Below are 57671 nucleotides of genomic sequence, written 5' to 3' on the forward strand. Positions count from 1 at the left end.
TACGGCCACCACAGCCCCACCGCCCTCATCGCCATGATCTACCTCTGCGCCGGAGGCATCACCATCACACTCCCCACACAAACCTGAGGAGTCCCCTGAATGACGCTTTCAGTCCGTTACGTGGACTGAAAGCGTCATTCAGCGCACCCGTCAGGTTGTCGGCACGCCGCCTGTTCCGGGGCCGCGCACGCCTTCCAGCGGCGGAAGCGGGCAGTGCAACAGGGCGCACACCGTGCGCAGCAGCTCGGCTTCCTCGACAGTGACCACGCCGTCGTGGCTGATCACCTCCACCATGCTCGCCACGACGTGCTGCTTCTCCCTGCTGTCCAACCCGTCCAGCGCGGGCCAGATCGCGTCGAGCTCGATGAGCCCCTGCTCGGGCAGGCGGAACGGAATCCGCGCGTTCGGCAGCAGCCGTGCCATGCCCGCGAGGTAGGCCGCCTCCGCCGCCTGGGCACCGTCCTGCCCGGCCCGAGCCAGTACGGCGAGCAGCTTCGCGATCGCCTCGGCGTTGCCCGCGAGCGTGTGCCGTCGCGGGGAGCGCCACGGCGAGCTGTGATGGATCGCCTCGTACAGCTCCCTGTGCAGCAGGGTGCCCAGGCAGTACTCGAACATGCTCAGCCTGCCGTCCGCACCGATGAGCTCGGCGGCGCTGTCCATGATCGGGTTGAGCTCGTTGCTGTGCCGGTTCCGCAGTGCCGAGAAGGCGACCTCCAGCAACGGCAACCGCAACCCCGGGTCCAGCTGGGCAAGGTCCTGCGCCTCGCTCAATGCGGCGTCGGCCATCTGCTGGCCGTACCTACCGGCGAGCGCCTGGTGCTGCTGGGTGCGTACGTCCTGTTGCTCCGAGAACAGCAGCCCGAACACGATCGGGACCACACGTTCGTGGTCGCGCACCCCGTTCATCAGCTCTTCGGGAATGCGCCGCAGGATCTCACCCGCCTGCTGGTAGGAGGCCGCTTCCGGGGAGCCGATGTCTGCCACGACGTCCTGCGACTGCACAGGGACCCGGTGTCCCTGCGCGCCGCCCGCCTCCGGCGCGGCCGGTGCCTGGCCTGCCGGTGCGGCACCGGATGCCAGTCCCTCGGTGAGCCCTTTCGCCTTGTCCTCCTGCATTCCCGACGGTGGAGCCGAGGACCATCGCTTCGAGAGCTCGTCGAGCTCGGCCGGGTCGAACGAGGGGTCGAGCATCTTGATGCGCTCGTGCAGCGGCGGGTGGGTCGCGAACGCGTTGGAGAAGTTCATGCCCTCACCGAAGAGCATGTGACTGACGTCCTCGACGTGCCCGTCCCGGAGCTTCGACCCCTCGTCGATGCCTCCGATCTTCTTGAGCGCACCCGTGAGGCCCTCGGTCTGGCGGGTGTACTGCACGGCCGAGGCGTCGGCGAGGTACTCCCGCTGCCGCGACACCGCTGCCTTGATCAGCCTGCCCATCAGCACACCGATGTAACCGACGATCAGTGCACCGAGCGCGACCATCAGGATCGGTGCGGCGTTGCGTCCGCGAGCGGAGTACAGCCCGATCCGCGCGGCGACGGCCAGGGCCATGATGCCGAACAGCACCCCCATCAGGCGGATGTTCAGCCGCATGTCCCCGTTGATGACGTGGCTGAACTCGTGCGCGATGACACCCTGGAGCTCGTCGCGGTTTAACCGTTCGAGCGCGCCGCGCGTGACCGCCACCGCCGAGTCCGATGGCGACCAGCCTGCCGCGAAGGCATTGATCCCGCCTTCCTGCGCGAGCACGTACACCTCGGGTACGCCGACGCCGGAGGCGATGGCCATCTCCTCGACCACGTTACGCAGCCTGCGTAGCTGCGGGTCGCGGGTGTCATCCGGTACGTAGACTCCTCCCAGCTTCCGCGCGACAGCGCCGCCCCCGCCGTTCTTGAGCGAGGCCATGCGAACCAGCGAGGTCAGGCCGATGATCGCCATCGTGACCGCGCTGATGACGATGATGGCGGTGAGCAGGTCCGCAACCGGCGCGGACCAGACGTCGAACGCGGTCAGCGCGATCAGGTTGACCAGCAGGACGATGCCCAGTACGGCGGTCAGGAAGAGCAGCACCAGCCGGTGCGAGATGCGCCGCACCTGGTGCTGGCGTTCGAAGAAGTTCATCTACAGCCCGTCTCGACTCGAACGATCAGAACGATACCTCGGGGGCCTCGCGCTTCCCGGGATCATCCACTTCGAGCAGTGCGGCCGCCTCGAAGCCGAACATCCCGGCGATGAGGTTGCCCGGGAAGGCCTCGCGCTTGTTGTTGTAGGCCATCACCGCGTCGTTGAAGCTCTGCCTGGCGAAGGCGACCCGGTTCTCGGTCGAGGTCAGCTCTTCGGACAGCTGCATCATGTTCTGGTTGGCCTTGAGGTCCGGGTAGGACTCGGACAGCGCGAACAGCTTGCCGAGCGACTGGGTCAGCATGTTCTCGGCCCCGGACAGCTCCTGCATGGCGTTCGGGTCACCGGGGTTGTTACGTGCCTGGTCCTGCGCGTCGACCGCGCCCGAGCGGGCGGAGACCACTTCCTCGAGCGTCTCCCGCTCGTGCTGCATGTACCCCTTGGCAGTCTCGATCAGGTTCGGGATCAGGTCGTGGCGCCGCGTCAGCTGCACATCGATCTGCGCGAACGCGTTCTTGTACGCGTTGCGGAGCCGGACCAGTCCGTTGTACGTCGAGATCACCGCGAAGACGATGATCCCCGCGAGAAGCAGCACCCCGACCAGCGTCAGGATCAAAGCTATCCCCATGAAACTCTCCTCCAAAGCGGGCACACCACATACCCGTCAATTCGGTCACCGTGGCTACGCGGCACACGATACGCCCAGGTAGTCGACATGCGCGTCGACCTGCGCCATAACGCTGCGACGAGCCTAGCATCGGCTGTGCGGCCGCGGTCGCACATGCGAGATCGCACCGCAGCGAACGGGACGACGTGGTGTACCGCCAGAAGAGAGCCGAATATGCGTTCGATAGCTTGTTGCCGTGCCAGGGCTCGTGACGGCCGGCTCCTACGCCGGGTAACGACCGCCACCGCCCCGGCCGGCGGCCACGCTAGCGCAGCGAGGACGACCGGCCTCCGCTGCCCTCGCCGTTCGGGTCACACCGTGAAGCCGAGCGCCCTGAGCTGCTCGCGGCCTTCGTCGGTGATCTTCTCCGGGCCCCACGGCGGCGTCCACACCCAGTTGATCTCGTAGTCGGAGACGACGGCTGCGTTGCCCACGAGCACCGAGGACGTCTGGTCCTCGATGACGTCGGTCAGCGGGCACGCCGCCGACGTGAGCGTCATGTCGATGGTGGCTACGTTGCTCTCGTTCACCCGGATGCCGTAGACAAGACCGAGGTCGACGACATTGATGCCGAGCTCGGGGTCCACGACGTCGCGCATCGCTTCCTCGACGTCCTCGATCTTGGCCACCTCGCCCGTCGCGGGCGCATCCTGCTCCGGCAGGTCGGCAGCCGTACGCCCGGCGCGCGGATCGGTTGTTGCGGCTTCAGGCGCCTGTTGCTGGTCCTGGGTCACGTCACTTCAACTCCATTCGCTTCCGGACTCTGCCCGGCCTCAACGAGCGCGGACTTGAACGCCATCCACCCGAGAAGGGCGCATTTCACCCGCGCAGGGTACTTGGCGACACCGGCAAAGGCGACGCCGTCGGCGAGTACGTTCTCGTCGGGCTCGACCTGGCCTCGCCCCTGCATGAGCTCAACGAACGCCTCCATGGTGGTACAGGCTTCCCGTACGGTACGCCCGGTGACCAGCTCGGTCAGCACCGAGACCGAAGCCTGGCTGATCGAGCATCCCTGGCCGTCGTAGGACACGTCGGTCACACGCGACTCGCCGTTGTCACCGTCCACCTTCACACGGAGCGTGACCTCGTCACCACACGTGGGGTTGACCTGGAACGACTCGCCGTCGTAAGGCTCGCGCAACCCCCTGGCGTTCGGGTTCTTGTAGTGATCCAGGATGATCTCCTGGTACATGCTCTCCAGCTGCACGGCGTCACACCACCCCGAAGAATCGTTGCGCCTCGCGCACCCCCCGGGCGAGCCTTTCGACCTCGGAGAGCTCGTTGTACAGGTAGAACGACGCCCGCACCGTCGCGGGCACGCCCATCCTGCGGTGCAGCGGCCACGCGCAGTGGTGGCCGACGCGTACGGCAAGGCCCAGGCTGTCCAGCACCTGCCCGGCGTCGTGCGGGTGCACGCCGTCGACCACGAACGACACCGCCCCGCCGCGGTCGACGACCTCTGTAGGACCGATGATGCGGACACCGTCGATCGCGTCGAGCTCGGTGACCGCGGCTTCGGTCAGCGCGTGCTCGTGCGCCGCGATACGGTCCATGCCGATCGCGGAGAGATAGTCCACAGCCGCGCCCAGACCGACCGCTTGAGAGGTCATGGGGACGCCGGCTTCGAACCGCTGTGGCGGCGGCGCGAACGTCGAGGTCTCCATCCAGACCTGCTCGATCATCGAGCCGCCCGTCATGAACGGCGGAAGCGCCTCGAGCAGCTCGCGGCGGCCGTAGAGCACGCCGATTCCGGAGGGGCCGAGCATCTTGTGACCGGAGAACACGGCGAAGTCCACGCCCAGCTCCGCCACGTTCACCGCACCGTGCGGCACCGACTGGCACGCGTCGAGCACGGTCAGCGCACCGACCTCCTTGGCGCGGCGCACAACGGGCGCGACCGGGTTGATCGTGCCGAGCACGTTGGACTGGTGTGTCAGCGCGACAACCTTCGTGCGCTCGGTGATCACCTCGGGCACGTCGTCGAGGTCGAGGCGCCCGTCGTCGGTCACGCCGAGCCACCGCAGGGTCGCACCCGTGCGCCGGCACACCTGCTGCCACGGAACGAGGTTGGCGTGGTGTTCCATCTCGGTGACCACGACCTCGTCGCCGGGCCCGAGCCGGAACCGCGCGGCCTCGTCCCCGGCGGTCGCCGCGTTGCCCATCGCATAGCTCACGAGGTTGATGCCTTCGGTGGCGTTCTTGACGAACACCAGCTCACCGACGTCCGCACCGACGAACGCCGCGATGGTGGCGCGTGCGTGCTCGTAGGCGTCGGTGGCTTCCTCGGCCAGCTGGTGAGCCCCCCGGTGCACCGCGGCGTTGCAGGTCGTCAGGAAGGACCGCTCCGCGTCGAGCACCTGGTTCGGGCGTTGCGACGTCGCACCGGAGTCCAGGTACGCCAGTGGGCATCCGTCGCGCACGGTGCGCGCCAGGATCGGGAAGTCGGCGCGGAGGGCGGCGACGTCCAGCGGCTCCGGAACGTGGCGCTGCTCGTGATCAACCGTGGTGGTTGTCATCGTGCCGCCTCCTCTCGTCCGCGCTCGTCGTCCTGCGTTCGTCTCAGGACCTGCCTCACGCCTTCGCGGGCTCCGCCTGCCCGGTGAACTTCATGTAGCCGTTCTCCTCCAGGTCGTCCGCGAGCTCCTTGCCGCCCGACTCGACGATCCTGCCCTCGGCGAAGACGTGCACGTAGTCCGGCTCGACGTGCTTGAGGATCCTGCTGTAGTGGGTGATCAGCATGATGCCGGCGTCGTTGTTCTCGCGGAACTCGTTGACGCCCTTCGAGACCACGTGCAGCGCGTCCACGTCCAGGCCCGAGTCGGTCTCGTCCAGGATCGCGAACTTCGGCTTGAGCAGGCTCAGCTGCAGGATCTCGTGCCGCTTCTTCTCGCCACCGGAGAATCCCTCGTTGACGCTGCGGTCGGCGAACTCGCCCGCGATGTCGAGCTTGCCCATCTCGTCCTTGACTTCCTTGACCCAGTGGCGCAGCTTCGGTGCCTCCCCCCGCACCGCCGTCGCCGCGCTGCGCAGGAAGTTGGACATCGATACGCCGGGCACCTCGACCGGGTACTGCATCGCAAGGAACAGCCCGGCACGCGCCCGCTCGTCGACGCCCATCTCGAGCACGTTCTCCCCGTCGAGCAGTACCTCGCCGGAGGTGACCCGGTAACGCGGGTGACCGGCGATGGCGTACGACAGCGTCGACTTGCCGGAGCCGTTCGGCCCCATGATCGCGTGCGTCTCACCGGACCGGATCGTCAGGTTGACGCCTGCGAGGATCTCCTTGGTGCCCTCGTCGGTCACGACGCTGGCGTGCAGGTCCTTGATTTCCAGAGTGGCCATGTGTGTTCGTTTCCTACTCTCACCGCTTGCCGGAACGTGATGGGTATGTGGGGACGTGCCCGGTACTACGCGTTGACCGCTTCGAGCTCGGCCTCGATGGAGGCCTCCAGGCGCTCGCGCACCTCGGGAACGTCGATCTTCATCAGGATCTCGTGGAAGAAGGCGCGTACGACGAGCCTGCGAGCCTGGTCCTCCGCGATCCCGCGGGACTGCAGGTAGAACAGCTGCTCGTCGTCGAACCTGCCGGTCGCGCTCGCGTGCCCCGCTCCCTCGATCTCGCCCGTCTCGATCTCCAGGTTGGGCACCGAGTCGGCACGCCCACCTTCGGTCAGCACCAGGTTCCGGTTGAGCTCGAAGGTGTCCGTCGCCTCCGCCGCGGCGCGGATGAGCACATCCCCGATCCACACCGTGTGCGCGCCGTCACCCTGCAGCGCTCCCTTGTAGAGCACGTTCGACTTGCAGTGCGGCCGCGCGTGGTCCACGAACAGGCGGTGCTCCTGGTGCTGCCCCGCGTCGGCGAAGTACAGGCCGAGCATCTCGACGTCGCCACCGGAGTCGCCGAACCGGGCCGTCGGCGACACGCGAACGAGGTCGCCGCCGAGCGTGACGACGGTGTGCTTGAGCGTGGCGTCCCGTCCCAGCGCGAGATGCTGCTCGGAGACGTGCACCGCGTCGTCGGCCCAGTCCTGGACCGAGACCACGGTCAGCTTCGCACCGTCGCCGACCACGAACTCCACGTTGTCGGCGACGGTCCCGGACCCGACGTGGTCCAGCACCACGGCAGCCTCGCCGAACGGCTCCACCCGGATCTGCACATGACCGTAAGCCGTCCTGCCCTCACCGGGGCCGGTGACCCGGACCGTCGCAGGCTTGCCCAGCTTCGTGTCGCCAGGAGCCGTCACGACCGTCGCGTGGGTGAACGAGCTGAACGCCTGCGCGGCCACCCTGTCGCTCGGCACGCCGGCCTGACCGAGCCGCCCGTCGGCGCGATCGACCGTCTCCACGGTGATCTCCTCGGGACCGTCCACGTCCACGACGGCCTTGCCGTCGGCGACAGCACTGCCGTCGTGCAACCCGCGCAGGCGCTTCATCGGGGTGAAACGCCAGTTCTCCTCACGTCCGCCGGGCACCTCGAAGGCCTCGACGTCGAACCCGGTGAATCGCTCCCCCCGGGAGGCGGCCGGAACGGCCGCCTCCACGGCGGTGGCGACGTTGTCGTCGGTGCCGGACGCGGAACCGGCACCCGAGTGGTCTTCTTCCACACCCGTGGCTGTCATCAGCCGACGGCTCCTTCCATTTGCAGTTCGATCAGGCGGTTGAGCTCGAGCGCGTACTCCATGGGCAGCTCCCGTGCGATGGGCTCCACGAAGCCACGCACGATCATCGCCATCGCCTCGTCCTCGGTCAGCCCCCGCTGCATCAGGTAGAACAGCTGGTCATCGCTGACCTTGGACACCGTCGCCTCGTGCCCCATCGAGACGTCGTCGTTGCGGATGTCGACGTAGGGGTAGGTGTCCGAACGCGAGACCGTGTCCACCAGAAGGGCATCGCACTTGACGGTGGAGCTCGCGTGGTGCGCGCGCTTGGCGACCTTGACCAGGCCGCGGTAGGACGTCCGGCCCCCGTTGCGCGCGACCGACTTGGACACGATGGACGAGGAGGTGTGCGGGGCGAGGTGCTCCATCTTGGCCCCGGCGTCCTGGTGCTGGTTCTCGCCCGCGAACGCCACCGACAGCACCTCACCCTTGGCGTGCTCGCCGGTGAGGAACACCGAGGGGTACTTCATGGTCACCTTCGAGCCGATGTTGCCGTCGACCCACTCCATGGTGGCGCCCTCTTCGGCCTTGGCCCGCTTGGTGACCAGGTTGTACACGTTGCCGGACCAGTTCTGGATCGTGGTGTACCGGCAGCGCGCGCCCTTCTTGCACACGATCTCGACCACGGCGGAGTGCAGCGAGTCCGAGTCGTAGATCGGCGCCGTGCAGCCCTCCACGTAGTGCACGTAGGCGTCCTCGTCGACGATGATCAACGTGCGCTCGAACTGGCCCATGTTCTCGGTGTTGATCCGGAAGTAGGCCTGCAGCGGGATGTCCACGTGCACGCCCTTCGGCACGTAGATGAACGAGCCGCCGGACCACACGGCCGTGTTCAGCGCCGAGAACTTGTTGTCCCCAGCGGGAATCACCGAGCCGAAGTACTCCTCGAACAGCTCCGGGTAGTCCCGCAGTCCGGTGTCGGTGTCCAGGAACAGCACGCCCTGCTGCTCCAGGTCCTCGCGGATCTGGTGATAGACGACCTCGGACTCGTACTGGGCTGCCACACCGGCGACCAGGCTCTGCTTCTCCGCTTCGGGGATGCCGAGCCGGTCATAGGTGTTCCTGATGTCCTCAGGCAGGTCGTCCCAGCTCTGCGCCTGCTTCTCGGTGGAACGCACGAAGTACTTGATCGAGTCGAAGTCGATCTCCGAGAGGTCGGCGCCCCAGGTCGGCATCGGCTTGCGGTCGAAGAGCTTCAGGGCCTTCAGACGCCGTTCCAGCATCCACTCGGGCTCGTCCTTCTTCTGCGAGATCTCCCGGACGACATCCTCGTCCACCCCGCGGCGCGCCTTGGCGCCGGCGTCGTCGGAGTCGGACCAGCCGTACTCGTACTTACCGAGCGCCGCGATCGTTTCCTCTTGGGACAGCTGGTCCTGCCCCGCGGTCGCAGGCGCCGCTGTGGTGGGTTGCTCTGGAGCGGCAGTCATGCGGGCTCCCCTCCGTTCGGAGTTGGTGCTTGTCTACCCTGCGGGTCCTCCGCGGGTACGTGCGTGGTGCACGCGGCGTCCCCGCGCGCAATGGTTGCCAGGCGCTGCACATGCGTTCCGAGTAGCTCGGCGAACGCCTCGGTTTCCGCTTCGCACAGCTGTGGAAACTCCGCGGCCACGTGAGCGACGGGACAGTGGTGCTGGCACAGCTGTTCCCCGACACCCACTTCGGCTGTCGATGCAGCGTAACCCTCCCGGGACAGGGCTCCCGCCAGCGCCTCCGCCCGTCCCTCGAGATCGGGCTGACCGGCGACCGTGTCGCGGTACGGGCCGACGAGTTTGGCGACGCGGTGTTCGGCGAACCGTCGCACCGCCTCCTCGCCACCGTGCTCGGCGAGGAACCGGATCGCCGACACGGCGAGATCATCGTACGCGTGCCCGAACCTGGCCCTGCCGACATCGGTCAGCAGGAACAGCTTCGCCGGGCGCCCCCGGCCTCGACGCGCTCGAGCGGGAGCATCCCGCGTGTCGGCCTCCCCGTCGGCGAGCAGGGCGTCGAGATGACGGCGCACCGCGGTGGGGCTGATACCGAGCGTGTGAGCCACCGCTCCCGCGGAGATCGGGCCCTGCTCCAGTAACAACCGAGCCACCTCGTCGCGAGTACGGCCGTCGTGGGTGACCTGCGCGGGCACGCCAGCACCTGCATGGTCACGTGGGTCACGGCCATGCTCGGTCGACTCGCTGACGGCTTCGCGTAATTTCACAACACAAGTGTGTCGTATTTCCGTCCCGACGGCAAAGCCGACCCTGCATCGGGTGAGGCACATCACTATCGCAGTCCGGATGCGCCGGGCCACGTGCCTGCCGGCCGCCGCAGGCGCGGGCCGGAGCGCGAGCCTTCGTCGCCCGACACTTTGCGGTCAACCACGCGCGGTAGCGCCGGGAAGGCACCGCCGACCAGCGGTGGATGACGGCGACGTTTTACCCTTGGTAGTTGTGAACGAGCCCGCGACCCCATCCCTACGCCTGGCCGACGGGGATCTGCCCGCGGCATCGGCGCGGGACGGTACCGGTGACCGGGCGGACGCCGCGACGCCTGCACTCGAGATCACCGGAGTGGTCAAACGGTTCGGCACCGTCACCGCCGTGAACGGTATCGGGCTCACCATGCGCCGGGGGCACCTGCTTGCGCTGCTCGGCCCGAACGGGGCCGGTAAGACCACCACCGTCGAGGTATGCGAGGGCCACGCCCGCCCGGACGCGGGAACGGTCCGGGTGCTCGGCCGGGATCCGCAGACCGAGCGTGCCGCGCTGCGCAGCAGGATCGGTGTCATGCCGCAAGGCGGCGGCGCGTTCCCCGGGGTACGGGCCGAGGAGATGCTCCGGCTCGTGGCCAGCTGCGCGCGTCACCCCCTCGATGTCCCGTGGCTGCTCGACACCCTCGGTCTGCGGGAGTGCAGGCGCACCCCGTTCAAGCGCCTGTCCGGGGGCCAGCAACAGCGCCTGTCACTGGCCTGTGCCATCGTCGGCAGGCCGGAGCTCGTCTTCCTGGACGAGCCGACCGCCGGTATGGACCCGCAGGCCCGCCTCCTGGTGTGGGACCTGCTTTCCGCCCTCCGCGCGGACGGCGTGAGCATCCTGCTCACCACGCACATGATGGAGGAAGCCGAGACGCTGGCCGACCACGTCGTGATCGTGGACGCCGGCCGTGTCATCGCCGACGGCTCACCGCGAACGCTCACCGCGACCGACCCGAACGTCGGGCACATCCGGTTCCGCGCGAAGGCCGGACTCGATACCGGGTTGCTCACCGCAGCCCTCCCGGAGGACTACCTGGTGCGCGAGCTCACGCCCGGTACCTACCGCGTGGACGGCCACGTGGACCCGCAGGTCGTGTCCACCGTCACGGCGTGGTGTGCCCAGCAGGGCGTGCTCGCCGAGCACCTGCACGTCGGGGGGCGCGACCTCGAAGAGGTCTTCCTCGAGCTGACCGGACGGGAGTTGCGGTCGTGAGTACCACGGGACCCTCCGCAGGCAACCCGGCGAGCAGGTTCGCGCCGGGAACGTTCGTGCCTGCGCCGGGGCCGGGCAGCCGGATCAGGATGCTGCTCGCTCACGCGCGCGTGGAGACACTGCTGACGCTGCGGCACGGTGAGCAGCTACTGCTGACGGTGCTGATCCCGATCGCGCTGCTGGTCGCGCTCAGCCTGCTGGACGTGCTGCCCGGCGTGGACGGCGCCGTCGCAGGATCCGGTGGTACGGGCGCGCGCGTGCACGAGGTCGCCCCCGGCATACTCGCGCTGGCCGTGATGTCCTCGGCGTTCACAGGACAGGCCATCGCGCTGGGCTTCGACCGCAAGTACGGGGTACTCAAGCGGCTCGCCGCGACCGCGTTGCCGCGCTGGCTCCTCGTCTGCGGTCGCATGGTCGCGGCGCTGGTGGTGGTGCTGATCCAGGTGTCCCTGGTCACGCTCGTCGCGCTGGCTCTCGGCTGGCGACCCGAGCTGGCCGGTGTGCTACCCGCCACCGGCCTGCTCGTCGCCGGGACCGCCGCCTTCGGGGCGCTCGGCGTACTGCTCGGGGGCGCGCTGCGTGCCGATATCGTACTGGCGCTCGCCAACATCGTGTGGTTCGTGCTGCTGCTGGCAGGTGGCATCCTGCTTACCCCGTCCGCGTTCCCGCCGGGCATCGCCCACGCCGTGACGCTCGTACCGTCCGGCGCGCTGGCCGAGGGGCTCCGTGCCGCGCTGATGGACGGCGCCACGGCGTGGACCTCGCTGGCAGTACTCATGGTCTGGGCCGTGACCGCCGCGGCCGCGGCGAGCCGCACCACGCGGCTGACCTGACACCCACCCGCGGCAGGGACCCGGCACGGCGCGCCATACCATCGAGCTGTGTCCGCGAAATCCCGGCTCGATCGACTGCCTGCCGGCTCCGTGCCTGCCCGCATGCTTCTCGCCGTGCGCACCGTCGCCAGATCGCTGCTGGACCGACTCCCCTACCCCTCCGCGAGGGTTCTCGCCGTCGTGGGAGCGGCGACCGTCGCGACGCAGGCAGGTATCGGAGTCACCGGGTCCGTCGTGCGGGTCACCGATTCCGGTCTCGCCTGCCCCACCTGGCCGCAGTGCCAGCCGGGGGCGATGGCCCCGCAACCGCATCCCGACTACCCCATGCTCAACCAGTGGATCGAGTTCGGTAACCGGTTGCTGACCGGAATCGTCGTACTCGTCGCCGTCGCCGCGCTCATCACGGCGCTGCGCATCCGCCGCGCGCATCCGGAACGCGACCGGCCCGTGCGGCTGGCCTGGGTCATCCTCGGCGGTGTCGCCGTCCAGGGTGGTATCGGGGCGCTGACAGTGAAGGCCGACCTCGTCTGGTGGATGGTCGCGACGCACTTCGTGGCCTCCACGATCCTGGTGTGGCTCGCCGTGCTGCTCGCGCACGCGTTCAACGAGGGAGACCGGCCCGCGCGGTCGCGTCTCGGGGAGCGGGGGCGCACGCTGCTTGTCACACTCGGCGTGCTGATCGGGGCCATCGTGGTGTCCGGTGCGGTCGTCACCGGCGCAGGCCCGCATGCGGGCGATCCCGACACCGAGCGGCTCGACGTTCCGCTCGACGTGGTGACCACGGTGCACGCCGCGGCCGTCGCGGTGTTCCTTCTGGTACTGGTGGTCCTCGGCCTCCGCTTCGCACGCGGCGCGGAGGCCCGGTTCACGCGCCGGTACGCCCTGCTGTGCGGCGTGGTGCTCGCGCAGGGCTCGCTCGGGGTGGTGCAGTACCGGCTGGGCGTGCCGGACCCCCTTGTCTCGCTGCACGTGCTGGGTTCGTTCACGGTGCTGATCGCCACAGCCGCCCTCTGGTGCGCGGGCCGGGATCGCGGTCGGGCTCCGCGGGAGGTCCCCGAACCGGGCGAGGAACCCGGTCGCGCTGATCCGGTACCCCGCTGAGCGGGTCCGCCGAACCCGCACGGTGGGGTGGCCACGCCCGGGGTGGGCTCAGGACCGCAGGCGTGACCTGATGGCGGAGGCGAACCGCACCGAGGCCTCCCCGCCCGCTTGGCTCAGCCCCAGGGATGGCTCGGCCAGCTCCAGCTCCAGAAGCAACGGCTGTCCCTCCGCCGAGGGGACCACGTCGACGCGCGCGTAGAGCAGCTCCCTGCGCGGGATGCCGAGAACGCCACTCGCCGCGTCCAGCGTGTCCTCGGCCAGCCGCCGCGTAGCTTGACCGGGCTCGGCCGCCGCGACCTTCTCGCTGGCGAACAGTCCCGAGTCGTCCCAGTCGCCACCGGCCAGCATCGGCCCCTTACGGAACGCGTGCGAGTACGCGCCGGAGACATAGACCATCGCCGTCTCGCCCTCACTGTCCACGCGAGGCTGGTACGGCTGCACAAGGGCCGCCACGCCGCCGCCGTGCACGCTCGCCAGGTGCGCTTCCGCTCCGTCCCGCGACCCTGCCGCGAACCGCCGCGCTCCCCGCGAGCCCGCCCCGACGACCGGCTTGACCACGAACTCGGTCTCCGGCCAGCGGGGGCGCTCGCCGGGATGGATCACCTCGGTCGGAACGATCGGCAGGCCCGCGCCTGCCAGGTCGAGAAGGTACGACTTGTCCAGGCTCCACCGCACGACAGCGGCAGGGTTGAGCAGGTTCGGCACCGAGGCGCACCACTCGAGGAACTCCGCACGCCGCTCGGCGTAGTCCCAGGTGGCACGCAACACCACCAGGTCGGCCTCATGCGCGCGGTTGTCCGGGTCGTCCCACACGATCCACCGGGCTTCGCAGTCCAGCTCGGACAGTGCGACCAGCAGGTCGGCCTCGTCACCGTCCCCGTTCGGCAGGGCCGAACAGCCCGCCAGGTACACCAGCGCGGGCATCGTCTCAGCGCCGGGTGAGCGAACGGCCCATCTTGCGGCGGTGCTCCGCCCCGATATCGGTGGCGTTGACCGTCTCGGCGTCCCAGCTCGCGTTGTCCAGCTCGGCTACCGCGTCAACCAGCGCGTTGCCTGTCGCTGTCGACGGCACGAAGACATCGCCCATCGCACCGTCCCCACCGACGAGGACGACCCGGGCTCCGCTGCGGCCGACGGCGTGCACCACAGCACGTGCGGGCGTGCCGTGCTCGGCGACGAACCGCCGCGCCACCGCGATGTCCCTCTTCCTGGGGGCCTGCTCGGCCTCGTTAGTCTGCTCAGTCGTGTCAGCCACGGCACCCTAGTGTAGGGGCAAGCGCCCGCTTACCGCGTCGCAGGCTCCGCGGACGAAAGGAGTACAGATGCCGAGAGTGGTCAGGGTCACCCGTACCGGTGGACCGGAGGTCCTGGAGCTCGCCGAGGAGTCCGCGGGCGGTCCCGGCGACTCGGAGCTACTCGTGGACACCGATGCCGCGGGAGTGAACTTCATCGACACCTACCACCGCAGCGGGGCCTACCCGCTCGACCTGCCGTTCGTGGCCGGTATGGAAGGAGCGGGCACGGTCCGTGCCGTCGGCGGCGAGGTGTCCGCGTTCGCACCCGGCGACCGGGTCGCGTGGGCAGGTGTCCAGGGCAGCTACGCCGAGCAAGTGCGCGTCCCTGCCGCCGAGGCGGTACCGGTCCCGGACGCGGTCGACAGCCGCACGGCTGCGGCACTGATGTTGCAGGGCATGACCGCACACTACCTCGTGGCTTCCGTGCATCCGGTCTCGGCAGGCGAGACCGTACTCGTGCATGCCGGCGCGGGCGGGGTGGGGCTGCTGCTCATCCAGCTGGCGAAGGCCCGGGGGGCCACCGTCGTCACGACGGTATCCACTCCGGACAAGGAACGGCTCGCGACCCGGGCGGGGGCGGACGTGGTGGTGGGCTACCCGGACTTCGACAGCCGGGTACGCACGCTCACCGACGGCGCGGGGGCCGATGTCGTGTATGACGGCGTCGGGCGCGCGACGTTCGACGGCAGCCTCGCCGCGGTGCGCAGGCGCGGCACGGTCGCGCTGTTCGGCGCCGCGAGCGGACCGGTCGAGCCCGTGGACCCGCAGCGCCTGAACAGCGCGGGCTCGGTGTTTCTCACCCGGCCCAAGCTGGCGGACTACCTGGCCACCCGGGACGAGCTCGAGTGGCGGGCGGGCGAGCTCTTCGACGCCGTCGCCCGCGGCGCCGTCACCGTCCGGATCGGAGGGACGTACTCGCTCTCCGACGCCGCACGGGCGCACGAGGACCTGGAAGGCCGCCGTACCACCGGGAAGCTCCTGCTCGTCCCGTGAACGGGGTGCGCAGGTCGATGTGGGTGAGGTCCGGGCAGCTGACGCACGACGCCCCGGGACTCCCGGGACGTCGTGCGTCCGTACGCGGTGGAAGCTACCCGGCCGGCCCGCTCACCGACACGGCATCGATGACGAAAACCAGCGTCTCGCCTGGTTCGATGTCAGGCGGGCTGCCCTGATCCCCGTAGCCCAGCTCCGGCGGAACGACCAGCAGCCTGCGGCTGCCCTCGGTGATTCCGAGTAGTCCCTCGTTCCACCCGTCGATGACCTCCTCGGAGGCCCCGACATTGTCGACGGTGAACGTCTTGTCGTGGTCCCACGAGGTATCGATCACCTCGCCTTCCGAGAAGCCAACCAGGTGGTAGTGCACCTCGACCGAGCTGCCTTCCCGGGCTTCCTCCCCCGAGCCCTCCTCGAGGTCCTCCATCAGCAGCTCGTCGGGCGGTGTGCACTCGTCAGGGGCTGTGATCTCCGGCCGCTCACCGGGCTCGCCATCGACGGTGAAGTCGTCCGCCGTGCACTCCTGCCCGCCGTCCGCGTTCTCACCGCCATCGGTTTCCTCGATCGGGGTCATATCGGCACCGGTCGGCTCGTCGGAAGGCTGCTCACCGGGCGGGTTGCACGCCCCGATGACAAGCGCGGCAGCGACCGCGGTCATGATCTTGCCTGGTTTCCGCATGGCAGCAAGCTTATCGGTTCACTCGCTCCGCCCTTCGGCGGACGGGTCCCCCTGTCGCGCGGGCGGAGCGGGGCCGAGCCCGAGCCGGCTCAGCGGTGTGATCTCCCGCGCACCGCACGGGTCAACGCGCGCAGGCTCCCGGTATGCGTGGTGTGGTCACCGGCCGGATGCGCGATGCCCAGACATTGGGTCGAGCGCGTCAGCGCGACGAACAGGTCATTGTGCCCGCGCGCGGACTCCTGGATGATCTCCTCCGGCGCGACGACGATCACACCATCGAACTCGAGACCCTTGGCCTGCTCGACCCGCAGCACCGACACGCTCTCGTACCGGATCAGCTCGGCGAGCTCCCGCTCGCGATGCCGAGGGCACAGCACGGCCAGCGTGCCCTCGCCAACCTCCCGCCGCTCCGCGAGGACCAGCTCGTGCACGTCCCGCGCGACGTCCTCGACTGCCACCTCGGTCTCCCAGGGGGCAACCCCGGTCTCGCGCACGGCGTCCGGCAGGCGCACCTCGGGAGCGAACTCGGCCAGCACCGTACTGGCGACATCCATGATCTCAGCCGGCGTGCGGTAGTTGACGGTCAGCTCCGCGAGTCGCCACCGGTCCGCCACATAGGGCGACAGCATCTCGCCCCACGACGAGGCTCCACCGGGCGCGCTGGTCTGGGCCACATCGCCCACCACGGTCATGGACCGGTTGGGGCACCTGCGCATGATCAACCGCCAGTCCATCGCGGTGAGCTCCTGCGCCTCGTCCACGATGACGTGCCCGAACGTCCACGTGCGATCGGCAGCGGCACGCTGGGCGGCCGTCATCTCGCTGCGTTGCCGTTCCCGTTCCGCGAGGAGCTCCGCGTCGAGGATGTCCCCGACCTGCAGGCGCTCCTCGTCGGCGAGCTCGTCGTCCTGCTCCATCACGTGCAACACGCCCTGGGCGTAGGCGAGTTCCTCGCGCTCGGCCTGCGCGCGCCGCTCGCGCGACTCGGTGTCGTCCTCGCCGAGCAGCTCGGCGAGCTCGTCCAGCAGCGGTACGTCGCCCGCGGTCCATGCGATGGACTTCGTGCGCAGCACGGCGTCCATCTCGGTGTCGTCCAGATGGTCGGCCGCGGCCGCCGCCAGGTCCGGCCGGTCGGTGAGCAGCTCACCGAGCAGCCGTTGCGGGGTGTATTCCGGCCACAGCTCGTCAAGCGCGGCTCGCACCGCGCCGTCCTGGGCCAGCTCCGCCCGGATCTCCTCGACATCGGTACTGTCCAGCAGCTGCGCGGTGGGATCCTCGTCCTCCGTGTAGCCGGCCTCCGGAACGTCGTCCAGGACCTCGCTGGTCAGGCGCTCCGCCGCCTGCCTCGCGAGCGCGTCGAGCAGTACGCCGTGGAACACCCTGCGGGCGAGGTTGTGCGGCGTGCCGCTGTCGCGTGCCTGCTGCCTGGCCTTGCCGCACGTGTCGGGATCGAGCACGAGCGTCTCCCGCTCGGCGTGGATCGTGACGGGTTCGTCCGGTACCCGCTGCCGGTTGGCCACCGCCGTGCGCAACACGTCCACCATGGACTCCCGGCCCTTGACCGCGCTGCCGGCGCGACTGTCGGAGGCCCGCACCCGGATACCGGGAAACAACTCACCCATGGTGGCCAGCAGCACGCCTGTCTCCCCGAGCGAGGGCAGTACCTGGCCGATGTAGTGCAGGAATATCGAGTTCGGACCCAGCACGAGGATACCCCTGCTGGACAGCGCGGCGCGGTGCTCGTAGAGCAGGTACGCCGCTCGGTGCAGCGCCACAGCCGTCTTGCCGGTCCCCGGACCGCCCTGCACAACCAGCGTTCCTGTCGCCTCCGCCCGGATGATCCGGTCCTGCTCGGCCTGGATGGTCGCCACGATGTCCTGCATGTGCTCGCCGCGCTGCTTGTTCAGCGCCGCGAGCAGCGCCGCCTCCCCCGCGAGGCCGAGGTCGTGGCCGGTGTCCTCGGCGTCGAGGTCGAGGACCTCGTCGTCGATCTCCGTCACGGTACGCAACCGCAGCCGCAGGTGCCTCCGTAGCCGAACGCCCTGCGGCGATGCCGCGGTCGCCAGGTAGAAGGGGCGGGCGACCGGGGCGCGCCAGTCGATCAGCAACGGCTCGTAGTCGTCGTCCTCATCGAACAGCCCGATACGCCCGATGTGCATGCTGGTTCCGTCGGTGCTGTCGAGCCTGCCGAAACACAGACCAGCCTCGACCCCTTCCAGCTGTGCGTGCCGCTCGCGCAGCATCGTCGCCGCGACGTCCCGCTCGGTGCGCTCCTGGGGAGTCCCGCCCGTGCTGCCCAGCGTCCGGGACAGCTCCGCTGTCGTGGCGGCGCGCTCCCGGTCGAGCTTGTCGTAGAGCATGGTGATGTACCGTTGCTCGTACTCGAACGCGCTCTCGTCGCCGGTGTGCCCTCCCGCTGTGGCGTGCCCGTCGGGCGAGGACGTCGAGTTGCCCGCGCGCTCCCGCGTCATCAGCGATGAACCCCCACTCCTGCTCGTGCGGTCCCTGAGGGGACGAGGCCGACCATCCAACGTACAGAACTCGGCGAAGCGGTGCCAGGAAACGGCGACGGCCGCGACCGTCGCCCTCGATCGCTGCCGGATGCCTCACCCGGCGTGCGTTACAGCGGCAGGCCGAGGACCGGTAGCCCGACGGCCGAGTCCACGGCCAGCGCGCAGAACACGATCATCAGGTAAGTGTTGGACCGGTGGAACAGCGCCATCGGTTTGGTCTTCTCGCCGTCCCGCACCGATGCGTACAGCCTGTGCGCGTAGAACAGGAACCACGCGCCTGCCAGCATGGCGAACAGCGTGTAGATCCAGCTCGTGGCGGGAACCAGCAGGAGGGTCCAGGCCACCATGACCCACGAGTAGATGACGATCTGCCGGGCGACGTGCTGCGGCGTGGCCACCACCGGCAGCATCGGTACCCCTGCGCGCTCGTAGTCCTCCCGGTACCGCATCGCCAGCGCCCAGGTGTGCGGCGGTGTCCAGAAGAAGATCACCCCGAACATCACGAAGGCGGGCCATTCCACCGTGCCGGTCACCGCTGCCCAGCCGATGACCACGGGCATGCATCCGGCCGCCCCACCCCAGACGACGTTCTGCGCCGTACGCCGCTTGAGGACCAGCGTGTACACCAGGATGTAGAACGCGATCGTCGCCACGGCCAGGATCGAGGCGAGCAGGTTCACGGTGACGTACAGCACCGTGAACGACGCGACGCCCAGTGCCAGCCCGAAGATCAGCGCGCGGCCACGGGGAACGGAGTCGCGCACGAGAGGACGCTTCTTGGTCCGGTGCATCACCCGGTCGATGTCCGCGTCGAGCACGCAGTTCAACGCGTTGGCGCTGCCCGCGGCCATCGTGCCGCCCAGCAACGTGGCCAGCACGAGCAACGGCGAGGGAACCTCGCGGCCCGCGAGGAACATGGCCGGGATCGTGGTCACAAGCAGCAGTTCGATCACTCGTGGTTTGGCCAGCGCGGCGTAGGCACCCGCGCGGCGCGACGCGGCGCGCCATGCCCCGCCAACCGGACCGACGTGCCCGGTGCTGCCCGGGCCACCGGCACGCGCCTCGGAAACGTTGGCGTCCGCCTCGCTGGACGCGCCAGCGTTGACCAACGTCATGTCGCTCCCTTCGGGCCCCGCGTCATTGTGTGCCGGGCTCCCTCGGCACACGAGGAACCTCGCCCGCCACCTTGTCCACGAAACGGGGCAGATCACCGCGACCACGCCACCCCGACCACGCGACTCCGCCGCGGACGCAGTCCCGCAGACGTGTGAACAGCCCTCTCAGCTCACGAAAACTCATGGTAGCCACGTCGCCGGACAGCGACTGCGGCGGGTACGTGCACGAGACGCGCGGCACTCGCGCTGCCCGCTACGCGCCGGTAACCATTAGGCTAGGCTGGTGTCGTGCGGCGATGATCGTTGCCCCGTGCTCTCAGCGCTCTACTACCTCGTGCCGCACCATCGGTCACCCCCCCGGCTACCAGCGGTTACCGGGCTCGGCCGTGGGCGGTAAGCGGTGGTCGGACGACGGCCGGGTGCACTCCCGTACCCCACCGGGGAACGGTCGACGGTCGGGTAACGAACGGCAGGCGAACGGACACAGCACAGGTACACCGTGAGACGAAGAAGGAATTCAGTGTCGGACATCACGTCAGTCAGCGAGGAGAACCCCCGTCTGCGCCGGACGACACCGCCGGATTGGACCGAGCTCGATACCCGAGCGGTCGACACCATGCGAGTACTCGCGGCGGATGCGGTGCAGCACTGTGGCAGTGGCCACCCCGGCACCGCGATGAGCCTCGCCCCCGTCGCGTACACGCTGTTCCAGCGGGTGATGCGGCACGACCCCAGCAGCCCCGACTGGCGCGGTCGCGACCGGTTCGTTCTCTCCGCGGGCCACAGCAGCCTCACCCTGTACATCCAACTGTTCTACTCCGGCTACGGCCTCGAGCTCGACGACCTCCGGCAACTGCGCCGCTGGGAGTCGCGCACACCGGGCCATCCCGAGTACGGGCACACCACCGGTGTGGAGACCACCACCGGCCCGCTCGGCCAGGGACTGGCCAATGCGGTGGGTATGGCCATGGCCGCCAGGCGGGAACGGGGGCTGTTCGACCCGGACAGCCCCCGTGGCGAGAGCGTGTTCGACCACCACATCTACGTGATCGCCTCGGACGGTGACATCGAGGAGGGCGTCACGGCGGAAGCGTCCTCGCTGGCAGGCAGGCAGGAGCTGGGCAACCTCATCCTGATCTACGACGACAACCAGATCTCGATCGAGGACGACACCACCATCGCGCTCGACGAGGACACGGCGGCGCGCTACGCGGCCTACGGCTGGCACGTGGAGGTCGTCGACAGCGGTGAGGACGTCGTCGGCATCCAGCGCGCGCTGGATGCCGCCAAGGCGGAGGTCCACCGCCCCTCGCTGATCGTGTTGCGTACCGTCATCGGCTACCCGGCGCCGACGGCGATGAACACCGGCAAGGCGCACGGCGCGGCACTCGGAGCCGACGAGGTCGCAGAGGTCAAAAAGGCACTCGGTTTCGACCCCGACCGCCAGTTCCCGATCGACGACGACGTGCTCGCCCACGTCCGCGGCGTCGTCGAACGGGGGCAGCGGGCGCGCGCGGAGTGGCAGCAGCGGTACGACACGTGGGCGGCCAGGAACCCGGAGCGCAAGGCGCTGGCCGACCGGCTGTCCGCACGCGAGCTGCCTGAGGGGTGGACGCAGCGGCTTCCCTCCTGGGAGCCCGGCGCGAACCCGATCGCGACCCGCAAGGCCTCCGGCGAGGTGCTCAATGCCATCGGCGACGTGCTTCCCGAGCTGTGGGGCGGGTCCGCGGACCTCGCGGAGAGCAACAACACGGTGATCAAGAAATCCGACTCCTTCGGGCCGGAGAGCGCGAGCACCAAGATGTTCACCGCCCAGCCGTACGGCCGTAACCTGCACTTCGGTGTGCGCGAGCACGCCATGGGGGCCATCCTCAACGGCATCGCCCTGCACGGCCACACGCGGCCGTACGGCGCGACCTTCCTGATCTTCAGCGACTACATGCGTCCCGCCGTGCGGCTGGCCGCGCTGATGCGCGCACCGGTGATCTATGTCTGGACCCACGACTCGATCGGTCTCGGCGAGGACGGCCCCACCCATCAGCCCGTCGAGCACCTGGCCTCGCTCCGTGCGATCCCCGGACTGAACGTCGTGCGGCCCGCCGACGCCAACGAGACCGCCGCCGCGTGGCAGTGCGCGATGGAGACCACGGACGCCCCGACGGGCATGGCGCTGACCCGGCAGAACGTGCCGGTACTCGAGGGCACCGACGCGCAAGGCGTCCGCCGCGGCGGTTACGTGCTTGCCGACACGGACGGTGACCCGGACGTCGTGCTGATCGCCACGGGGTCGGAGGTACAGCTCGCCGTCGCGGCCCGCGACGCCCTCGCACACGAGGGCGTCGCCGCGCGGGTCGTGTCGATGCCGTGCCTCGAGTGGTTCGACGCCCAGCCCGATGCCTACCGGGAGTCGGTACTGCCCCGGAGAGTGCGGGCCCGGGTGGCCGTGGAAGCCGGCATCGCCCAGTCGTGGCACCGCCTCGTCGGTGACACCGGTGAGGTCGTCTCCCTGGAGCACTTCGGTGCCTCTGCCGACTACCAGACCCTGTTCCGCGAGTTCGGCATCACCGCCGAAGCCGTCGCGGATGCCGCGCGCCGCACGATCGGCAACACTGGCCGGTGAGAGCGCGCCGTACCTCACGACGAAGGGAGTTCGGTACGAATGACCTCGACTGATCCACTGACCCGGCTCACCGAGCACGGGGTGTCGGTCTGGCTCGACGACCTGTCCCGGGAGCGGCTCGAGTCCGGCAACCTTGCCGAGTTGATCCGCGACTTCCAGGTCACCGGGGTGACCACCAACCCGACGATCTTCGCGGGTGCGCTCGCCTCCGGCGCGGCATACCACGACCGGATCCGCTCACTGGCCGAGCGCGGGGCCGACGTCGACTCCGCAGTCCGCGAGATCACCACATCCGACGTCGCCGAAGCCTGCGACCTGTTCCGGGAGGTGTTCGACGCCTCGGAAGGCGTGGACGGCCGGGTGTCCATCGAGGTCGACCCGCGCCTCGCCCGCGACACCGAGGGCACCGTGGCCGAGGCCGCCGAGCTGTGGAAGACGGTCGACCGGCCCAACCTGCTCGTCAAGATCCCGGCGACCGAGGAAGGGCTGCCAGCGATCACCCGCACGCTCGCGAGCGGGATCAGCGTCAACGTCACCCTGATCTTCTCGATCCAGCGGTACAGGCAGGTCATCGACGCGTTCATGACCGGGCTCGAGCAGGCGAGGGCGAACGGGCACGACATCGCCTCGATCGCCTCGGTCGCCTCGTTCTTCGTCTCCCGCGTCGACTCGGAGATCGACAAGCGGCTCCAGGGCCTCGGTGGCGACAGCACTACGGCGCTGCTCGGCAAGGCGGCGATCGCCAACGCGCGGCTGGCCTACGCCGCCTATGCGGAGGAGTTCTCCGGCACGCGGTGGGCCGGGCTCGCAGGCGCCGGTGCACGCCCGCAGCGACCGCTCTGGGCCTCGACCGGGGTGAAGGACCCCTCGTACTCCGATACGCGCTACGTCGACGAGCTCGTCGTACCCGGAACGGTGAACACCATGCCGGAGGGCACCCTGCACGCCGTCGCCGACCACGCCGAGATCTCCGGCGACACCGTGACCGGAACGGCCGCGCAGGCGCAGGCGGTCTTCGACGACCTCGTCGCCGCAGGCATCGACGTCGACGACGTGTTCGCCACCCTCGAGGAGGAAGGTGTCGTCAAGTTCGAGAAGTCCTGGATCGAGCTGCTCGACACCGTGCGCGACCAGCTCGACCGCGCGTACGACAGCGAGCGCGCGAATGGGTGAGGCCGTCGCCGTCAACATCGTCAGCGCGGATCTCGACGCCGCCGCACAACCGCTGATCGGCGAGGTCGTCGCCGACCGGGTCGCCTCGCGGATCGGCGCAGGAGACGCCACGCTGTGGGGTGCCGAGGCCGAGGCAGAGGCCGCGATCCGGCTCGGATGGACCACCCTGCACCAGACGTCCCGGACATTGATCGGTGAGATCTCCGCCCTGCGGGACGAGCTGCACGCCGACGGAATCGACCGCATCGTGCTGGCCGGCATGGGAGGTTCGTCCCTGGCTCCGGAGGTGATCACCAATACCGAGGGCGTCGCGCTGACCGTGCTGGACACCACGGATCCCGGTCAGGTCGCCGACGCCCTGGCAGGGGATCTGAGCAGGACGGCGCTCGTGGTCTCGTCCAAGTCCGGCGGCACGGTCGAGACCGACAGCCAGCGCCGGGTGTTCGCCGAGGCCATGGCGTCCGACGGAATCGAACCCGCCTCGCGCATGATCGTGGTCACCGACCCCGGTACCCCCCTGGCCGAGCTCGCCGAACAGCAGGGATACCGCAAGCTGTTCCTGGCGGACCCGCATGTGGGTGGCCGCTACTCGGCGCTGACGGCCTTCGGCCTTGTCCCCGCCGGCCTCGCCGGAGCGGATGTGGCCAGGCTGCTCGACCAGGCAGCAGGCGCGGCGGACGCGTTGTCCGAGGACTCCGCGGACAACCCCGCGCACCGGCTGGGCTGCGCACTGGCCGCCGCGCACACCGCTGGTGCCGAGAAGGTGGTGCTGACCAACACCGACCTGGGTGCTCCCGGCTCGCTCACCGGGTTATGCGACTGGGTCGAGCAGCTGCTCGCCGAGTCCACCGGCAAGCACGGGACGGGCCTGCTGCCGGTCGTGGTGGAAAGCCCGGACGCGCCGGGATTCCGTACACCCGGCGAGGATGCGACGCCGGTCGCGATCGGGCCCGCCCGCGACGGTGCCGCGGTCTCGGCCGAAGGATCTCTCGGCGCGCAGTTCCTGCTCTGGGAGTACGCCACGGCGATAACCGGAAGACTGCTCGGCATCAACCCCTTCGACCAGCCCGACGTCGAGGCCGCCAAGAACGCCACCCGCGCACTGCTCGACGGCGGCGCGGGCGGTGCTACCGGCCAGGCGGGCCCCGCCGGGAGCCCCGACCTCGTCGACGGGGCTGTACAGGTGTTCACCGGTACGGGATCGGCGGCCGGGACTCTCGACGAGGCGCTGCGTGAGCTCCTCGCGGCCGTGCCCGCACGCGGCTACCTCGCCGTGCAGGCCTACCTCGACAGGCTCGACGACGCGTCCGCCTCGCTGCTGCGTCCGGAGCTGGCCAAGCGCGCCGGTGTGCACGTCACCTTCGGATGGGGTCCCCGGTTCCTGCACTCCACGGGCCAGTACCACAAGGGGGGTCATCCCAACGGGGTCTTCCTGCAGATCACCGGGGACGTCGACCACGACCTCGCCATCCCGGACATGCCGTACTCGCTGGCACAGCTGCAGCTGGCTCAGGCCGAAGGCGACGGTCAGGTACTGGCCGAGCGCGGCTTCGATGTGCTACGCGTGCACCTGACCGACCGTGCCGCCGGGCTCGCCCAGCTGGTCGCCGCCATCGAGCGCCTGTAGGCCGATGAGCTCGTCCCACGCGCCTACCACCGGAACGCGGGCGCACACCGCCCACCCCAACCCGTTGCGAGACCGGAGGGACAAGCGGCTGCCCCGCACGGCCGGACCGTCCAGCCTTGTCATCTTCCGGGTGACCGGCGACCTCGCGCGCAAGAAGCTGGTGCCCGCGGTCTACGATCTCGCCAACCGGGGCTTGCTCCCACCGGGTTTCTCCCTCGTGGGTTTCGCGCGACGGGACTGGTCCGACGAACAGTTCCGCGACATGATGGCCGAGGCGGTGACCGCGCACGCGCGTACCCCGTTCGACGAAGCCGTGTGGGATCGCCTTGTCGGCGGGTTGCGGTTCGTCTCGGGCAGCTTCGACAACCCCGAGGCTTTCCGGCGCCTCGCCGGTACGGTCCACGAGCTGGACTCCGAACGCGGCACCGGCAACAACCACGCGTTCTACCTGTCCGTCCCGCCGTCCGCGTTTCACTCCGTCATCCACGGGCTGTCCGCGGTCGGGCTCGCCGAGCCCGGCACGGACTCCTGGCGCAGGGTGGTGATCGAGAAGCCGTTCGGTCACGACCTCGCCAGTGCGCGCGAGCTCAACACCGTGGTCAACGCCGTGTTCGGCGAGGAGTCGGTGTTCCGCATCGACCACTACCTCGGCAAGGAAACGGTACAGAACATCCTGGCGCTGCGCTTCGCCAACCAGATGTTCGAGCCGGTCTGGAACGCCAACCACGTCGACCACGTGCAGATCACCATGGCCGAGGACATCGGTCTCGACGGCCAGGCGGGCTACTACGACGGGATCGGCGCCGCACGCGACGTCATCCAGAACCACCTCCTGCAGCTGCTCGCGCTGACGGCGATGGAGGAGCCGCTCACGTTCGCTCCGCACCATCTGCGCGCGGAGAAGGCCGAGGTGCTCGGCGCGACGCAGGCGATCGGACCGTTCGACCGCACAACGGCCAGGGGCCGGTACACGGGTGGCTGGCAGGGTGGTCGCCGGGTCGTGGGACTGCTCGACGAGGAGGGGTTCGCACCCGACTCGCGCACCGAGACCTACGCCGCGGTAACGCTGGCCGTGCGGAACCGGCGCTGGGCAAGGGTGCCGTTCTACATCCGTACCGGCAAGCGCCTCGGGCGGCGCGACAGTGGGCGGCATGACCGCGGTGGCGCTCGACCGCCCGTCCGGGCCCGTCGAGCTGTACCGCCCCGACGGCCGCGTCGGTACGCTCACCCAACCCGGCCGGCCGTCCCGGACGATCGCGTTGCCACGCCGCACGACGGCGCAGACGCTGACCGAGGAGTTGCGGCGGTTGGAGACCGACGAGGTCTACGGGGTTGCGCTGCGTGGCACCGCCGACCGCACTGACGACGAAGCGAGGACGGACTCATGACGACCACACCGCAGCTGCTCGTGCACGACAACGCCGAGGCGCTCGCCGCGGCGAGCGCCGCACGGCTGGTTACCACGGTGCTGGACACCCAGGCCGCGCGTGGCTCGGCGTCGATCGCGCTCACCGGCGGCGGCATCGGCATCGCTGTACTCACCGAGCTCGCGCGATCCGCGGCGACGCGGGCCGTCGACTGGGAGCGGCTCGACGTCTTCTGGGGTGACGATCGCTTCGTTCCCGCAGGGGACGCGGAACGCAACGAGAAGCAGGCAAGGGAAGCGCTGCTGGACCATGTCCCGGCCGACCCGCGGCGGATCCACCCGATGCCACCCTCGGACGGCGAGTTCGCAGGCGATCCCGACGCCGCGGCCGAGTGGTACGAACGCCGGATCGGCGGGCACGGCCGTACCGGACGTGGCGAGAGCGCAACTGCCGAGACAGGGTTGTTCGACGTCGTGTTGCTCGGTGTGGGAGGTGAAGGCCATGTGGCATCGATATTCCCGGATTCCCCTGCGGTACGCGAGACGGAACGGCTGGTCGTGGCCGTGCGCGACTGCCCGAAGCCTCCCCCGACCAGGGTCTCGCTGTCCCTGCCTGCCATCCGTAGCGCCACCGAGGTCTGGGTGATCGCCTCCGGTGCCGGTAAGGCCGACGTGCTCGCGGACGCCTACGCCGGGGCACCGGAGACCAGGGTGCCGGTCGCAGGCGCGCGTGGCCGCGCGCACACCCGCTGGCTCCTCGACCGCGACGCCGCCGCCGGCCTCCCACGCTGAATGACGCTTTCAGTCCATCTGGCGCGCTGAAAGACGCATTCAGCCCGCCTCGTGGACTGAAAGCGTCATTCAGCACCCACGTGCGGTGTTTGCACGCGCACATTTCCGTAGTCGGTTGTGGTTCGCGCGTCCCGGACCCGCTGTGGCGGACTCCTCTCTCGTAGAGGGACTGACAGCGACAGGTGAGGAACCGGAGGCCTGCCACAGTGCAGACGTACGGACTGGCGGGATCGGCGTTGCAACGCAACGTCCGGCTGAACGAGCGCACCGGCTACTCGTGCACGCCTACCCGATCGGCGAGCCTGCCGTCCTGGCGGGTCTTACGCGCGTGCGCGACCCACGCAGCGGTCGTGGTGGTGGCCGCGCTCGAAGTTTCCCTCCGCCTTCCCCCCGACGCGCCCGTGTCGGCCGTGGCGTGCTCGGCGCTGGCCTGTGCCGTACTGCTCGCACGCGACAGCTACCCGCGAGCGACGCTGCTGGCCACCATGCCCGGCATGGTCCTCGGCTGGTCACAGCTTGCCACCGTGATCGCGCTGGGCCACGTCGCCTACCGTACGAGCGCACCGCACCGCGCGTACGCGGCGCCGGCACTGGTCGTGCTCGCTGCCGTCCCGGCCTGGTTGGTTACCCCGGGCTTCGACGGGGGCTGGCGCGAACGCGTGCTCGGCACGGGGACGTCGATCCTCCTCGCGGCCGGTGCCTACGCCATCGGCAGGCTCGCGGTGCAGTGTCGTGCCTGGCGCGAACGCGCCGGCGAGGCTGCCGAGCTACAGGAGCAGGACCGGCAAGCACACCAGCGCAGTGCACGGCACGAGGAGCGTGCCCGGCTGGCGCGCGAGATGCACGACGTGGTCGCGCACGACATCACGCTCATCACCATGCAGGCGAACGTGCTGGAGTCGGCTCCGACGCTGGAAGCCGCTCGGGAGTCCGGCTTCGTCATCCACCAGCTCAGCTCCCGCACGCTCAACGAGCTCCGCTCGGTGATCAGCATGCTGCGGGACAACTCGGCCGAACAGCCAAGGCGGCACAGGCTCGACGAGCTCGCGGAGCTGGCGGAGACGATCGGGGTACCGGTGCACATGCAGCCCACCACGCCGCCGGAACGGGTCCCCGAGGACGTGAGCACGGCGATCTACCGCACCGTTCAGGAGTCCTTGATCAACGTGCGTAAGCACGCTCCCGGGGCTACGGCGACCGTACGGCTGGGCTCCGATCACGATTCGGTCTGGGTCGAGATCCGCAACTCACCGGCAACGGCCCCCGCACGCAAGGTGCCGTCCGGCGGCTACGGGCTCGCCGGGCTCGCGGAACGAGCCATGCAGCTCGATGGCACGTTCCACGCGCGATCGATCGACGACGGCGGTTTCGAAGTGACGGCGCTGTACCCGCTACGGAGGTGACAGGCCCCGGCTACCGGGTACCTGCCGGGCACCTACCGTCCGCGGCGTTCCTGGATCCGCTCCAGCGCCTCGGCGAGGATCGCCTGACCCTCCTCCTCGCTGCGCCGCTCCTGAACGTAGGCGAAGTGCGACTTGTACGGCTCCGTCCGCCGCGCCTCAGGCGGGTTGTCCCGGTCACGACCAGCCGGTACGCCACACCGCTGGCACTCCCACTCCCGCGGAGCATCCGCGTCCGTCGCGAACGCCGGAGTCGACTCGTGCCCGTTGGCACACCAGTAGGAGACCACGCGGCGCGGTGCGGACTCACCACGCTCCGCCTCCCCCGCCGGGCCGGACCCGACCTTGGAGCCGCGAATTGCCTGCCCGTCAGCCATCCTTCGCTACACCTTCATGAGCAGGCCGATACCGGCGATGGAGATCACCCACACGGCGCCGATGGCCAACGTGATCCTGTCCAGATTTTTCTCGGCCATACTCGAACCGGCGAGGCTGGACTGCGTTCCGCCGCCGAACAGCGACGACAACCCCCCGCCGCGGCCCTTGTGCAAGAGTACCGCTGTGATCAGCGCGAGACTGCTGAGCACCAGAAGTACCCGCAGGAAGAATTCCATGTCGTCCTCACGATGTGACGTCGAGCCAGCCGGGCCGACCCCAGTGGACCGTATCGGCCACCAGGCTACCCGGTGACGAGCAGGTTACGGCAGCGGCCCACCCGCGGCGAGCGCGCAGAGCTTGGTGAACTCCTCGGCGTCGAGGCTGGCTCCGCCGACCAGCGCCCCGTCGATGTTCGACTGCTGGACCAGCTCACCGATGTTCTTCGACTTCACCGAGCCGCCGTAGAGGACACGAACCCGCCGGGCCACTTCCTCGCCGTAGTCCCCGGCCAGGCGTTCCCGTAGCGCGGCGCAGACCTCCTCGGCGTCGGCGGGTGTGGCGACGCGCCCCGTGCCGATCGCCCATACCGGCTCGTACGCGACGACGCAGTTGCCGGCCTGCTCGGCACTGACGCCCTTGAGCGCGGCGCGCAGCTGCTCCGTGGTGTGCTCGAGATGCGCGTTCTGTTCCCGCACCTCCAGGCTCTCCCCCACGCACAGGACCGGCGCCATTCCGTTGGAGAGCGTGGCGCGCACCTTGGCGTTGACCAGCTCGTCCGTCTCGTCGTGATGCTCACGCCGCTCCGAATGCCCGACGACGACGAACGAGCACCCGAGCTTGGCCAGCATGGCACCGGACACCTCGCCGGTGTAGGCACCCGACTCGTGCGCCGAGACATCCTGAGCGCCGTGCGTGATGGACAGCTTGTCCCCCTCGATAAGGGTCTGCACGCTGCGGATGTCGGTGAACGGCGGCAGCACCGCGACGTCCACGCTGTTGAAGTACTTCTCGGGCAGCGTGAACGCGATCTTCTGCACCAGCGCGATCGCCTCGAGGTGGTTCAGGTGCATCTTCCAGTTGCCCGCGATCAGCGGCTTGTCGGTCACGAGGCACCCCCTTCTTCGAGAATCGTGACGCCGGGCAGTTCCTTGCCCTCGAGAAACTCCAGCGACGCTCCGCCGCCCGTTGATATGTGCCCGAACCGCTCGTCCGGCAGTCCGAGCGTACGCACCGCAGCGGCCGAGTCCCCGCCACCGACGACGCTGAACCCGTCGACATCGGCGATCGCCTCGGCAACGCCCCTGGTTCCCCCGGCGAACGCGGCCATCTCGAACACGCCCATGGGGCCGTTCCAGAACACCGTTCGCGCGGGCGCCAGCGCGTCCGCGAAGGTCCGCACGCTGTCCGGACCGATGTCCAGGCCCATCCACCCCTGCGGGATGGCGTCCGCCGCGACGACCCTGGTGTCGGCGTCCGCCGCGAACGCGTCGGCCACCACCACATCGCTCGGCAGGATCAGCGCGTCACCCGCCTCGGAGAGCAGCCGCTTGCAGGTATCGAGCATCTCCCACTCGACGAGGGAGTCGCCGATCTCGTGGCCCTGCGCGGCGAGGAACGTGAAGCACATCCCTCCCCCGACGAGCAGGCGGTCCACTGTGGGCAGAAGCGCGTCGATCACGCCGAGCTTGTCCGAGACCTTCGACCCGCCGAGCACGACCGCGTACGGTCTCGCAGGATCACCCGTGAGGGTGCGAAGAACGTCGACTTCGGACAGCACGAGGTCGCCGGCGTAGGCGGGGAGCAGCCGCGCGACGTCATAGACCGAAGCCTGCTTGCGGTGCACCACACCGAAGCCGTCGGAGACGAACGCGCCGCCGGTGCCGAGTAGGCCGGCGAGCTCCCCTGCCAGCTCCGCGCGCTCGGCGTCGTCCTTGCTCGTCTCCCGCGCGTCGAACCGCACGTTCTCCAGCACCACGACCGCGCCGTCTGTCATCTCGCCGACGGCTGCCCGCGCGCCCGCACCGGTCACGTCGGTGGCGAGCCGGACGGGACGGTCGAGCAGCTGCCCGAGTCGCGCGGCGACAGGCGCCAGCGAGTATCGCGGGTCCGGGGCTCCTTCCGGACGGCCCAGGTGCGCGGCCACCACGACCCGCGCGCCGGCATCGACCAGCCTGCCAAGGGTGGGCAGCATCGCCCGGATCCTGCCGTCGTCGGTGACCACGGCGGTGTCGGAGGTCTCGTCCAGCGGCACGTTCAGGTCCGCGCGAAGCAGCACGCTCCGCCCGGCCACTCCGTCCGAGATCAGGTCATCGACTGTGCTGAGCTCGCCCATGACGTCAGGACAGCTTCGAACCGACGAGCGTGACCAGGTCGGCGAGGCGGTTGGAGTAACCCCACTCGTTGTCGTACCAGCCGACGATCTTGACCTGGTTGCCGATCACGTTGGTCAGCGGAGCGTCATAGATGGTCGATGCCGGGTCGGTGACGATGTCGGTCGAGACGATCGGTTCCTCGCTGTAGCGCAGGATCCCCTTCAGCGGTCCGTCCGCCGCGGCCTTGAACGCCGCGTTGACCTCGTCGGCCGAAGGCTCGGTGCGCAGCGTCGCGGTGAGGTCGGTCGTGGAGCCGGTCGGGACCGGGACGCGCAGCGCGTACCCGTCGAGCTTGCCGTTGAGCTCCGGAAGCACCAGGCCGATCGCCTTGGCCGCTCCCGTACTCGTCGGGACGATGTTCAGCCCGGCGGCCCTGGCCCTTCGCAGGTCCTTGTGCGGGCCGTCCTGCAGGTTCTGGTCCGCGGTGTAGGCGTGGATGGTGGTCATGAGCCCGTGCTCGATGCCGAAGCTCTCGTGCAGCACCTTGGCCATCGGCCCGAGGCAGTTGGTGGTGCACGATGCGTTGGAGATGATCGACTGCGAACCGTCGTACTGGTCGTCGTTGACGCCGAGCACGACGGTCAGGTCCTCACCCTTCGCGGGCGCCGAGATGACGACCTTGCGCGCCCCCGCATCGAGGTGCTTGCGCGCGGCGTCGGCCTGGGTGAACAGGCCGGTGGACTCCACGACGACGTCGACACCGAGGTCGCCCCACGGCAGGTTGGCCGGGTCGCGCTCGGCGAAGGTCTTGATCGTCTTGCCGCCGACGGAGATTCCCTCGTCGTTGACGGTGACCTCCTCGGACAGCCTGCCGAGGACGCTGTCGTAGGCGAGCAGGTGAGCCATCGTGGCGACGTCACCGAGGTCGTTGAACGCGACGATCTCGATGTCCTGGCCGCTCGCCTGCACGGCCCTAAAGAAGTTGCGGCCGATCCGGCCGAAGCCGTTCACACCTACACGAACCGTCACTGCACTGGTCTCCTTGTCTGCTCAGGTTGCTTACGGGCCGGGCGTACCCAGCTGCACGCGGCGGCTAAAGCTCGCAGTCAGCCTAGCGTGCTGGCCAGCTTCGATCCGAGCGCCCCCGCACGCATCGCCGTACCGGTCACGCAGCCTATACCGAAGAGGTTGATCGATCAAGAAGCACGATGCCCGGCCGGCTGTCCCGACGTGTCAGTCCTCACGCCTCACCCCGCTCGTAGACGCGCGTGGCCGACACACGACCCACCCCGTCCGGTTCTCCGAGCGACTCGACGGCCTCGCGCATCGTGGCGTCCACCGCAAGGTACTTCCGGCCTGCACGCAGGTCGGCGTCGTTGCGCATGCGGATGATCAGGGGGAACTCGCTCAGAGCCCCCGCGTCGAACAGTCCCGTCGTGTAGATCAGCTGCACTCCGAGCGCGCGGGCCACCGCACGCTGCAGTTCCAGAAGGTACCCCGCCGACGCCCGACCGATCGGGTTGTCCAGGAACAGCACCCCGGAGTGCGACTCCTGCGTGCGGCCCTTGTCGTTCGCGCGCAACGCCGCCATGGTGCAGTACAACACGATCGCGGCCGTCAGCTGCTGGCCTCCGGAGAACACGTCCTTGATCTCCGAGACCCGCTGTCGCTCGGTACGCAGCACCGAGTCGGGCTTGAGCACGTCGATACGGAACCCCTTCGGCACCGCAGCCCGCACGCCCCGCAGCAGCAAGGACATCCCGTCGCGCCGGACGTCCTTGCCGTCCGGTGACTTCCCGGCAGCGACCTCGTCGACGACCTGACCGAGCTGCTCGACCAGCATCGACTCGTCGGGATCGGTGAAACGGATGCGCAGGAACTCGCTACCGGACCAGTCGCCCAGCCCGTCGGGCAGGCGAGACAGCCGCTGGGCCGAGCGCAGCACCCGCAACGCGCCCTCGACCATGCCCTGCAGCCGCCTGACGATCCCCGAGCGGTGCCTGTCGATCTGTTCGAGATCACCGGTGAGGCTGCGCAGCCGGGGACGCAGCGCCGAGATCCACTCCCTGGCATGCTCGCCGAGCTTGTCCCTGCGCACCGAGACGATCTGCCGCCGGACCGGGCTGGACAGCTTCTCGAACCGTTCCTCTGCCGCGTACTCCACGAGGGCGTCGGCCTGCCCGCGCACCCGCCTGTCCGCCTCCGCGACCGCCTCGTCCGCCGCCGCGAGCGCGGAGTTCAGCACCGACCAGCGCGAGCGTGCCGACTCGATGTCCCCGTCGTAGGCCTCGACCTCGTCGGTGCGCTCGCCTGCGCCCGCGCCGACGATCGGCGACATCGAGTCGCCGAGCATCGCGAACCCGGCTGCGGCCGACTCCGCTTCGTCAAGCACGTCCTCGGCCTCGGTCAGCTTCTGCTGCAGCTCCTCCAGCTCGCGCGCGGCGGCGGCGACCTCGTCCCGCGCGTTACTGATCAGCTCGAGCCCGTACGCGACCGAACCGGGCCGCTGGAAGTCGTCGAGGACCGACGGAGCAGCGGGCAATGCCTCCAGCTCGGCCCGCTGCGTGGCCACAGCGGCCACCGCTTCCGACCGCTGTGCCTGCGCCGAGTCCAACTCCCGCTCGGCCCGCTGCTGCGCCGCAGCCCGGGACGCCGCGTCCGCGCCGTCCGGTGTCTCGAGCAGTTGTTCGGCGAGCGCGCGCACGTCCGGGTCGAGGGCCTCGAGCTCGGCGCGCGCCGCGGCCTCGGCCTGTTCGGAGTGGTCGAGCTCGGCGCGCAGGTCGTTGCCCACCTCCACCTTGGCGTAGGCGTCGTCGGCCGCTGCCAGGCTCCGGCGCAGCACGTCGATCGGCTCCTCGGGCACCGACTCATCCGTGGAGACGGACCCGCCCCCGGGAACCTCGGCCAGTTCGGCGCGCGCGCTGGCCACGGTGCGGTGATGCCCGTCCGCGGTGCGCTGCTCCTCGGCAGCCTGCTCGCGCCACCGCCCCGCGACAGCCTCGGCGTCGGAGGCTTCGGACTGCAGCCGCTCGGCTTGCTCGCGTGCGGCCCTGGCCTCGTCACGCCACTGCCCCACCCGCGCCACGGACGCGGACAGCTCGCCGAGCTCGCGGACCCGCTCGGTCGCAGCCCGCACCGAGGCACGCAGCTCGGGGATCCGCTCGCGCAGCTCGGCGCGGCGGCCGGCCACGTACTCGACGGTCTCGGACGCGCGAGCTTCGGCGACACCGGCATGCTCGTACTCCGACCAGGCCTCCTCGGCCCGTTCGGCAAGGGTTGCCACCGCTCCGGCCGGGTACTCCTCACGCCAGGCACGCAGCTTCCACTCGAGAGCGGCATCCGATGAGGACTGCTCGGACAGCCGGGCCAGCTCCTGCTTGCGCTCGGCCTGCCGCCTGCCGACCGCGGTGCGTTCCCGGTCGGCGGCATTCTCGTCGTAGAGCGCAGGGTTCGGTGGGATGACGAACTCCACACCCGGAGCCGTGCCGCTGCCCGCGCCGTCGGGGTTGTCGGGGCCGTCGGGGTTGTCAGGGCCGTCCGAGTGCGAGACCGCCTGGGTACACCCCACGGCCATGGCGGCGCGTGGCAACAGGGTGGTCTCGGACAACACCTCCCGTGCGCGCTCGAGCCGGGACGGGTCGTTGATCAGCACCCCGCCTACCAGCTGCGGGTACCTGTTCAGCACCTCCTCGGCACGCGCCGAGCTCAACGTGGACAGGTAGCGCAGGCCGGACCACGCGGTGATCCCGGCTTCCTCGAGGATGTCCAGCACGTGCTGCACGTCCTCGGGCGGGGGAAGCAGCCCCGCGGACCCGAGCGCCTGCATCGCGCGCTCATCGGCGGCCTCGGCCATCCGCAGTTCCGTGGCCGCGCGGTCCGCCTGGTTGCGCGCCTCGGCCAACCGGTTCAGCAGCACGGGAAGATCCACGTCCAGGTGCACGCTCTCCCCGCCGAGCAACTCGGCGAGGCGCGGGTCCGCAGCGAGTGCCCCGGTCCGTTCGTTGGCCCGGTCGAGCTCGGCCTGCGCCGCCTCGGCCCGTGCGCGCGCACTGCTGCGCCGCTGCTGCTCGGAATGCAGTGCCCCGGTCGCCTCCGCGTGCTCCGTCTCGACCTCGGCGAGCTCGCGCTCGTGCTGGGCGAGGTCACGCTCGGCGCGCTCGGCCGCCTCCCGCGCGCTACGCTCGGCCGCCGCGACGCCATCGGTGTCGGTGCCCTCCTGCAGGGTTCCCGCCTCGACGGCCTCCCGCACACGCTGCTCGACCTCGGCGATGCGGGAGTCGAGCGACTCGGCACGCGCGCTGTGCTCGGCCGCCTTGGCCATGGCATCGTCCCGCTGGTGCTGGGCGTCCGTGGCCGACCGCCGCGCCGACTCGGCCGCCCGTTCGGCCTGCTCGGCATCCGCCCTGGCATCCTCCGCCAGCGCAAGCAATCCCCTTGCCAGCGCTGTCGCGGCGGCGTTCTTGGCCGCGAGCGCGGGCTGCGCGCGCTCTTCCCTGTTGCCGACCAGCTCGCGGGTGGCTTTCGCCTTGTGCGCGGCGTTGAGATGTGCCAGTACCGTCGAGGTGGCTCGCCATGCCCTTGCCGTGGTGTCGGCCTCGGCGACCTGCTCGGCGAGGCGGTCGGCATCGGCCTGCCCCGCGTCGAGCCGCAGCAGGGCGACGACCCGGCGGAGCTCGGTGACCACGGCGCCTTTCCGCCTGTGGTCTCCCTCGGCGAGGCGCTCCGCGGTGCGCAGCTCCTCGACGTGGTCACGCAGCCCTTGCAACCGTTCGGACTCCGCGTGCCGCCGCGCGCTGACCGCTGCCGCGAACTCCCGCGCCTGCTCCCGCGCACGCTCGCTTTCCCGGCGAGCGCCCGCCGCTGCGTCCGAGGACTCGACAAGCGGCTCGAGCAGCTCGAGCGCACCCGCGACGAAGTCGCGCTCGACGAGCAGCTCGCCGCGCTGCGCGAGATTGTCCGCGTAGCTGCTGAGCACGTCTGCCAGGTCCGCGGGACCTTGCTCGTCGATCACCGCGCGCAGCAGGAACTCGACGAAGGCGTCGTCGGTCTGGAAGGCGAAGGCGTCGACGGCCTCGCCCTCGCCCGCGTTCATCGCGCGCTGGTAGCGGAACAGCTCGGTGTCCAACCCCAGCTGCGCGAGCCGGTCGGTCCAGTCCCTGTGCTTGCGCGTCCAGAACAGGTCCACTTCCGGCTCGGCCTTGTGCTGCGCGTCCAGGCTTTCCTTGAACGCCGAGACGGTCAGCAACTGCCCGTTCGAGGTCAGCGGTAACGAGTCGAGGTTGAGCGTCACGCTCGGCCGGAAGCAGTACCACGAGTCGACGAGGTTGGCCGGGTCCGAGGAGACCACGTGACCGCGCCACTCGGACACCTTTCCCGTGATCAGGCGCTGTCCCGTTCTGGTGTGCTGCCACTCCAGCACGACGTGTGCGACGTCCTTGGCCTCGACGAACTTCTCCAGCACGCGCGTGTTGGTCGTGCCGACGACCTGCCGCCTTCCGGGAAGCATCACCGAGAAGATGAGCTTGATCAACACGGACTTGCCGCCGCCGTTCTCCAGGAACAGCACGCTCGCAGGGGAAGGCCTGCGGACCGGAACGGCCGCCTCGGCATCCGCGCCGGAGGACAGCTGCACCCCCGCACTGAACAGCGCGTCCTGCGCGGGCGCCGACACGACCTCCCCGACACCGCTGAGGTCCAGCACGACGTCCTGGTACCGCGCTCCCGCGGGACCGACCGAGTGCAGGCGCACCCGGGACAGCTCGTACATCGGCACCTCCGTTGCTCCGTGTTCGCCAGCAGGCCCGTCCTCGCCGCGTCTGCGTCAGGTCCACTCACTCGGCCCCGGCCCTGCATGGTCCTGCGGTCGGACCCGACCGCTGATACACCTCGCGTTCCGGTCCGACCGCCATGGGGTCTCCGGGGGCCGCGACCTCCCCGCAGGGAGGCCCCGTCCTCCGGACGCTCGTCGGCCCAGCCATTGATATACCTCCAGCTCCGGTCCGGCCTCCATGGGGGTGTTCCGGCGGCCGGCCGGACCGCTAGAGCGTCTCACTGCTGGCTGCGCGCAACGTTCCGACGTCGTCGGCGACCGCGACCACGTCGAGGTCGAGAAGCTCGCTGAACGCGCGGTCCGCCGCGAGCTCACGGACCTGAATCTGGTACCGCGGAGTCGTCCGGTACGTGCCCCCGCGATCGGAGTTGATGTGCACGAGGAATCCCTGCTCGGCGAGGAACCGCAGTGCACGGCTGATCATGCCACGCGTGGTGTCCGGTGCCAGCCTGCCGTCCTTGGTGGCAGCGGCCGCGGGCCTGCGAGCGTATACCCGCCACGCCTGCTCCAGCTCAGGGGCGTCGGAAAGCGGGTCGTCGTTCTCATCGGCCTGTGCGGCTCGTTCGTCGAGGATGCGGCACGCCTCCCGAACAACGCTGTCCACCTGCTCGACCGACACCCGTCCGACGTAGGTGTCATTCGCAAGATCATCCGGACGGGGGAACGCGAGCGCGGCAGTGGCCAGGTGTATGACGCCGTGCAGTACCTTCTCGGTCTCCCTCCTCTCCCGGATCTTGCTCTGGCGCGCGTAGTTGTCCATCTTGATCTCGAAGACGGACTCGTCCGTGGCCGCGAGGACCGCCCCCGCCTGCTGGTTGACCTCCAGAACCAGCAGGCCGAGCCCGGCAGCGACCGCGTGCGCCAGCTGCTTGAACTGGCTGTCCGCGTGATACCTCCGCACCAGGTCGGAGTAACCGGCGTCCCGTGCCGGTACCTGTTTGGGTCGCAGGCCGTAGGCGATCAACCGGGCAGCTGCTTCGGCATCAGCCGCGCCCATCACTGCACCTCCTCGAGCACGGTTCGTTCACCGGGGGTTCGTTCACCGGGGTCCTCGTGCCCACCACCACGGTCACTCCGGTCCGGCGACCGTGGCCGCATCGGCGGCCACGGCATGTTCGGCTTCCTCGCCCGCGCCGTCGCTCCCGCTGTCCAGCGCGACCATCGCCACGAGCAGGTCGCTGCCGCCGAACCGGCTGTCGCGCAACGGCGTGCCGTCGTCGACGGCGAGCAGCGCCGCACCGGAACCCTGCCGCAATGCCGTCGCCACGTCGGCACCGTAGGAGTGCGTCGCGCGCAGGGCGACGAGCAGGGGAAGCTCGTCATCGACGGCGCGGGCCTCTTCCAGCAGCTCGGAGAGTCTGCGGGGAGCCTCGTGCCGGGTGAACAGCTCATCGGCCAGTTCCCAGTGCCGGTCGGTGAACCTGCCGCGCTGATCGGACGGGGTCAGCTCGGGGTCGGGAATCTCGCCGACCACCTTCTCGCGTTCCGGAGCGGGCCGCAGCAGCATCGACACCAGCGACGGCAGCGTCGCCGCAGCCGGGACCGACGTTCCGCTCGCCGCCGTGAAGTACTCCTCGACGGGGGCGACTGCGTCGCGGACCGGCACTCCCAGTGCAGGAACGAGAAGCTGACCGAAGAGGTCCACGCCGCCGCGTCTGGCCGGACCGGAGAACTCCTGCCGGTCCTGCTCCGCGCGGAAGGTCGCACCCGCGGCTTGCAGCCGGGCCTGCAGCTGGGTGTGCCGGGTGATGCAGTCCGAGACGATCTCCACCAGCTCCGCGGCTCGCTTCTTGTGATCCGGGTCGTCCGCCTCGTCCCGTGCAGCCGTGATGTTGCGCAGGATCGCGTTCTCGGCACGGAACCGGGATTCGATGTGCTCCAGCGCGCTGTCGAGCAGCTGCGGGATGGCCTCCTCCCAGTCCACCGTACGTACGTCCCTGCGGGTGGCCTCCAGCATCGAGCGCAGCGTCTCCCCGTACTGCACGGTGCGGTAACGGGCCTGCTCCGCGGCCAGCTTGGCTTCGGCGAGCCGCCCGCGCGTGATCAGGTTCTCCAGCTTGACCTCGGCCGCCACCTGCGCCGACTCGACGTCGGTGTCCAACGCTCCGACGAGCACGTTGATCGCCTCGTCGCTGGCCCGCAGGTAGACCTCACCAGCGGGGGTGGCCAGCTCGACGAGCAGCTTGAAGTCGAACGCCCGGCGCTGGTAACTGCCGTCGGCCCCGACGGCCCCGTAGACGTGCCGGAAGCCGCGCTCGACGGAACCGACGTTGATCAGGTTGTCCAGCACCCACCGGGCGACACGCTCGTGCTCGGCAGGCGGGCGCTGGGGAGCCTGCGCGGCGATGAACGGCAGGAGCCGCTGCACGATCTGCTCGTGGTCCGCGCCGGTGTCGAAGTCCATGGCTACGGTGACCTGGTCGATCGTGTGCAGCGCTATCTCCGCCATCTGGTACACGCTCGCGTCGGCCCAGTCCAGCTTGGCCTTGCGCGCGTCGAGATCGTGCAGGGGTGCGGTACACGCCAGGGCCTTCAACCTGCGAGACAGCGCGCCGTCCACGGCAGCCCCGTGGTGCTCGGTCACATCTTCACGCACAGCGCGCAACGTTAGCGCTCCTCGCTCACTCCCCCACCACCCGCCCACCCCTGGTTGAGCTGAATGACGCTTTCGCTCCATTCGGAAGGTTGAATGACGCATTCAGGCCGTCTCGTGGACTGAAAGCGTCATTCAGCATTCTCCTCTTCGAGGAGATCGTCGGTGACGGCGGATTCGGTGTCCGGGATGCCGAGCTCCTTGGCGCGCTTGTCGGCCATAGCCAGCAGCCTGCGGATGCGGCCTGCGATGGCGTCCTTGGTCATCGGCGGGTCGGACCGCTGCCCCAGTTCCTCGAGCGAGGCCTGCCTGTTGGACAGGCGGAGCTGGCCCGCCCTGCTCAGGTGCTCCGGCGCGGACTCGCCGAGGATGTCCATCGCGCGTTCCACACGCGCCGCCGCGGCCACCGCGGCCCGGGCGGATCGGCGCAGGTTCGCGTCGTCGAAGTTGGCCAGCCGGTTCGCCGTCGCCCGCACCTCCCTGCGCATCCGGTGCTCTTCCCAGGACAGCACGCTCGTGTGCGCACCGAGCCTGGTCAGCAACGCGCCGATGGCGTCGCCGTCCCGCACAACGACCCGGTCCGCACCCCGGACCTCGCGGGACTTCGCGGTGATACCGAGCCTGCGCGCGGCACCGACCAGTGCCAGTGCCGCCTCCGGTCCGGGGCAGGTGACCTCCAGCGCCGAGGAACGGCCCGGCTCGGTCAGCGAGCCGTGCGCGAGGAACGCACCCCGCCATGCTGCCTCGGCCTCCGACAGCGCCCCCGACACCACCGTGGCGGGCAGTCCACGTACCGGCCGCCCACGCTGATCGATCAGGCCGGTCTGCCGCGCGAGTCCCTCACCGTCGGCGACCACCCGAACCACGTAGCGGGTGCTCTTGCGCAACCCGCTCGAGCTGATCACGTGCACGTCCGACTGGTAGCCGTACAGATCGTAGATCTCCTTGCGGAGCTTGCGGGCGACCGAACCCGTGTCGAGCTCGGCCTCCACGACCACCTTGCCCGAGACGATGTGCAGTCCCCCTGCGAAACGCAACATGGACGCGACCTCGGCCCGGCGTGGCCCGACCTTGCTCAGTTGCAGACGGCTGAGCTCGTCCTTCACCGCCGCGGTCATCGCCATGACCCCTCCATTCCGACCTCGGGTATCCCGAGAGCCTTTCGCACACTCGTGGCCAACGCATCCGGAGCGTGCCGCCCCGGCTGGTCGGGGGCGGCTACGTCCGTGAGCTGTGCCTGCGCGCCGATCTCCGCGGCCGCACGGTACAGCCGGTCAGGGGTGGGGACCGACGCGCGATCAGCGATAACAGCGTCAATCGTCAGCTCAGGGGCATGGTCGCAGAGTACGTCCAGATGCTGTTCCGGCGAGAACCCCGCGGTCTCGCCCGGCTGAGGGACGAGATTCAAGATCACCACCTTGACCGCCTGGCTGTATACCAGGGCCCGCCGCAGCTCGGGCAACAGGAGGTGCACCAGAACGCTCGTGAACCACGACCCCGGTCCGAGCAGGACGACGTCCGCGTCGAGCACAGCCTGTACGGCATCATCGCAGGCATGCGGCTCCTGTCCGGGCCGCCGCTCGCTGGTCAGGCTGATCCGCCGCACCTTTCCCGGCGTGCTGGCAACCGCCACCTGCCCCCGGATCGTGTGAAGTTCATCGTCCCCGTTCAGACCGGAGACCTGTGCTTCGATACACAACGGCTCTGCCGACATCGGGAGTACACGACCGGAGATCCCGTGCAGCCGGCACGCTTCGTCCAGCGCGGCCACGGGGTCCCCTGTCACCTCGAAGAGCCCCGCCAGCAGGAGATTGCCGACGGCGTGCCCGGCCAACGCCCCTGTCCCACCGAATCGGCTCTGGAACACGCGCGGCCACAGTGGATCACCGTCCTCGGCCGAGGCGAGCGCGGACAACGCCTGCCGCAGGTCACCCGGCGGCAGCACACCGAGCTCGCGGCGGAGCCGCCCGGACGAGCCGCCGTCGTCTGCCACCGTGACCACCGCGGTGACATCGCTGGTGATCCGGCGCAACGCGGTCAGCGTGGTGTGCAGGCCGTGGCCGCCGCCGAGCGCGACGGCGCGGAGGGGGCGTTCGTCCGGCATACCACCGCCTCACTCGCGTCCCAGATCCCGGTGTACGACCTTCACGGTCGTGCCGTCCTCGGCGGACATGCGGCGCGCGAGCTCCTCGGACAGCGCGACACTGCGATGCTTACCACCGGTGCATCCCACAGCCAGGGTGAGGTACCGCTTGCCTTCCCTGCGGTATCCTGCCCCGACGAGCCTGAGCAGCTGTTGATACTGGTCGAGGAAGTCCTCGGCGCCCTCCTGGCTCAGTACGTAGTTGCGCACCTCCCCGTCGACGCCACTGAGCTCGCGCAGCTCGGGGATCCAGAAGGGGTTCGGCAGGAAACGCACGTCCATCACCAGGTCGGCGTCCATCGGCAGACCGTACTTGTAGCCGAACGACAGCACCGTGACCCGGGTACGCATGCTGGACTCCGAGCCGAACGCGTCCTCGATCTTCGCGCGTAGCTCGTGCACCGAGAGCGCGGAGGTGTCGACCACGAGGTCGGCTTCGTCGCGCAGCGGCTCGAGCAGCGAACGCTCAGCGGTGATACCGTCCGCGAGCCTGCCGTCACCTTGCATGGGATGGCCGCGGCGCACCTCCTCGAACCGGCGTACCAGGACCGAGTCGGCGGCCTCCAGGAACAGCACGCGCGGCTTGTACCCGGTCCCGTCGAGCTCCTTGATCACCGAGGACAGGTCGTCGGTGAACGCGCGCGAGCGCACGTCCATGACAACGGCGATCTTGGTGATCGCACCGCGCGCCTGGGCGCCGAGCTCGACCATCGTGACGATCAGCTCGGGTGGCAGGTTGTCCACCACGAACCACCCGAGGTCCTCCAGGCACTTGGCTGCCGTGCTGCGGCCCGCGCCGGACAGCCCGGTCACGACCGCGACATCCATTCCCGTCGGGCCGCCGGCGTCGCCGGAGGGCGCCGGTCCGCTGTTACTACTCATCGCTCACGTCGATCCTGTCCGTTCGCTGTGCCGTCCGTTCCAGGGTCCGAATGGGAGGCGCCCGCCCGGTGCGCCGTATCGGCACCGGAGCCGTTCGCCACATCGTCTCCTGCCTCACCGTGCAACGCGGTGTACACGGTCCGTGCCGTGTGGCGACCGACCCCGCGCACCGCGGCGATCTCGTCCACACCGGCCTGTTTGAGCTTCTTGACCGAGCCGAAGTGCTTGATCAGTGCGGCCTTCCTCGTCTGCCCCAGACCCGGTACGCCGTCCAGCTCCGAAGCAGCGACCCTGCGCGATTGTTTCGTGCGGTGGTACCGCACGGCGAACCGGTGCGCCTCGTCGCGCACCCGCTGCAACAGGTACAACGACTCCGACGAGCGCGGCAGGATCACCGGATCGGGTTCGGCGGGTGGCCATACCTCCTCGAGCCGTTTGGCGAGGCCGACAACGGCCACATCCGTGACTCCGAGGTCGGCGAGGGCGTCGGCCGCTGCCGTGGCCTGCGGACCGGCGCCGTCGACCACGAGCAGGTTCGGCGGGTACGCGAACTTGCCCGGTTTGCCGGACTCCTTCTCCCCGTCGGGGTCGCTCGCAGCCTGCGCGGCGTCAGCCGTGTAGCGCGCGAACCGGCGTCGCACGACCTCGGCGATCGAGGCGACGTCACCGTGCCGCGCGGCCTCCTTGATCTCGAACCGCTTGTACTCCGACTTGCGCGGCGCTCCGTCCTCGAACACCACGAGCGACGCGACCACGTCACTGCCCTGGTGATGCGAGATGTCCACGCACTCGATGCGCAGCGGAGCGGTATCCAGTCCCAGATGCTCCTGCAGCTCGGACAGCGCCGCCGAGCGTGCGGTGAGATCCCCCGCCCTGCGCAGCTTGTGCTGCGCAAGCGCCTCGGCGGCGTTGCGCTGGACCGTCTGCGCGAGCGTTCGCTTGTCCCCGCGCTGCGGCACCCGGACGTGGACCCTCGAGCCGCGTAGCTCGCTCAGCCACGCGGTCAACGCATCGGAATCCTCCGGAAGCACGGGGACGAGGACCTGTTTCGGTACCGGCGGGCCACTGTCGTCGGCGTCGGCGGCCAGCTCGGCCTGCTGACCGTAGAACTGGGTAAGGAACTGCTCCACCAGTCCCGCCTGCACCCGTTCCTGCGTGTCCTCTCCGTGTTGCCCGGCGGAGGGGTCCTCGTCCACGTCGACGACCCAGCCGCGCTGGCCGCGTACCCGGCCGCCACGCACGTGGAAGACCTGTACAGCCGCTTGCAGCTCGTCGTGCGCGAAGGCGACCACGTCTGCGTCGGTGCCGTCGCCGAGCACCACGGCTTGCTTCTCCATCGCCTTGCGCAGCGCGGCGACGTCGTCGCGCAACCGCGCCGCCCGCTCGAAGTCCAGCTCCTCGGAGGCCTGCGCCATCTGCCGCTCGAGCGAGCGCACCATGCTGTCGGTGTTGCCGCCGAGGAAGTCGCACAGGTCCCGCACGATCGTGCGGTGGTCCTCGGCGCCGATCCGGCCGACGCAGGGCGCCGAACACTTGTCGATGTAGCCGAGCAGGCAGGGCCTGCCGATCTGGGTGTGCCTGCGGAAGACGGTGTTCGAGCACGTGCGGGCGGGAAAGACACGCAACAGGAGGTCCAGCGTCTCCCTGATCGCCCACGCGTGCGTGTACGGCCCGAAGTAACGCACACCCTTCTTGCGCGGACCCCGGTAGACGTGTGGCCGGGGGAACTCCTCGTTCATGGTCACGGCCAGCACCGGGTAGGACTTGTCGTCCCGGTAACGCACGTTGAACCGGGGGTCGAACTCCTTGATCCAGGTGTACTCCAGCTGCAGCGCCTCGACCTCGGTGTTCACCACCGTCCAGTCGACGCCGGCCGCAGTGGTCACCATCTGGCGCGTACGCGGATGCAGGCCGGCCAGATCGGCGAAGTACGAGCCGAGCCTGCTGCGCAAGCTCTTCGCCTTGCCGACATAGATGACGCGACCGCGCGTGTCGCGGAACCGGTACACCCCTGGCGCATCGGGGATGTCTCGCGGTGCTGGTCGGTAGGTGGACGGATCGGCCACGCCGCCAGACTATCTCGACGCCGTCCGCGCCCGCGTAGCGGACGGACGCGCCGTGGCGCCCAGTAAATCAGCCCGGCGAATCAGCCCAGTGAATCAGCCCGGCGAATCAGCCGGGCGAGTCAGTTCGGCGAGCCGGCCGGGCGAGGCGGGCACGATTGTCGGTACCTGCTGGCAAACTCCGGGGCATGGACGTTTCCGGGCTGATCGCCACGCTGGAGTCGGAAGGGCACAGCCTGGCACACACCGCAGAACGCCTCGGAGCCGGCGTGGAGGTACCCACCTGCCCCGGCTGGCGCGTACGGGACCTTCTGCTGCACATCGGCGGCGTGCACCGCTGGGCCGGCACGGTCGTCGCGGAGTCGCGCCGCGAACCACTGCACCTGGAGCGGGCCGAGGGCATCTCCGCGCACCTGCCCACCGACGGGGAGCTGGTCGGCTGGTTCCGCCGTGGGCACGCGGACCTGCTGAAGGCACTGCGGAACGCACCGGAGGACCTGCGGTGCTGGGCGTTCCTGACCGCCCCGACACCGCTGGCGTTCTGGGCGCGGCGCCAGGCACACGAGACCACAGTGCACCGGGTGGACGTCGAATCGGCGGCCGGTGGGGTCGGGCGGGTCGAGCCGCACGTGGCAACCGACGGCATCGACGAGCTGCTCGGCGGGTTCGTTCCGCGTGCCCGCACGGGGCTGCACAGCGACCCCCCGACATCGATGTCCGTACGCACCACCGACACCGGCGCGCGCTGGTTGCTGCACGTCGGACGCGGACCCGTCACCGTCGAACGCTCGTCAGGACCGGCCGACACCGTGGTCTCCGGAACCGCTTCCGACGTCTACCTAGCGCTGTGGAACCGGCTGCCGTTGCGCGAGCTCGACGTCGCAGGCAGCGAGGAGCTGCTCCTGCGGTGGCCCGAGACCGTCCGGATCCGGTGGGGATAGCCGTACGGTTGTTCCCCGTCGGCCGAGCGCGTCGGCTAGCCTGGTTGCCGCACCGGCACAGCTCCCGGAGCACGCCTCGCGGCGACCGGATGAACGAAAGGGGTCCCATCGCATGCGCATCGCCACCTGGAACGTCAACTCCGTCGGTGCGCGGCTGCCTCGCCTGGTGAGCTGGCTGCGGTCGGCCGCACCGGACGTGCTGTGCCTGCAGGAGCTGAAGTGCGCAGCGGACAGCTTCCCCACCGACGAGGTCGCCGAGCTGGGCTACGAGGTCGCCGCGCACGGCACCGGCCGCTGGAACGGCGTCGCGATCGTCTCCCGCGTCGGCCTGTCCGATGTCACCCGCGGCCTGCGCGACGAGCCCGGCTACGCCGCGGACGACGGCTCGGACGAGACGGTCGAGCCGCGTGCGATCGGGGCGACCTGTGGCGATCTCCGGCTGTGGTCGGTCTACGTGCCCAACGGCCGCGACGTCGAACACCCGCACTTCGCCTACAAGCTGCGCTGGTTGGAGGCGCTGCACGCGACCGCGGCCGCCGAGCTGGCTGCGTCCGTACCGTTCGGGGTGCTCGGGGACTTCAATATCGCGCCTGCCGATCACGATGTCTGGGACCTCGCCGAGTTCGCGCAGACCACGCACATCACCGAGTCGGAACGCAAGGCGTTGGGCGTGCTCCAGGACGCCGGGCTGCGAGACATCGTGCCGCGCCCGCTGAAGTACGACCAGCCGTTCACCTACTGGGACTACCGCGGACTGGCCTTTCCCAAGAACAAGGGGATGCGTATCGACCTGGCGTACGGCAACGCGCAGCTGGCAGGCGCGGTCACCGATGCCTACGTCGACCGCGAGGAGCGCAAGGGCAAGGGCGCTTCCGACCACGCACCCGTCGTGGTGGACCTGTCCCTGTAGGTGCCGCCGCTCGAGCCGGTCCCCTGCTCGTTACCCGGACTCCCCCGCCTGCTTGTGCAACCTGCGTAACGCGCGGACCGCGTCGACAGCGTGCTGGCGGTCGACGGCCTGCACGGCCATCACGGCGTGGTACTCGTCGTCCGGAAGCTCCAGGCGTGCCCACGAGGCTCCGTCCGGGAAACTCACCGACAGCACCTCGCTCCACGCGAACCTGCGTTTCGTCAGGACGTTGCGTACCTCGATGCCCCCGGCGTCGGCACGCACCCGCGGAAGCGCCCAGAGCAGCGTCAGCCCGGCGAGTATCACGCCGATCACGACCATGGCGATCTGGTCGGCGAGGTAGAAGTTCGCGCCGGTGTCCGAGTCGCGCAGCAGCACGCCGACAACCGTGAACACGACGACGAGCGCGATCGCGCACGGCACCGTCATCCAGATCACCCGGCGGGGGCGGAACTGGACCATCTGGGCGTCACCCTCACTACGCGTCACGACATCCTCATCCGTTCGACATCGGTGCCGGTGGCCGCTAGACGAACCCGCGCTCGGTCCACGGCTGGCGCAGCCCGCGCAGGACGTGCGCGGTGTCCAGCGCGGCAACGGTGGCCTCGAACCCCTTGTCCTCCACCGAGTCCGCGAGCCCGGCGCGGTCCAGGGCCTGCTGTTCGGTGTCGCAGGTGAGTACGCCATGGCCGACCGGCGTGGACTCGTCGAGGGCCACCCTCGTCAACCCGGCCGTCACCGAGTCACAGACGTACTCGAAGTGCGGGGTGCCGCCGCGGATCACCACCCCCAGTGCCACGACCGCGTCGTGGTGCTTGGCCAGTGACTGCGCGACGACGGGCAGCTCCATCGCACCGGCGACGCGCACGACGGTCGGTTCCTCCTCCAGCTCGGCGGCCGCGCACGCCGCGTGGGAGCGCTCGAGCAGGCTGCCCGTGATGCGCTCGTGCCAGCGCGTCGCGACTACCGCCACCCGCAGGTTCTCGCACCCTGTCAGGTCAACGGAGGTACCGGGCCTGCCCTGGCCGCTCATGTGCGCACACCACCGTCCTCGTTACCGATCTGGGGGTTGGCGGCTCGTGCGGGCCGTGTCCCGTCCACCGCGGCACCCACCTCGTCGAAATGCTCCAGATTGGTCAGCTCGTGGCCCATCCTGTCCCGTTTGGTCTGCAGGTACCCGTAGTTCTCCGCGTTGGGCGACGCCGGCAGCGGGACCCTGCCTGTGACCCGGAGCCCGTAGCCTTCCAGCCCGACCCGCTTGGCGGGGTTGTTCGTCAGCAGCCGCATCGACTTGATCCCGAGATCCACCAGGATCTGCGCGCCCGTGCCGTAGTCCCGCGCGTCGGCGGGAACCCCGAGCGCGAGGTTCGCGTCGACGGTGTCCTGGCCGTTGTCGTCCTGCAGCTGGTAGGCCTGCAACTTGTGCAGCAGCCCGATGCCCCTGCCTTCGTGCCCGCGAATGTAGAGCACGACGCCGCGCCCCTCCTCGGCCACCGCGGTGAGCGCTGCGTCGAGCTGCGGCCCGCAGTCGCAGCGCAGGGACCCGAACACGTCACCGGTCAGGCACTCCGAGTGGGCGCGTACCAGGACGTCCTCACCGTCCCCGATATCACCGTAGACGAACGCGATGTGCTCGATGCCGTCCAGCAGGCTGTCGTAGCCGATCGCGCGGAACGTACCCGCACGGACGGGCACCCGCGCCTCGGCGACTCGCTCCACCTGCTTCTCCGTGCGCTTACGGTAGGCGATCAGGTCGGCGATGGTGATGAGGCAGAGCTCGTGTTCCTCGGCGAAGACGTGCAACTCGTCGTAGCGAGCCATGTCGCCCTCGTCCTTCTGCGAGACGATCTCGCAGAGCACACCGGCAGGCCGCAACCCCGCCATCCGGGCAAGGTCCACCGAGGCCTCCGTATGCCCCGGCCTGCGCAGCACCCCGCCCTCCTTGGCCCGCAGCGGGACGACATGGCCGGGCCGGTTGAAGTCCTCCGCGGTCGCCGAACGGTCGGACAGGAGTTTGATCGTGCGGGCCCGGTCGGACGCGGAGATACCGGTGCCGATGCCTTCCTTGGCATCCACCGTCACGGTGTAGGCCGTACCGCGCGCGTCCTGGTTGGTGTGGAACATCGGTGGCAGGTTGAGCCTGTCCGCGTCGTACTCGGTCAGCGAGACGCAGATGTAGCCCGACGTGTAGCGCACCATGAACGCGACGAGCTCGGGCGTGGCCATCTCCGCCGCGAAGATCAGGTCGCCCTCGTTCTCCCTGTCCTCGTCGTCCACGACGACGACTGGCTTACCGGCGGCGATGTCGGCGACCGCCCGCTCGATGTTGGTCATGCGCTCTCCTCGGCTTCCGGCTCACCGCCATTGTGCTCGGAGACGGAGCCGTACGGGTCGGTGGAGTCAGCATCGTCACGATGCGGTCGCACCAGCTTCTCAACGTACTTGGCGACCACGTCGACCTCGATATTGACCGGGTCGGACGGTGACTTGGTGCCGAGCCCGGTCATCTCGAGCGTGGTCGGGATCAACGCGACGGAGAACTGGTCGTCGGTGATGTCGGTCACCGTCAACGACACCCCGTCCACGGCGATCGACCCCTTCTCGACCACGTATCTGTTCAGCTGCTTCGGCAGGGAGAAGCGGGTGAGGCCGGAGGGGTCACGGGACAGGTAGGTGCCCACCCCGTCGACATGCCCCTGCACGATGTGTCCCCCGAAACGGTCGCCTGCGGCGGTGGCGCGCTCGAGGTTGACCCGGTCGCCCATGTGTACCTTGGCCAGGCTGCTCCGCTCCAGAGTCTCGTGCACGACGTCCACGGTGAACTGCGACCCGGCCACGTCCACCACGGTGAGGCACACGCCGTTGACCGAGACCGAGTCGCCGTGCCGTACGTCGGTCGTCACCAGCGGCCCCGACACGGTCAGCCGCGCGGCGTTCGGCACTTGCTCGATGCCGACGACCTCACCGATCTCCTCGACAATGCCGGTGAACACTGCCTGCCTCCTCGTGCTGTCCAGGCTCCCACTTCGGGGCCGCTGTTCAAAGTCGGGTCGTGCGCGGACCACCGCATCGCCTGGGACAGGCATACGCGTCCGGCTGGGGTCATGGGTGTGCGCCGCAACGGTTCACGCGCCGGCGCAACCGCTCGATCGCCACCCCTGGGTCCTCGGCGCCGTACACGGCCGAGCCTGCCACGAAGCAGTCCACCCCGGCCTCGGCAGCCTGCTCGATCGTGTCGTCGTTGATCCCACCGTCGATCTCCACGAGCAGCCGCAAGTGGCCGGTGTCGACGAGCCTGCGCGCCAGCCGGACCTTGTCGAGGACCTCCGGGATGAACGACTGCCCGCCGAAACCGGGCTCCACCGACATGACAAGCAAGGTGTCGTAGTGCTTGAGCACCTCCAGATGGTCCTCGAGGCTCGTGCCGGGCTTGACGGACAGGCCGGCCTGCGCGCCCGCGGCACGCAGGTTCTTGGCCAGCATCACCGGGTCGTGCGCGGCCTCGGCGTGCACCGTGACGTTGTACGCTCCGCGTTCGGCGTAGTCCGGCGCCCATCTGTCCGGGTCGTCGATCATCAGGTGGCAGTCCAGCGGCACCCGCGACACCCGGGACAACGACTCCACAACGGGCAGCCCGATGGTGAGGTTGGGTACGAAGTGCCCGTCCATGACGTCCACGTGTACCCAGTCGGCCCGCGCGTCCCCTGTGCCGGAGACGACCTCGATCTCCTCGCCGAGCCGGGCGAAGTCCGCGGACAGGATGCTTGGGGCGATCATCGGCCTGTTCGTCACGCTGGGTTCCACTTCTCTCACACGCCCGGACGTCGGCCGGTGCCTTCCGGGACGGGGTAACACTCCGTGCAGTCTACCGAGTCGCTTACGACTTCTGGAGGAGCGCACAGTACATCGCGTCGGTCCCGTGCCGGTGCGGCCACAGCTGCACGTCCGGGCCGTCTCCGAGGCCGGGAACGCCCTCGAAGAGCGGCCGCGCGTCGACGCGGTGCGCGTCGGCCTTGCGGAGCAGGTCGGCGACCACACCTTCGGTCTCGGCGAGGTGTGGCGAGCACACCACGTAACACACCACGCCGCCGGGGCGGACCAGGTCTATCGCCGAGCTCAGCAGCTCGGTCTGCAGCCTGGTCAACCCGGCGACATCCCCTGGCACCCGGCGCCACCGCGCCTCAGGGCGCCTGCGTAGCGCACCGAGCCCGGTGCACGGGGCGTCCACGAGCACCCGGTCGTAGCCGGGCCGCAGACCGCTCTCGCGCCCGTCGGTGACGTGTACCGTCACCGGCAGGTCCAGCACGGCGTCCCGGACCATCCGCGCACGGTGCTCGGCAGGCTCCACCGCGTCCAGCTCGGCCCCGGACAGTGCGGCGAGCGCCCCGAGCACCCGTGCCTTACCGCCCGGTCCCGCACACAGGTCCAGCCAGCGCGCGTCCGTACCGTCCAGCGGGTACTCGGCCGCGGCACGTGCGCACAGCTGGCTGCCCTCGTCCTGGACGGCGGCGAGGCCTTCGCTGATCGGGCCGGATTCTGCGGGGTCACCGCCGCCCGGCTCCAACCGGACGCCGTAGGGCGAGTACGGCGCTACCTCGCTTCCGGTGATCGCGGCGAGCTCCTCGGCGCTGATCGCACCCGGCCGCGCGGCCAGGTGTACGTCCGGCCGCACGTTGTTCGCCTCGAGGGCGGCCTCCAGCTCCGTGCCGGTGTCGCCGAGCGCCTCCGCGAATGCCCGGACGATCCAGCCGGGATGCGCGGTGCGCATCCCGAGGTGGCCGATCGGGTCGGTGTCGCGGGCCGGTGCGAGCTGCTCGACCCACTCCGGCTCCCCCGCGGCCGACACACGCCGCAGCACGGCGTTGACGAACCCCGCGACATGCGAGCCCGCTGCCAGCCTGGCGAGGTCCACGGTCGAGGTCACGGCGGCGTGCGGCGGGATCCGCGTCCGCAACAGCTGGTAGGTACCGATCCGGAGCGCGTCGAGGACGTCGCCGTCCATCGCCGAGGGCGGACGGTCCGAACACGCCGCGACGATCTCGTCGAGCATGCCGGACAGGCGTGCCGTACCGTAGGCGAGCTCCGTGGCCAGCGCCGCGTCCCGCCCGGTCACGCGACGTTCCCGCAGCATCTCGGGCAGCACCAGGTTCGCGTAGGCGTCCTTGCTCCGTACCGCGCGCAGCGTGTCGAACGCCGCCTGCCGCGCCGCGTCCACCTCGGGCGGCCTGCGCGGCCCCTGCTTGCGCTGCGCGGGGCGGCTGTTCGCCGGGCGGGGGGACTTGCGCTTGTCGGTGCTCATTCCAGTTTCTCCCCGCGCTCGATCTTGCTTCCGCGTGCCCATTCGCCTGCCGTCATGCGCTTCTTGCCCTGCACCTGCACGTCACCGAGCAGCAGCGGGACCGTCGCCGAACCCACCAGCACCCGGTCCCGTTCGACGTGCAGCTCGCCGGGCTCGAGGTCGCCTGCGTTCGCCGCCTCGGCGCTGCCGGCGTCCAGCGGCCGCACGGGGGACAGCTTGATGCGCTTGCCGCGGAACTCCGCCCATGCCCCCGGGTCGGGTGTGACCGCCCGCACGTGCCGGTCCACGTTGATGGCAGGCTCGCCGAAGCGCACCCTGGCATCCTGCGGGGTGATCTTCTCCGCGTAGCTGCGCCCTTCCTCGGACTGCGGTACCGCATGCACGGTCCCCGCGGCGATACCGTCCAGAGTCGACAGAAGCAGGTCCGCGCCCGAGTAGGAGAGGCGCTCGAGCAACGCACCGGCGGTGTCGTCGGAGCGCACGGTCTCGGTGACCACGCCGTAGACGGGGCCCGCGTCGAGCTCGGGCACCACGCGGAACGTCGATGCCCCGGTGATCTCGTCGCCCGCGCGGATCGCCGCCTGTACCGGTGCGGCACCACGCCAGGCCGGGAGCAGCGAGAAGTGCAGGTTGATCCACCCGTGTGTGGGTACGTCCAGCGCAGCCTGCGGCAGCAGCCCACCGTAGGCGACAACCGGGCACGCTTCGGGTGCCAGCTCGGCGAGCCGGGCCAGGTAGTCCGGGTCACCGGCCCGTGCCGGCGTCAGCACCTCGATTCCGTACTCGTCGGCGACCCTGCCCACGGGGGACCGCACCAGGTGCCTGCCACGCCCGGCAGGCGCGTCCGGCCGTGTGGTTACGGCGACGACCTCGTGGCGCGACGAGTCGATCAACGCACGCAGCGAGGGCACCGCGGTATCCGGGGTTCCTGCGAAAACCAAGCGCATAGTGCGTCGAGTCTACTGGGCACCGTGGGTGCCGCAGCGGGCACCGAGCCGAACGTTGCGACTACACGAGCTCGAGCGGATCGAGCTGAATGCGCACCGCCTCCCGCGCCTTGCGGGCGCTCCGGCGCGCCTGCGCCGCCGAGAGCGAGCCTGCCAGTGCCCTGCCCTCGTCGCGCGGCACGCGGATCAGTGCCCGCTCGATCTCCGCGTCCTCCCCTGCGCGCTCGGGTGTGACCGGCACGGGGCCGAGCACCTCGGCCGCGTCGGGCAGCGGTAGCTCCAGCAGCAGATCGGCCAGCACGTCGGCGCGCGCCTGCACGCTCGCCATCCGCACGGCAGGGGGGAAACCCAGCTCGGCACGCTCGGCGAGCTCACGCTCGGCGTACCATGCGGGATCCCACCGCACCATCGCCTGCACCTGGGCGAGCGCGGCGTCGGCGCCGACAACCACCCGGCCGCCGTCGCCCGCGGAACGCACCAACGCCGCCGCGGACATCCACCGCCGCACGGTCTCCTCACCCGCGCGCAGGTCCTGGCGGCTCAGCAGTGCCCAGCCGTCCAGCAGCAACGCGGCGCCGTAACCGCCGTGCGCGACCGGCTCGGCACCCGGCGTGCAGACCACGACGGCCGGTTCGCCGGGTACGACGTCGAGCACTTCGGAGCCGCCGGACGTGCGAACGGGCTTGCCGGGAAACGCCCGGCCCAGCTCCTCTGCCGTCCGCCGTGCACCGACGACCACCGCGCGCATCCCGGACGGACCGCAGGTCGGGCACGAGAAGTTGGACTCGATCGCACCGCACCACCGGCAGTGTGCGGACGTGGGGGCCGTCTCGGCGGTACCGCCGGGCACCGCCAGCGGGCCTGCGCAGCTCCTGCAGCGCGCGGGGTGGCGGCAGCGCGCGCACGCGAGCGCGGGCACGTACCCGGAGCGCGGCACCTGGACAAGCACGGGTGTGCCGGACGCCAGAGCCGTCCTGGCCGCGTCGAAGGCCGTCGCGGGCAGGCGGGCCGCTCCTGCCGCGGGGTCGCGTGCCAGCTCGAACTCGTCCCCGGAACCGATCGTGCGGGGCGCACTCGCGCGTACCCGCTCGCGCGACGCGAGCACCGGCCGCGCCCACTCGGACTCCACGAGCAACTGGGCCTCGGCCGTGCGCGCGAACCCTGCCACGACCATGCCCGCTCCGCTGGCGTGTGCCCGCTGGATCAGCACGTCCCGTACGTGCGGGTACGGTGCACGGCGTTCCGCGTGCAGGTCGTCCCCGTCGTCCCAGACGACGAAGGCACCTGGCTCGCTGACCGGCGCGAACATCGCGGCGCGCGTGCCGACCACGATGCGAGCGTGTCCCCTGCGCACACGCAACCACCGGCGGTAGCGCTCCGCGGGGCCGAGGTCGGCGGACAGTGCCACGACGGCCGCCGGACCGGCAAGGTCCGCACACCGTTCTCGCACCCTCGCGAGGTCACGGTGATCGGGAACGACGATGAGGGTGGACCGGCCGGTGGCCGCTGTGCTGCCGGCCAGTTCGGCGAGGCGCGCGGGCCAGTCCTCCCCGGGGAGCGCCTGCCAGACGGCGTGCGCGCGCTTGCCCGCTGCCAGCGCGGCCACCAGCGCGCTACCGTGCGTGTAGCGTCGCCATCCCTCCGTGCTCGGCGCGGCGGGCGGCTCGGCCGGCTCCGGCGGCGTCTCCCGCTCGACGCGCGCGTGGCGCGGCGGGATCGCCAGACGCAGTACGTCGGCCATCGTTCCCGCGTAACGGTCGGCCACCGCGCGGGCGAGCCGGGCAAGCTCCGGTGTCAGAACCGGCTCGTCGGAGACCACCCGTTCCAAGTAGGCCAGGCGGCCGGTGTGCTCGCTGCTGTCCGCGCGCTCGGCCACGTAGCCGTCCACCAGCTGGCCTGCGAAGCGAACGCGCACCCGGCAACCAGGTCGGGCACTGTCTTCCAGCGTGTGCGGTACGAGGTAGTCGAAGGTTCGATCGAGGTGTGCCAGCGGCACGTCGACGTAGACGCGCGCGACCGGCGCGGTCCCGGCCGGTCGCCGCTGCCCCTTCCGCACGCCACTCGATGTGCCCATGATTGATCTCCCTACCAGAACGAGCACGCACCTCGATCCCCGGCATCTGGACGCGCGGGGCGAGCCGAGGGACTCCTCGGGTACCACATATGCGCCTGAGGAGGCCTTCGGCTCGCCCCGCATTGTCAGCCGGAAGCCGCGCGCCGCAGGTCCTCGACGCGATCCGTCCGCTCCCAGGGAAGGTCCAGATCGGGCCGTCCGAAGTGACCGTAGGCTGCGGTGCTCGCGTAGATCGGGCGCAGCAGGTCGAGCGCCTCGACCATCGATCCGGGACGCAGGTCGAACACCTCGGGGATGGCGCGCTGGATCGCACGCGGATCGACCGTCTCGGTACCGAAGGTCTCGACGAACAGCCCGACCGGCTCGGCCTTGCCGATCGCGTACGCCACCTGTATCTCCGCTCGCGCGGCCAACCCCGCGGCGACCACGTTCTTGGCGACCCACCGCACCGCGTAGCTGCCGGAGCGGTCCACTTTCGAAGGATCCTTGCCGGAGAACGCGCCGCCCCCGTGCCGCGCCATGCCTCCGTAGGTGTCGACGATGATCTTGCGGCCCGTCAGTCCGGCGTCGGCCATCGGCCCGCCGAGCACGAACCGTCCCGTGGGATTGATCAGCAGCCGGGCGTCCCCGCTGTCCATCCCGAGATCGGCGATCACCGGTTTGACCACCCGCTCGGTCACCTGCGGCGTGACCAGATGCTCCAGGTCGGCCCCCGCTGCGTGCTGGGTGGACACGACCACGGTGTCCAGACGCACCGGCCGGTCCCCCTCGTACTCGATGGTGACCTGTGTCTTGCCGTCCGGCCGCAGGTACGGCAACGTGCCGTCCCTGCGCACCGCTGCCAGGCGGCGGGACAGCCGGTGCGCGAGTGCGATGGGCATCGGCATCAGCTCCGGAGTGTCGGTACACGCGTAACCGAACATCAACCCCTGGTCGCCGGCACCTTGCCTGGTCCGGCGCTCCGCGGAGGTCTCCGCGCCGTTCGACCGGATCTCGTAGGAGGTCTCCACACCCTGCGCGATGTCCGGGGACTGGGCCCCGATGGCGATGTTGACCCCGCACGAGTCACCGTCGAAGCCCTTGCTCGACGAGTCGTAGCCGATGTTGTTGACGACCTCGCGCACGAGTGCGGGAATGTCCACGTACGCTCGCGTCGACACTTCCCCCACGATGTGTACCTGCCCGGTGGTCACCACGGTCTCCACAGCCACCCTGCTGTCCGGGTCCGCGGCGAGCATCGCGTCCAGGATGGTGTCGCTGATCGCATCGCAGATCTTGTCGGGATGCCCCTCGGTCACCGACTCCGAGGTGAACAGCCTCCGGATGGACTCACTCACGGCTACCTGCCTCGTCTCGACGGGCCGCTGTACGCCGAGCCGGTTGCCCGCGATCTTCTCGGGCGGTGCGCCACTCGACAGCCGAGCGCTCGCCGCAACAGGCTCTGCGACCCAGCGTAGTCGACGGAGGCCGATCGTGCGGCCGGCCGGACGGTGCCGGTCTACGCGTGCGTCCTGCCGACCAGCTCGCTGACGGAGTCCCACAGTGCCGCAGCGAGCTGCGACTTCGAACCGAACGGTATCGCGGTCTCCGCCCCGTCGGCTGCCAGCAGCCACCCCGAGTTCTCCTCGACCTCGAAGGCCCGCCCGTCCCCGACCGCGTTGACCACCAGGAGGTCACTGCCCTTGCGGCGCAGCTTCGTCCTGCCGTACTGCAGCACGTCGCTACCCCGGTCCCCGGTCTCGGCAGCGAACCCGACGATGACCTGGTCGCCACGCCGGTTCTCGACGAGCTCGGCCAGAACGTCGGCGTTGCGGTCCAGCACGACGGGATCGGGTGCGTCCTCGGTCTTCTTGATCTTGTGTTCGAGCAGGGCCGCAGGCCGGAAGTCGGCAACGGCCGCCGCCATCACGACCACCTCGGCCGAGGGAGCGGCCTCGTGCACCGCCGCGCGCAACTCGGCCGCCGTCGAGACGTTCACGACCGTGACGCCGGCAGGCGCCGGCAACGACGTGGTGTGCGCCGAGATCAACGTCACCCGGGCGCCGCGGGCCGCCGCCACCCTGGCCAGCGCGTAACCCTGCCTGCCGGAGGAGCGGTTACCCAGGTAACGCACCGGGTCCAGCGGCTCGCGGGTGCCGCCTGCGGAGACGACCACGTGCACCCCTTCCAGGTCCCGTGGCAACGCCCGCGGCTCATCGATGAGCAGCCGCGCGAGATCGGTGATCTCCGCGGGGTCGGCCATCCGGCCCTTGCCCGAGTCCACGCCGGTGAGCCTGCCCGAGTCGGGATCGGGTACCACGGCACCCCGGCTCCGCAACGTCGCGACGTTGGACTGCGTGGCGGCGTGCTCCCACATCTCGGTGTGCATCGCCGGGAAGAAGGCCACCGGGCAGCGCGCCGTCAGCAGGGCATTGGTCAGCAGGTCGTCTGCCTGCCCGTGTGCCGCCTTCGCCAGCAGGTCGGCGGTCGCAGGCGCGACGACGACCAGATCGGCCTCCTGCCCGATGCGCACGTGCTCGACCTCGGGCACGTTCGAGAACACCTCGCTGTGCACCGGGTTGCCGGACAGCGCCTCGAAGGTCGCCGCGCCGACGAACTCCAGCGCCGAGCGGGTGGGAACCACCCGTACATCGTGCCCGGACTCGGCCAGCCCGCGAACCACCTCGCACGCCTTGTACGCGGCGATACCTGCGCCTACGCCGAGCACCACACGGGGTGCCCTTGCCGTCTCGTCGTTGTTCACCGGATCGTCCACTGCCCCGTTGCCGGCGGACGCCGACACCGGCTCGCGTGCCCGCGTAGCCCGGTGTCCGCGGTTGCTGACCTCACGAGCACCCGTGCGGGTGCCGTCGACCGTGCCCGGAGCGGCCGGGTCACTCGCCCTCTGCGTGCTCGAGCAGGCCGGAGTG

49 protein-coding genes and 1 pseudogene (1 of these 50 running past the window's edge) are annotated in these 57671 nt (G+C 69.9%); 13 read left to right on the top strand and 37 right to left on the bottom strand.

Translation table 11 applies throughout. The features are described 5' to 3' along the window. Positions 1 to 150: 150 nt before the first annotated feature. From CHB84_RS08925 to CHB84_RS08965, 9 genes are all read right to left on the bottom strand, one after another. Positions 151 to 2118 carry a M48 family metallopeptidase gene (locus tag CHB84_RS08925; protein WP_089301077.1) on the bottom strand — a complete coding sequence of 656 codons (1968 nt, stop codon included), beginning with the start codon at positions 2116 to 2118 and terminating at the stop codon, positions 151 to 153. Positions 2119 to 2143: 25 nt separating this feature from the next. Beyond that, a complete protein-coding gene (locus CHB84_RS08930) occupies positions 2144 to 2746 on the bottom strand; it encodes a LemA family protein (protein ID WP_176439877.1) in 603 nt (200 codons plus the stop codon). Positions 2747 to 3096: 350 nt separating this feature from the next. Beyond that, on the bottom strand, positions 3097 to 3519 hold the full coding sequence (locus tag CHB84_RS08935) for a metal-sulfur cluster assembly factor (RefSeq protein WP_089301078.1): 423 nt from the start codon (positions 3517 to 3519) through the stop codon (positions 3097 to 3099). After that, on the bottom strand, positions 3516 to 3992 hold the full coding sequence (sufU, locus tag CHB84_RS08940) for a Fe-S cluster assembly sulfur transfer protein SufU (protein ID WP_089301079.1): 477 nt from the start codon (positions 3990 to 3992) through the stop codon (positions 3516 to 3518). The genes CHB84_RS08935 and sufU overlap by 4 nt, the downstream gene beginning before the upstream one ends. Before the next feature lie 4 nt (positions 3993 to 3996). Beyond that, entirely contained in the window at positions 3997 to 5301 is a 1305-nt protein-coding gene (locus CHB84_RS08945; protein WP_089301080.1) for a cysteine desulfurase, read from the bottom strand. 55 nt (positions 5302 to 5356) lie between these two features. Continuing rightward, positions 5357 to 6127, bottom strand: coding sequence for a Fe-S cluster assembly ATPase SufC (gene sufC / locus CHB84_RS08950; RefSeq protein ID WP_089301081.1), 771 nt, complete (start codon positions 6125 to 6127; stop codon positions 5357 to 5359). A gap of 65 nt (positions 6128 to 6192) precedes the next feature. Then, positions 6193 to 7404: a Fe-S cluster assembly protein SufD gene (gene sufD / locus CHB84_RS08955; RefSeq protein ID WP_089301082.1), complete on the bottom strand. Its 1212-nt coding sequence runs from the start codon at positions 7402 to 7404 to the stop codon at positions 6193 to 6195. Continuing rightward, positions 7404 to 8870, bottom strand: coding sequence for a Fe-S cluster assembly protein SufB (gene sufB / locus CHB84_RS08960; RefSeq protein ID WP_089301083.1), 1467 nt, complete (start codon positions 8868 to 8870; stop codon positions 7404 to 7406). The genes sufD and sufB overlap by 1 nt, the downstream gene beginning before the upstream one ends. Next, positions 8867 to 9634, bottom strand: a complete 768-nt coding sequence (locus tag CHB84_RS08965) for a helix-turn-helix transcriptional regulator (RefSeq protein WP_425432291.1) — start codon at positions 9632 to 9634, stop codon at positions 8867 to 8869. The genes sufB and CHB84_RS08965 overlap by 4 nt, the downstream gene beginning before the upstream one ends. Positions 9635 to 9911: 277 nt before the next feature. Here CHB84_RS08965 and CHB84_RS08970 point away from each other — a divergent pair, with 277 nt between their 5' ends. From CHB84_RS08970 to CHB84_RS08980, 3 genes are all read left to right on the top strand, one after another. Next, positions 9912 to 10883, top strand: coding sequence for an ABC transporter ATP-binding protein (locus CHB84_RS08970; RefSeq protein WP_089301233.1), 972 nt, complete (start codon positions 9912 to 9914; stop codon positions 10881 to 10883). Positions 10884 to 10972: 89 nt separating this feature from the next. Next, positions 10973 to 11716, top strand: coding sequence for an ABC transporter permease (locus tag CHB84_RS08975; protein ID WP_089301234.1), 744 nt, complete (start codon positions 10973 to 10975; stop codon positions 11714 to 11716). Between the two features lie 102 nt (positions 11717 to 11818). Continuing rightward, a complete protein-coding gene (locus CHB84_RS08980) occupies positions 11819 to 12817 on the top strand; it encodes a COX15/CtaA family protein (RefSeq protein ID WP_089301085.1) in 999 nt (332 codons plus the stop codon). Positions 12818 to 12865: 48 nt separating this feature from the next. Here CHB84_RS08980 and CHB84_RS08985 read toward each other — a convergent pair whose 3' ends face one another. Together CHB84_RS08985 and CHB84_RS08990 are read right to left on the bottom strand one after the other, a co-directional pair. Then, a complete protein-coding gene (locus CHB84_RS08985) occupies positions 12866 to 13741 on the bottom strand; it encodes an ATP-grasp domain-containing protein (RefSeq protein WP_089301086.1) in 876 nt (291 codons plus the stop codon). A gap of 4 nt (positions 13742 to 13745) precedes the next feature. Next, positions 13746 to 14072: a hypothetical protein gene (locus CHB84_RS08990; RefSeq protein WP_176439878.1), complete on the bottom strand. Its 327-nt coding sequence runs from the start codon at positions 14070 to 14072 to the stop codon at positions 13746 to 13748. A gap of 67 nt (positions 14073 to 14139) precedes the next feature. Here CHB84_RS08990 and CHB84_RS08995 point away from each other — a divergent pair, with 67 nt between their 5' ends. After that, the gene (locus CHB84_RS08995; protein WP_089301087.1) at positions 14140 to 15105 is read left to right on the top strand and encodes a quinone oxidoreductase family protein; all 966 of its coding nucleotides are present in this window, start codon (positions 14140 to 14142) and stop codon (positions 15103 to 15105) included. Positions 15106 to 15199: 94 nt separating this feature from the next. Here CHB84_RS08995 and CHB84_RS09000 read toward each other — a convergent pair whose 3' ends face one another. The 3 genes from CHB84_RS09000 to CHB84_RS09010 form a co-directional block, all read right to left on the bottom strand. Then, entirely contained in the window at positions 15200 to 15784 is a 585-nt protein-coding gene (locus CHB84_RS09000; RefSeq protein WP_089301088.1) for an FKBP-type peptidyl-prolyl cis-trans isomerase, read from the bottom strand. Positions 15785 to 15873: 89 nt separating this feature from the next. Next, complete coding sequence (locus tag CHB84_RS09005; protein WP_089301089.1) at positions 15874 to 18255, bottom strand: UvrD-helicase domain-containing protein; 2382 nt, start codon at positions 18253 to 18255, stop codon at positions 15874 to 15876. Positions 18256 to 18404: 149 nt separating this feature from the next. Next, on the bottom strand, positions 18405 to 19412 hold the full coding sequence (locus CHB84_RS09010) for a heme o synthase (protein WP_089301090.1): 1008 nt from the start codon (positions 19410 to 19412) through the stop codon (positions 18405 to 18407). A gap of 520 nt (positions 19413 to 19932) precedes the next feature. Here CHB84_RS09010 and tkt point away from each other — a divergent pair. The 7 genes and pseudogenes from tkt (at position 19933) to CHB84_RS09045 (ending at position 28393) form a co-directional block, all read left to right on the top strand. Then, a complete protein-coding gene (gene tkt, locus CHB84_RS09015) occupies positions 19933 to 22032 on the top strand; it encodes a transketolase (RefSeq protein ID WP_089301091.1) in 2100 nt (699 codons plus the stop codon). A 39-nt stretch (positions 22033 to 22071) separates the two neighbouring features. Next, positions 22072 to 23205 carry a transaldolase gene (gene tal / locus CHB84_RS09020; RefSeq protein ID WP_089301092.1) on the top strand — a complete coding sequence of 378 codons (1134 nt, stop codon included), beginning with the start codon at positions 22072 to 22074 and terminating at the stop codon, positions 23203 to 23205. Next, a complete protein-coding gene (locus CHB84_RS09025) occupies positions 23198 to 24832 on the top strand; it encodes a glucose-6-phosphate isomerase (RefSeq protein WP_089301093.1) in 1635 nt (544 codons plus the stop codon). The genes tal and CHB84_RS09025 overlap by 8 nt, the downstream gene beginning before the upstream one ends. A gap of 4 nt (positions 24833 to 24836) precedes the next feature. Beyond that, positions 24837 to 25970: pseudogene (gene zwf / locus CHB84_RS09030) on the top strand (glucose-6-phosphate dehydrogenase); the annotation flags it as partial. A gap of 13 nt (positions 25971 to 25983) precedes the next feature. Next, positions 25984 to 26220, top strand: coding sequence for an OpcA/G6PD domain-containing protein (locus CHB84_RS23180; RefSeq protein WP_089301094.1), 237 nt, complete (start codon positions 25984 to 25986; stop codon positions 26218 to 26220). Next, a complete protein-coding gene (pgl, locus tag CHB84_RS09040) occupies positions 26217 to 26990 on the top strand; it encodes a 6-phosphogluconolactonase (RefSeq protein ID WP_089301095.1) in 774 nt (257 codons plus the stop codon). Before CHB84_RS23180 ends, pgl begins: the two co-directional genes overlap by 4 nt. Before the next feature lie 206 nt (positions 26991 to 27196). Further along, positions 27197 to 28393 (top strand): sensor histidine kinase, encoded by a 1197-nt coding sequence (locus tag CHB84_RS09045; protein ID WP_089301096.1) that lies wholly within the window; start codon positions 27197 to 27199, stop codon positions 28391 to 28393. A gap of 32 nt (positions 28394 to 28425) precedes the next feature. On the opposite strand, the gene CHB84_RS09050 is transcribed toward CHB84_RS09045, so the two are convergent. The 12 genes from CHB84_RS09050 to uvrC all read right to left on the bottom strand — a co-directional run bounded on the left by CHB84_RS09050 (position 28426) and on the right by uvrC (position 44594). Next, positions 28426 to 28767 (bottom strand): RNA polymerase-binding protein RbpA, encoded by a 342-nt coding sequence (locus CHB84_RS09050; protein ID WP_089301097.1) that lies wholly within the window; start codon positions 28765 to 28767, stop codon positions 28426 to 28428. 6 nt (positions 28768 to 28773) lie between these two features. Then, entirely contained in the window at positions 28774 to 29004 is a 231-nt protein-coding gene (secG, locus tag CHB84_RS09055; protein ID WP_089301098.1) for a preprotein translocase subunit SecG, read from the bottom strand. Positions 29005 to 29088: 84 nt separating this feature from the next. Further along, on the bottom strand, positions 29089 to 29874 hold the full coding sequence (tpiA, locus tag CHB84_RS09060; protein ID WP_089301099.1) for a triose-phosphate isomerase: 786 nt from the start codon (positions 29872 to 29874) through the stop codon (positions 29089 to 29091). Beyond that, positions 29871 to 31100: a phosphoglycerate kinase gene (locus CHB84_RS09065; RefSeq protein ID WP_089301100.1), complete on the bottom strand. Its 1230-nt coding sequence runs from the start codon at positions 31098 to 31100 to the stop codon at positions 29871 to 29873. The genes tpiA and CHB84_RS09065 overlap by 4 nt, the downstream gene beginning before the upstream one ends. Before the next feature lie 4 nt (positions 31101 to 31104). Continuing rightward, complete coding sequence (gene gap, locus CHB84_RS09070; protein WP_089301101.1) at positions 31105 to 32109, bottom strand: type I glyceraldehyde-3-phosphate dehydrogenase; 1005 nt, start codon at positions 32107 to 32109, stop codon at positions 31105 to 31107. 211 nt (positions 32110 to 32320) lie between these two features. Next, the gene (locus CHB84_RS09075; RefSeq protein ID WP_089301102.1) at positions 32321 to 36847 is read right to left on the bottom strand and encodes a coiled-coil domain-containing protein; all 4527 of its coding nucleotides are present in this window, start codon (positions 36845 to 36847) and stop codon (positions 32321 to 32323) included. A 271-nt stretch (positions 36848 to 37118) separates the two neighbouring features. After that, on the bottom strand, positions 37119 to 37907 hold the full coding sequence (locus CHB84_RS09080) for a hypothetical protein (protein WP_089301103.1): 789 nt from the start codon (positions 37905 to 37907) through the stop codon (positions 37119 to 37121). A 72-nt stretch (positions 37908 to 37979) separates the two neighbouring features. Then, positions 37980 to 39506 carry a hypothetical protein gene (locus CHB84_RS09085; RefSeq protein WP_217898498.1) on the bottom strand — a complete coding sequence of 509 codons (1527 nt, stop codon included), beginning with the start codon at positions 39504 to 39506 and terminating at the stop codon, positions 37980 to 37982. Between the two features lie 128 nt (positions 39507 to 39634). Beyond that, positions 39635 to 40627, bottom strand: coding sequence for a DNA-binding protein WhiA (gene whiA / locus CHB84_RS09090; protein WP_089301104.1), 993 nt, complete (start codon positions 40625 to 40627; stop codon positions 39635 to 39637). After that, positions 40618 to 41607, bottom strand: a complete 990-nt coding sequence (locus CHB84_RS09095; RefSeq protein WP_089301105.1) for a gluconeogenesis factor YvcK family protein — start codon at positions 41605 to 41607, stop codon at positions 40618 to 40620. Before CHB84_RS09095 ends, whiA begins: the two co-directional genes overlap by 10 nt. Positions 41608 to 41616: 9 nt before the next feature. Next, positions 41617 to 42474 carry an RNase adapter RapZ gene (gene rapZ / locus CHB84_RS09100; protein WP_089301236.1) on the bottom strand — a complete coding sequence of 286 codons (858 nt, stop codon included), beginning with the start codon at positions 42472 to 42474 and terminating at the stop codon, positions 41617 to 41619. 50 nt (positions 42475 to 42524) lie between these two features. Continuing rightward, positions 42525 to 44594 carry an excinuclease ABC subunit UvrC gene (gene uvrC, locus CHB84_RS09105; RefSeq protein WP_089301106.1) on the bottom strand — a complete coding sequence of 690 codons (2070 nt, stop codon included), beginning with the start codon at positions 44592 to 44594 and terminating at the stop codon, positions 42525 to 42527. A 185-nt stretch (positions 44595 to 44779) separates the two neighbouring features. Here uvrC and CHB84_RS09110 point away from each other — a divergent pair, with 185 nt between their 5' ends. Next, complete coding sequence (locus CHB84_RS09110) at positions 44780 to 45532, top strand: maleylpyruvate isomerase family mycothiol-dependent enzyme (protein ID WP_089301107.1); 753 nt, start codon at positions 44780 to 44782, stop codon at positions 45530 to 45532. Between the two features lie 112 nt (positions 45533 to 45644). Next, complete coding sequence (locus tag CHB84_RS09115; RefSeq protein WP_089301108.1) at positions 45645 to 46442, top strand: exodeoxyribonuclease III; 798 nt, start codon at positions 45645 to 45647, stop codon at positions 46440 to 46442. A gap of 30 nt (positions 46443 to 46472) precedes the next feature. Here the strand turns inward: CHB84_RS09115 and CHB84_RS09120 are convergent, their stop codons facing one another. From CHB84_RS09120 to rpoZ, 11 genes are all read right to left on the bottom strand, one after another. Then, positions 46473 to 46904 carry a PH domain-containing protein gene (locus tag CHB84_RS09120; protein WP_089301109.1) on the bottom strand — a complete coding sequence of 144 codons (432 nt, stop codon included), beginning with the start codon at positions 46902 to 46904 and terminating at the stop codon, positions 46473 to 46475. 64 nt (positions 46905 to 46968) lie between these two features. Then, on the bottom strand, positions 46969 to 47475 hold the full coding sequence (gene ribH, locus CHB84_RS09125; protein ID WP_089301110.1) for a 6,7-dimethyl-8-ribityllumazine synthase: 507 nt from the start codon (positions 47473 to 47475) through the stop codon (positions 46969 to 46971). After that, positions 47472 to 48776 (bottom strand): bifunctional 3,4-dihydroxy-2-butanone-4-phosphate synthase/GTP cyclohydrolase II, encoded by a 1305-nt coding sequence (locus tag CHB84_RS09130; RefSeq protein WP_089301111.1) that lies wholly within the window; start codon positions 48774 to 48776, stop codon positions 47472 to 47474. The genes ribH and CHB84_RS09130 overlap by 4 nt, the downstream gene beginning before the upstream one ends. Then, positions 48773 to 49435: a riboflavin synthase gene (locus CHB84_RS09135; RefSeq protein WP_089301112.1), complete on the bottom strand. Its 663-nt coding sequence runs from the start codon at positions 49433 to 49435 to the stop codon at positions 48773 to 48775. Before CHB84_RS09135 ends, CHB84_RS09130 begins: the two co-directional genes overlap by 4 nt. A gap of 109 nt (positions 49436 to 49544) precedes the next feature. Further along, positions 49545 to 50219 carry a ribulose-phosphate 3-epimerase gene (gene rpe / locus CHB84_RS09140; RefSeq protein ID WP_089301113.1) on the bottom strand — a complete coding sequence of 225 codons (675 nt, stop codon included), beginning with the start codon at positions 50217 to 50219 and terminating at the stop codon, positions 49545 to 49547. Positions 50220 to 50319: 100 nt separating this feature from the next. Next, positions 50320 to 51741 carry an RsmB/NOP family class I SAM-dependent RNA methyltransferase gene (locus CHB84_RS09145; protein WP_089301114.1) on the bottom strand — a complete coding sequence of 474 codons (1422 nt, stop codon included), beginning with the start codon at positions 51739 to 51741 and terminating at the stop codon, positions 50320 to 50322. Continuing rightward, on the bottom strand, positions 51738 to 52688 hold the full coding sequence (gene fmt, locus CHB84_RS09150; protein ID WP_089301115.1) for a methionyl-tRNA formyltransferase: 951 nt from the start codon (positions 52686 to 52688) through the stop codon (positions 51738 to 51740). Before fmt ends, CHB84_RS09145 begins: the two co-directional genes overlap by 4 nt. A gap of 61 nt (positions 52689 to 52749) precedes the next feature. After that, on the bottom strand, positions 52750 to 54762 hold the full coding sequence (locus CHB84_RS09155) for a primosomal protein N' (RefSeq protein ID WP_176439880.1): 2013 nt from the start codon (positions 54760 to 54762) through the stop codon (positions 52750 to 52752). A 125-nt stretch (positions 54763 to 54887) separates the two neighbouring features. Beyond that, positions 54888 to 56099 carry a methionine adenosyltransferase gene (gene metK / locus CHB84_RS09160; RefSeq protein ID WP_089301237.1) on the bottom strand — a complete coding sequence of 404 codons (1212 nt, stop codon included), beginning with the start codon at positions 56097 to 56099 and terminating at the stop codon, positions 54888 to 54890. A gap of 161 nt (positions 56100 to 56260) precedes the next feature. Beyond that, complete coding sequence (coaBC, locus tag CHB84_RS09165; protein WP_089301239.1) at positions 56261 to 57469, bottom strand: bifunctional phosphopantothenoylcysteine decarboxylase/phosphopantothenate--cysteine ligase CoaBC; 1209 nt, start codon at positions 57467 to 57469, stop codon at positions 56261 to 56263. Positions 57470 to 57635: 166 nt separating this feature from the next. Next, positions 57636 to 57671, bottom strand: the 3' end of a protein-coding gene (rpoZ, locus tag CHB84_RS09170) for a DNA-directed RNA polymerase subunit omega (protein ID WP_089301116.1). Its footprint extends 237 nt past the window's final position; the window shows 36 of its 273 coding nt (coding positions 238-273); its start codon lies beyond the right edge, outside the window — the gene reads right to left on this strand; its stop codon occupies positions 57636 to 57638.

It is taken from the genome of Haloechinothrix alba (genome assembly GCF_900188115.1).
Lineage (GTDB): Bacteria > Actinomycetota > Actinomycetes > Mycobacteriales > Pseudonocardiaceae > Haloechinothrix > Haloechinothrix alba.

Excerpts from the sequence above, each read along its gene's own strand:
- CHB84_RS08980 (WP_089301085.1), top strand. The coding sequence starts at position 11,819 with ATGCTTCTCGCCGTGCGCACCGTCGCCAGATCGCTGCTGGACCGACTC.
- CHB84_RS09095 (WP_089301105.1), bottom strand. The coding sequence starts at position 41,607 with ATGCCGGACGAACGCCCCCTCCGCGCCGTCGCGCTCGGCGGCGGCCAC.
- CHB84_RS08930 (WP_176439877.1), bottom strand. The coding sequence starts at position 2,746 with ATGGGGATAGCTTTGATCCTGACGCTGGTCGGGGTGCTGCTTCTCGCG.
- CHB84_RS09075 (WP_089301102.1), bottom strand. The coding sequence starts at position 36,847 with ATGTACGAGCTGTCCCGGGTGCGCCTGCACTCGGTCGGTCCCGCGGGA.
- rapZ (WP_089301236.1), bottom strand. The coding sequence starts at position 42,474 with ATGGATGTCGCGGTCGTGACCGGGCTGTCCGGCGCGGGCCGCAGCACG.
- CHB84_RS09115 (WP_089301108.1), top strand. The coding sequence starts at position 45,645 with ATGCGCATCGCCACCTGGAACGTCAACTCCGTCGGTGCGCGGCTGCCT.
- secG (WP_089301098.1), bottom strand. The coding sequence starts at position 29,004 with ATGGAATTCTTCCTGCGGGTACTTCTGGTGCTCAGCAGTCTCGCGCTG.
- CHB84_RS09110 (WP_089301107.1), top strand. The coding sequence starts at position 44,780 with ATGGACGTTTCCGGGCTGATCGCCACGCTGGAGTCGGAAGGGCACAGC.
- sufD (WP_089301082.1), bottom strand. The coding sequence starts at position 7,404 with ATGACAGCCACGGGTGTGGAAGAAGACCACTCGGGTGCCGGTTCCGCG.
- CHB84_RS09065 (WP_089301100.1), bottom strand. The coding sequence starts at position 31,100 with ATGGGCGAGCTCAGCACAGTCGATGACCTGATCTCGGACGGAGTGGCC.
- CHB84_RS09050 (WP_089301097.1), bottom strand. The coding sequence starts at position 28,767 with ATGGCTGACGGGCAGGCAATTCGCGGCTCCAAGGTCGGGTCCGGCCCG.
- sufB (WP_089301083.1), bottom strand. The coding sequence starts at position 8,870 with ATGACTGCCGCTCCAGAGCAACCCACCACAGCGGCGCCTGCGACCGCG.
- CHB84_RS09155 (WP_176439880.1), bottom strand. The coding sequence starts at position 54,762 with ATGGGCACATCGAGTGGCGTGCGGAAGGGGCAGCGGCGACCGGCCGGG.
- CHB84_RS09080 (WP_089301103.1), bottom strand. The coding sequence starts at position 37,907 with ATGGGCGCGGCTGATGCCGAAGCAGCTGCCCGGTTGATCGCCTACGGC.
- tal (WP_089301092.1), top strand. The coding sequence starts at position 22,072 with ATGACCTCGACTGATCCACTGACCCGGCTCACCGAGCACGGGGTGTCG.
- ribH (WP_089301110.1), bottom strand. The coding sequence starts at position 47,475 with ATGAGCGGCCAGGGCAGGCCCGGTACCTCCGTTGACCTGACAGGGTGC.
- rpe (WP_089301113.1), bottom strand. The coding sequence starts at position 50,219 with ATGATCGCCCCAAGCATCCTGTCCGCGGACTTCGCCCGGCTCGGCGAG.
- CHB84_RS09025 (WP_089301093.1), top strand. The coding sequence starts at position 23,198 with ATGGGTGAGGCCGTCGCCGTCAACATCGTCAGCGCGGATCTCGACGCC.
- CHB84_RS08925 (WP_089301077.1), bottom strand. The coding sequence starts at position 2,118 with ATGAACTTCTTCGAACGCCAGCACCAGGTGCGGCGCATCTCGCACCGG.
- CHB84_RS09120 (WP_089301109.1), bottom strand. The coding sequence starts at position 46,904 with ATGGTCCAGTTCCGCCCCCGCCGGGTGATCTGGATGACGGTGCCGTGC.
- fmt (WP_089301115.1), bottom strand. The coding sequence starts at position 52,688 with ATGCGCTTGGTTTTCGCAGGAACCCCGGATACCGCGGTGCCCTCGCTG.
- CHB84_RS08985 (WP_089301086.1), bottom strand. The coding sequence starts at position 13,741 with ATGCCCGCGCTGGTGTACCTGGCGGGCTGTTCGGCCCTGCCGAACGGG.
- sufC (WP_089301081.1), bottom strand. The coding sequence starts at position 6,127 with ATGGCCACTCTGGAAATCAAGGACCTGCACGCCAGCGTCGTGACCGAC.
- CHB84_RS23180 (WP_089301094.1), top strand. The coding sequence starts at position 25,984 with ATGACCGCGGTGGCGCTCGACCGCCCGTCCGGGCCCGTCGAGCTGTAC.
- CHB84_RS08945 (WP_089301080.1), bottom strand. The coding sequence starts at position 5,301 with ATGACAACCACCACGGTTGATCACGAGCAGCGCCACGTTCCGGAGCCG.
- CHB84_RS09000 (WP_089301088.1), bottom strand. The coding sequence starts at position 15,784 with ATGCGGAAACCAGGCAAGATCATGACCGCGGTCGCTGCCGCGCTTGTC.
- CHB84_RS09145 (WP_089301114.1), bottom strand. The coding sequence starts at position 51,741 with ATGAGCACCGACAAGCGCAAGTCCCCCCGCCCGGCGAACAGCCGCCCC.
- CHB84_RS08975 (WP_089301234.1), top strand. The coding sequence starts at position 10,973 with ATGCTGCTCGCTCACGCGCGCGTGGAGACACTGCTGACGCTGCGGCAC.
- CHB84_RS09130 (WP_089301111.1), bottom strand. The coding sequence starts at position 48,776 with ATGACCAACATCGAGCGGGCGGTCGCCGACATCGCCGCCGGTAAGCCA.
- CHB84_RS09010 (WP_089301090.1), bottom strand. The coding sequence starts at position 19,412 with ATGACGTTGGTCAACGCTGGCGCGTCCAGCGAGGCGGACGCCAACGTT.
- whiA (WP_089301104.1), bottom strand. The coding sequence starts at position 40,627 with ATGGCGATGACCGCGGCGGTGAAGGACGAGCTCAGCCGTCTGCAACTG.
- pgl (WP_089301095.1), top strand. The coding sequence starts at position 26,217 with ATGACGACCACACCGCAGCTGCTCGTGCACGACAACGCCGAGGCGCTC.
- CHB84_RS08995 (WP_089301087.1), top strand. The coding sequence starts at position 14,140 with ATGCCGAGAGTGGTCAGGGTCACCCGTACCGGTGGACCGGAGGTCCTG.
- CHB84_RS09005 (WP_089301089.1), bottom strand. The coding sequence starts at position 18,255 with ATGACGCGGGAGCGCGCGGGCAACTCGACGTCCTCGCCCGACGGGCAC.